We start from the raw sequence: 47,109 nt of genomic DNA, 5'->3' as shown, positions 1-47,109 counted from the left end.
CTTCCCAGGGCTTCGGCCGAGCCACCCCACACCCCCAGATCACCAGTCCCGCAGTGATCCAATCACCCCGAAGATCATTTCGTTAGGAGTTCTAACAGCAGGGCGGAACCGAGTTGGATGCGGTTTTGCCGCAGCAGGTCCGCACCAATGCGGATCTGCTGCGGGGCGGCGTGAGAGATGGTCACCGAGCTGCCTTCTTGGCGATCTCCACTGCGGCGGCCAGTGACAGTTCGGGCTTGGCGTCGCGCAGTGCCTTGGTGGCGCGCACTTCGTGCTTGGGGTCGACACCCGCGGCGGCCAGTACGCCCTTGGCCCACTCTGTCGTCACTTCCTCCTCGGAGGAAGGAAGGTTGCGGAGAAGGTCCAGGGCGTGCTGCAGCCCTGGCACCAGCGAGGGGTCGGCGTCGACCAGGGCCTGCTCAAGCTGGGTGCAGGCGACGTCGACGTCGCGGATGACGGTCAGGTTGCGGCGGCGGTCGAAGAAGGAAGACATGTCTACTCCTTAAGCGGTGGATGGCGTGCGGTGCTTACCAGGGGTGACGCGTGCTGGCCCCTTGATCGTCTATCAAGTCCGCGATGTAGCGGGTGTAGAGCAGGAGTTCAGGGTGCCAGCCGACGAAGGCGGCAAAGTCGTGGACGTGGGTGAGGGTCCGTAGCACGGCAGCGCGTGTCAGGGCGGTGCCGTCCGCGACCGGGCCGTAGGCAGCGAGAAAGTGGTCGCGGGCCTCGCCCAGGAGGGGTCGGGGCTTGTTCGCGACCGTCGTGATCATCTGGAGTTCAGCCAGTTCCCCGAGAAGCCATCCGGCATCGAGTTCACCGCGTCCTCCGCAGGTGTCCTCGCCGACCAGGATTGCAGCGCCCTCGTCGGGGGCGTCGGCCATGACGATCTGCCCGAGACCGAATGCGCCGTGCAAGGTGGCTGCGGCGGGACCGGGGTGTTGCACAGCGGCTTGGCACCACTTGCGTGCCTGTTGCCAGCGGGTGGTGCCTAGGTGCTGGGTCATCCGCTGGTGTAAGGCGGCGGCGGCCCGTGGGCCCGACCCGGTATCCAGCCAGGCCAGCAGCCGGGCCGGGCCCGGTGCCGGACCCGGCGCAGTGTTGGGGTGGGCATGGCGGTGGAGCGATCGGAGTGCGTGCCCGGCGTCACTCATGGTGCGCAGTAATTGCTCGTGTTGTCGCGGGGTGGGGGTGCGGGACAGCAGGCCGGCAGCGGTCATCGAGCCGGGTACCAGGTAGGTGAGGGAGCCGTCGGGGGCGGTGTCGGGCAGAGGAGTGACGAATTGCACGGTGCCGTGTGCAGCGGCCGCGGTTTGCCGCCGGAAGGCGGTGGTGGGTTGGCGCAGTGGGACCGTCCGGTCGGGCCCGGGACGACGCTGCCAGGCGTAGCGACCCGGCGAGAGTCTGTTAATCCGGGTTTTCAGGTATCCGGTGCCGAACTCCCGCTGGGCGCCGGCCGTGGCCGGGGCCTTCACACTGTTTCCTTCGGCTGCTCAGGGGCGGTCATCGACCGGCGCAAGTTCTCCAAGGCGTGGAGCGCATCGGGCAGGGTCGCCGCTGAGGGGCCGGGCTCGCCGGTGGTCAGGCTGAAGCCGGGCTTGGGTGGGACCACGACCACGTTCGATCGCTGTGAAAGTTGGTGCACGTGGCGACGGTAGGCGGGAGAGGTGTCGGCGCCTGGCGGTGGGGCCGGTGCTACGGCGATGGCCGCGGACGTGCACTCCAACGCCAGGAGCAGAGGGGTGTCGGCGAGGCCGAGGGCGAAGCGAGCGGTGAAGTGGAAGGTCGCGGGGTGGACGAGGACGGTGTCGGCCCAGCGGGACAGTTCCACGTGCGTGGCGCTTTCGGGGTTGTCGGGCCAGACATCCTGGATGGCGGGCCGGCCGCCGGTCACGGCTACCGCGGTGGAACCGACGAACTGGTGCGCCGACCGGGTGAGGGCACAGCGGACTTCCATCTGGGGGTATGCCCCGCGCAGCCAGTGCAGCCACATGGGCAGGAACATGGTGCCGATGCTGCCCGTGGCGATGTAAAGGAGGCGGTGGCCGCCGAAGACCGGTGGTGTGCCCTGCTCGGCTGCGGTTGTCTCAGACATGGGCCGCCTCGTCCACAGCAGTAAGGATGGCGGTGAGATCGCGCAGGGCGGCTCCGGGGCCCTCGGTGAGGCATACTCCGCACACGTTGAGGATGACCTCGTGCACGCCGTGGCTGTGCAGGTTGGCTAGCTGGGCCGCGATTTCCTTCGGTGATCCAGATATGAACACGCCTGCCTTCACCAGTTGCTCGGCGCCCTGGAGCGGCTCGGCCGGGTCGGCGGGGATCCCGCCTTGGCGCAGCATGTCGGTGTAGTGCTGGCTGGCCAGGTGCGGGCCGACTGCGGTGTACGCGGCTTGGACGAGGTCGCGGCCGGGCCGCGCCACCGCAACGTGCACGACTGAGGCGACGCGCGGTGGCTTCCGGTCGGCGGCCTGTGCGCTGGCGGACATCTCCGCGATGAGGGTGTCCCTGAGGTAGGCGGGCGGGGCGAGCCAGGTGATCGCTACATCCGCGGCCCGTCCTGCGGCACGGGCCATGGCGGGTCGCAGTACGCCGAGCCCGACCTCGACGCCAGGGTGGGAGAACTCGGTCAGTCCCGCGCCGTCAGTGGTGAACGTCCCGGCGATGGAATGCGGGTGCTTCCCGTCCAGCAGCGCTCTTACGGTGCTGACGTACTCCCGCACGGTGCTGACTGGCCGGCTGCTGGTGGCCGGGGAGACGGTGTTCTGGAATTCGCTGCTGCCGGGGCCTATGCCGGCCACGTAGGGGTGGCCGGAGAGGGCGGCCACGGACCGGGCGGCCACGGCTGCCTGATAGGGGTGCTGTAACGGCGAGAGGACGACGCTGGTACCAAAGGGAATGCGCAGGCCCATTCCGGCGAGGGCGGCGAACACGTGGTGGGTCTCCAGGCGCAGGGACTGGCCCATCCACATTCGGCCGCTTCCGCGCTGCTGCACCAGCCGGGCGAACGGGACGGCCGCGCCGATGTCCGAGGCTTGGACGGGGAACATCACGCTGGTCACGTGGGGAGAAGTCATGTGTGCCTCTACTTCACGGGGTCGGTGGAGAGTTCACGGCGGCGGGCCAGGGCACTTCCCGACTCGCGGCGCGTCGTGCGCTGCAGCAGCCACGCGGCCAGGGGGCTGCCCAAAACCGCCCAGACGAAGAAGACGCCTAGCGCAGGCAGTTGCCAGCCGCTGCCCCCGCCAGAGGTGAGGGCCGCTCGTACACCTTGCGCCATCCACTTCAGGGGGAAGGCTTTGGCCACGGCCTGGAGCCAGCCGGGTAGCTGTGACAGGGGGAAGAAGACGCCGGAGATGGCAAGCAGCCCGTAGACAGGGAACATGACCATGGCCAGGGCCTCGCGTGCATTGGGCAGCACGGCGCCGATGAGCAGGCCAAGCGGCGCCGTCGCGGCGAAGCCTGCCACGAGGATCCAGAGCAGCGTGAGCCAAGCTGTCACGGTGCCGGGCAGGCCGCTGTTGTTGATGCCCGCGCCTAGCAAGAGCAGGAGGAGGGAGCTGGCGAGGGCTACGCAGGTGACGAAGAGGATTTTTCCGGTGACATAGGCGAGCAGTCCGTTGGGCAGGCCGCGGACCCGCAGCAGGGTTCCGTCGGTCTTATCGCTGGCCAGTACCTGCGGGAGCGAGGTCAGCGCTGTCAGAACGGCGAGTGAGGCAATGCCACCGGCGACGATGAGCTGTGCCTGCTGGTGGCGCCAGTTGGCGACGAGCACGAACACAACGACGTTGAACAAGTAGCTGGAGAGGTCCTTGGAGGATCGCACCAGGTGCCGAAGCTCCATCGCGCCGCGGCGCATCCCGTTGGTGATTGCTTCCGTCACGTTTCTGCTCCTTCGGCGCGTACGAGACCGAGGTAGGTGTCCTCCAAGGACGGCCGGATCACCTCGAGGCCGGGGATGGGGCCACCGAACTTCTCATGGAGTTCCCACACGAGTTGGGAGGGGTCGTGTGTGGCCTGGTTGTGGGTGATGCCTTCGGCGGTCCATCGCACCTGTGCGGACGCTTGCACCTTCTGTGCCAGCTCCGTCGGGGTGCCGCAGGCGACGAGGCCGCCGCCGATCAGGATCGCGGTGCGGTCGGCGAGCCGTTCGGCTTCCTCCAGGTCGTGCGTGGTGAGCAGGATCGTCATTCCGGCGTCCTTCAAACTCAGGATGAGCTCGTGGAAGGTGCGGCGGGCCTGGGGATCGAATCCGGTCGTCGGCTCGTCGAGGAAGAGCAGCTCAGGGCGACCGATGATGCCCAGAGCGACGTCCACTCGGCGACGCTGGCCGCCGGAGAGCCTGCCCAGTTCCTGGTTTGCCTGCTCCTGCAGACCCACCAGTTCCAGCAGTTCGTCGGCCGCGTAGGCGCGCGGGTAGTAGCCAGCGAAGTGCACCATGAGTTCCCGAACCCGCCAGCGGGCGTGGTCGCGCCACGACTGCATCACCACGCCTACGCGGCGGCGCCATGCGTGGTCGACCGCCGAGGGATCGGTGCCCAGTACACGCACCTCGCCTGCGGAGCGCTTGCGGTAGCCCTCCAGGATTTCCACGGTGGTGGTTTTGCCAGCTCCGTTGGGGCCCAGCAGCGCGAAGAGCTCGCCTTGCCGGATTGTCAGGTCGATGCCCCGCAGAACATCGCGTGCACCATAGGACATGCGCAAGCCTCTGACGGATACGGCCGTGTCAGCCGGTGTCTTCTCAGCCAATTTCGTCATCTGTGTCGCTCATCTCTACGTTCTTCAGGTCGCCGACGACGACGCCGCCGAACCGGGCCGGGTCATAGAACATGCCGGCCGTCTCCCTGACCTCGGCTGCGCTGACGTCCGCCAGGCGCTGGGTGAAGGTGGCCAGCCAGTCCACGGGCTGGCCGAGCATGAGGTGGGACAGGAGGGTGGAGGCCAGACCGCTCTGGGAGGCCAGGGACAGGACGGTGACCCCTGTCATGTAGCGCAGAGCCGCGTCGATCTCCTGCGTGGTCGGTCCCTTGTGCGCGAAGCGGTCCAGCTCACGGATGAGCTGCCGCAGAGCGGGGCCGGTTGCGGCCGTGGCCGTGTCCGCCTCCACGCCGATGAGCAGGCGGTCGAGGTGGTCGGTGAATGCCGACTCCACGCGGTAGGCGAGCCCGAGTTGTTCCCGCAGCACGGATACCAGCCGTGAGGAGAAGTAGCCGCCGAAGACGACCGAAGCAACGGACAGGGCTGGGAATTGGGGATGCTCGCGGTCTACTCCGGGCGCTGCTAGCCGCAGATGGGACTGCACCCAACCGGCCTGCTGTTTCTGCTGCAGCGTCGGGGCGGCCGGGGCGGGGCAGCGTGTTGCCGCGGTGAACGTGCCGTGCGCGCAGGGCTTCCAGTTGCTCAGCCGCTTGTGGAGCACTTGAACGGCGGTTTCGGGGTCGAGGTCGCCGACGATGACGAGCATTGCTTCCTGTGGACGCACCATCTGACGCTGGGCGGCGGTGATCTTCCGGTGCTCGATCTCGCGCAGGTGGGCGGGCGAGGCCAGTGGGAGCAGCGGCAAGGGGACAGTGCCGTACAACTGCCGTAGTAGGGCCTGCTGGGAGACCAGGCCTGGCTGGGCGGCGGCGAGCTGCGCCTGCCGGAAGACCTTGTTGCGCGCTTCGTCGATGCTGGCCGGCGACTGCTCGGTACTGGCGAGCGTCTGTGCCAGCGTGTCTCCTAGCAGCGGCAGTTGGGAGGCCGGGCAGGAGGCGCTCAGGCCCAGCCATGCCCCGCGCCGGGAGGAGCTCAGGCTTCCCCCGACGTGTTCCAGGCGTTTGGCGGCCCGGGACTGGTGCGGCAGGGCGGCGGTGAGCACCTCCAGCGCAGCGAGTTCGCGCTCGTTTGCCAGGTGGACCGGCACTGCCAGGTGGGCTTGGATCAAGGGGATCGAGGGCAGTCGGCATGCCACGATGCGCAGCCCGTTGGTCAGCGTCGTGTCGGTGGTGGGCGGCAGGGTGACCTTGGGCGGGTCGCCCAGTGGAGGCAGAGTCCGGTTCACCGGTTGTCTCCTTCGGCCAGGAGAGACAGCACGGCGGGCTGCTGCTCGCTCAGCTGCTTTGCGGCAGCGATGACCTGTGGTGTGGTGATGTCGGCCACGAGGTTGTGGAGTGTCTCGCCCAGGCCGGGGCGGCCGAAGAGCAGTTCGTGCGTGCCCAGGGACCGGGTGCGGGCCAGTAGGGAGTCCTGCTTCTGGAGGAGGCGGCTGCGGGTGAGTGCCACGGCCTTGGCGATGTCCTGCTCGTCCACTTTGCTCGACGCGATGCCGGCGAAGACGGCATCGGTGCTCTGCGCGATCTGCTGTGAGGAGACCTGCGACGGATGGGTGGCGACGATGATGAAGGTGTCCGGGTCGCGTGCCTGTAGGGGGCCGAACAGACCGCAGCCGGAGCTGACGTCGACGGACATGGCGGCCAGCTTCTGCTTGAGCGCGGCGTGTTCGCTGCCGGTCAGCAGAGTGGAAAGCACCATGTGCGCAAGGTACGCATCGAGGTGCTTGCCGGGATCGGGCAGGCGAAAGCCAAGAGCGGTCGCCGGGCGGGGTGCGAAGATGTCCCGAACGGTGCCGCGTAGCGGTCCGGGACGCCGCGGTTCGCTCAGTGGCACAGGCGCGGGTACCGGCTGGCTCGGCACCGCTTCGAACTGCCTGGTGGCGGCCTCGATCGCGTGCTGCGGATCGATGTCTCCGCAGACTGTGAGGACGGCATTGCCCGGCATGTAGTGGGTGGTGAAGAACTCAGCGCACTCGGCAGCCGTCGCCTTGTCCAGGTCCCCGAAGTCGCCGTAGCCGTTGTGGGCGTTCGCCCACGTCTCGTACAGCACCGAAGGCAGCACCGTCCACGGGAACCCTCCGTAGGGGCGGTTGTTGACGTTGAGCCTGATCTCTTCCTTGACGACCTCCCGCTGCGTTTTGAGGTTGGACTCGGTAACGTTCAGAGAAGCCATGCGGTCGGCCTCAAGGAAGAGGACGCGTTCCAGAGCGGAGGCCGGCACCACTTGGTGGTAGTCCGTGTAGTCCGGATACGTGCTTCCGTTAACAACTCCGCCGGCTCCTTGCACCAGGGAAAAGTGCTCTCCTCTTTCGACGTTCCGACTTCCCTGGAACATCATGTGCTCAAAAAGGTGGGCGAAACCAGACCGCCCATAGGGCTCGGATCGAAATCCGACGTCATAATGCACGGCGACTCCGATTGCGGGAACACCTGGTACGGACTGAGCTACCACGCGGAGCCCGTTGGGTAGAGTCGCGCGCTGCGGAGACGTTTTCGGCATGCGGACCACTGTAGAGTTCTGCGACCCTCCGGGCAGCTGGTTCTTTTCCCTCGGGCGCGTTCGAACGCCATCTCAAGAGAGACAATCTGCAGGTCAGGAGGTCGAGGCGGCTGTTCATCGCCTTCGCTGGAGACCCAGGAAAAAATAAACCGTAACTTTCAGGATTGCCCGCATATCTACTCCTGTTTAAACTCCTCTTCATGACACCCCAATCCGTAAGCGATAAGGATAAGGCGGGCGGGAAGGCTGAATACATTCCGGTCTCGCTGGAGAGGTTTCCCGAAGTGGATTCTCTCCTGGGCAGGCTGGGGCTCGGGGCTTACGACCCCGATACCCTGACCTCCCTTGTCGGTCGCAACGACAACTGGTCGGGAACGACGACCACGGGCGCGCAAGTATTCGTCAAAAAACTCGAAGACACGACCGCTGCGCAGAATTTCAAGCGCATCACCGTTTTCGAAGAACTAGCCGCCAAGCGTCGATCACCTCGCCTGCGTACCCCGGCGCTGCTGGGCGCCGACCCCGAGCACCATCTAGTGGCCTTCGAACTGCTGCCCGATGTCGCCACCGGATCTGAACTCGCCGCGGACGACGCCTTCGACGAGGGGCTGTGCCGGCAGGCGGCTCAGGCACTCGCCGTCATCCACCAGTTCCCCGCCGACCAGGCGGCCATCGACACCTCCCCTCATCCGCTGCCGCCCCTGGGCGGACTGCAGGGGCTGTCCCTGGACTACTTCGTCGAACGCAGCTTCGCGGAAATCGAGACCTGGCAACTGCTCCAGAACGACGCGCAGGTCATCGAGGCCCTCCACAACCTGCGCGGCAGCGAGCAGACCGCCGTCCTGTGCCCCATCCACGCCGACGTACGGCTCGACCAATTCCTCGTGAACGGCTCGACGCTGTACATGACCGACTTCGAGGAATTCCGCCTCGGAGACCCTGCCCGCGACATCGGAGGCTTCATCGGGGAGTGGCTTTTCAAGGCCATCCACGGCATCCCGAAGTCCATCAGCGACGCCGCCGACTTCGGTCACACCGCCACCCACGACGAGATCCTCGCCCACGGTGTTGCTGAACTCGCGCGACTGCGCCCGCTGATGTCCGCTTTCTGGGACAGCTACCTGCACGCCGTCAAACCCTCTGTCCGGCATGTTCCGGAGCTCGCCACCCGGTCGGCCGCCTACGCCGGCTGGCACATGATCGACCGGATGATCGCACACGCTGTGCACTCCGTGCGGCTCTCCCCTGCTCACCGGGCTGCCGCTGGCATCGGCCGCACCATCCTGCTGTCCCCCAGCGATTTCACCGCCACTCTCGGACTTGAAGACAAAGGCGCAGCATGAGTACCTTCCACCTCGCCCCGCGGGTTGCCGCATCCCTCGCCGACATCCACGTCGAGCCCGGAGGGCTCAAGGCCGTAGCCGGCACGGAAACCTTCGAAGGCGACAGTGCGCCCGCCCTGGCCAAGAAGCTCGCTGCCGGCCTCTACCAGACCCTGCATATGGGACGCGACGAGGCGCTGACCTCCCGGCCTCGCAGTTTCCGTGACCGGGAGCTGGATCACCGATTGGCCAGTGTGATGCCGCACGAGCACACCCGGACGCAGGCCCTGCTGCACGCCTATCGCCCGGAGCACAACGAGGCGGTCGTGGAACTGGACGGTGTCCGGGTTCGGATGCCGCCCGAGGCCGTGATCACGCCGCTTCCCGAAGTACCACCGGGTCCTGTGACGGTGACTCTTGCCGCCGCCCGCCCCGGCCTCTCCCCCGGCTTCTTTCTGGCTGACGGCAGCCTGGGCAGGGAGCGCAGCGCTGACATGCTGCGCCTGTACGTCCATCTCACTCATCCGGAATCGGCTCCTGACGCGTGGCACGCCGTGCTGACGTATCTGGAAAAGGCTGGCCTGCCGTACCGGGCCAAGGTTTCTTCTTCTCCGCATCTGTACCCCCGGCGGGACGCACTCGTGGTCTACCTCGGTCCTCGTGCCCAGTACGCCGTCCCTGCCCTGGCCGAGCGGCTGACAGGCTTGGACGGTGTGGGAGAGTCGACTTCTCCCTTCGCCCGTGAGGTGGCTCCCGGTATCGGTGTGGCCTGGGAGCCGGCCGACCGCCGGGCCGGCCACAAGGGCCAGAGCTTCGGTGAGCACCGCACTGCGATCCTTGCCGAGGCTCTCGTCCAGCACGCCCTCCTGCCGGAAGAGGACCGGACGGAAGCAGCAGAGATGGTCGCCAGTGCCTTCCTCGACGCCTCTATCGATCCGGTGGATCCGGCGCGCAATCTAGGCTCGCCGCCGATACCGGTCCTGTCGCCGGCGTGACGAGCGCGATTACGTCGGACGTCAAGGCCGTTACGGTGCTTCAGGTGCTGCAGGGGAAGGTACGCGCACGTGCCGCCGCGCGTGCGTTGGGTGTTCCCGAGGCGTACGTGGAGTCCTGGATCCGGAGTTATGTCCAGGCCGGAAGCCGCCGGTTGTCCGGCAGCGGGGCGGTACCCCAGGGCTCGGAGCGGGCTCACGCCCAGGTGCAGCAACTGCGGTCGGCATTGGATGAAGCCCTCGAAGAGCTGGCCGTCCTCAACGAGGTTTTGCGTCTGGCTGCACGTGCACAGGCAAACGGAATGAACCCATCCGACCGCTCGAATTCTTTCTCTCTGCACTGAAAAACTCCAGGTGAAGGTGTCAACGGGGGCAAGTCACCGGTTCCTTTCCGCCTCGCCCGGTTCCGCACCGCGTGTTCAACTTCTTCCGCCAGGACGTCGGCCGGATTCCGGACGGCCCCTGCATTGCTTTCCGTCGCCCGGTCCCCGGGCGAACCGATTCGAAGGAGTTCACGTGAACACCGCCGACCAGCTCATCGCCGGCTACACCGCCTACACCTCCGCCGAGGAGTTCGGCGTCACCGCCGAGGGCGACGCCCCGGCCACCACGCCGGTCACCGTGACCACGGTCTCGTCGACCGAATGCGTCTCCCTCACCGCCTCGGTCGTCGGCACCACGCTGTCCGGCCACTGCTGATCTGTCTCACCGCCACCGTTTCCGCCTGGTTACCGGGCGGACCGATCTGAAGGAGTTCACGTGAACACCACCGACCAGCTCATCGCCGGCTACACCGCCTACACCTCCGCCGAGGAGTTCGGCGTCACCGCCGAGGGCGACGCCCCGGCCACCACGCCGTCGATCCTGGTGTCGATCGACACCTCGTCCGCGGCCTGCGGAGCGACCATCGGCTACAGCATCTCCCAGACCATCCACGGCGGCTGCTGAAAGCTGTCATGTCGCGTTTGGTCACTTCGCGGGAGATCTGCGCGAACTGACGGAATAAAACTTGTCACATATCCCCCTATGTGACGCTCCCGCCCGTTGGCGGGGAACCGGTAGGTGCCCGTGTACAGGACGGGCACCTACCGGCGCTTCTAGGTGTCGGGCGCAGCGGCCGTGTCGTGCCGTCGCCCCTGTTCGACACTTGTGTTCACCAGCGCGTTCAGGGCGGCGAGGTGCTCTTCTAGAGCCTTCCTGCCGTCGGGCGTCAGAGAGAGCCATGTACGCGGGCGCCTGCCGAAGTACCCCTTGCGTACCCGGACGTACCCCGCACTTTCCAGCGCCGTGACCAGCTTTGACAGCGTAGCGGCTGACGTACCGCAGGATTCCTGGACCGCCTTGAATTCGGCCTCTATGCAGCCGGAGAGGAAGGCGATGATGGCCAGGCGGGTGGGGTGGTGGATCTGCTCATGCAGCTTTCCTGACATCGGTCCTCACGCCTTGCGTGCACCGGCCAGGCGGATCCAGGCGGACGCGCCGAGACCACAGCCCAGCACGACGAAGAACCAGGGGCCGCCGACTGCCGCGTCGACGAGCAGCGCGACAACCACGACCAGGGACATCGAAGCACCGTTCTTCCAGCGGTCGGCATTGCCCGCACCTGCCGACCAGGCCATGACACCGCTGCGGCGGGCGGCCGCAAACGGCACGGCGACGGCCGCGACGACCACGAGGAGAGCGGCCGAGCGGATCACCCACTGCCAGGGGCGCAAGTCATCGGCGAGACCGAGCGCGGAGAGCCCGACGGCAAAGCCGAGTCCGACGAAGGGCGGGTGCCATGCCGCGACAGGACGCGATCGGGCGGCACTGCGTGCGGTAGCGGCCGCGTCCAGCGCCGCACGGGCGTCGTCGTACGTGTTCATCGCGTTCCTCCTCCAGCAGAAGCGTTGCTGCCAGGGTTGCACATAGTTTCCAGGTAGGCAACTACATGGTCGATGGCAAGATTTGCACGCTGCAGAACCCATGGGGTGTGCAACTAGCGTGCGAATGTGTTCTGATCGATGAAAGAGGCTGTTGATGCAGGCCAGGTCGGTTGGCTGCTGGCGAGCACACGGGGGCAAACGCATGGAGACCGCAGCGGCGGACTGTGCTCTCCTCCGGTCGTGCTCGACACACGGCTTTACCGACCGCATCAGCGCCCCAGTTGAGAAAGCTACTGAGGGGGAGTAGGCACATGCCTCGTCCACCGGCCGTGCCGCCGGACGAAAAGGTTCAACTGGTTCTCGCCGTACTGTCTGGACAGACCACAGTCTCCCAGGCAGCCAAAGAAGCCAATGTCACAGAACAGTCCATCGGAAACTGGCGGCGCCAGTTCATCGCCGCAGGACAGCGCGGCCTGGAGGCCGGAGCGGGCAAGTCGCGGCGCGAGCAGCAGCTCCTTGACGAGATCAACAGACTCAAGGCAGCGCTGGGCGAGGCATTCCTCCAACTCAAGGCAGGGCGTGCCGCATTGGACCCGCGGGCGGTCCCTTCCCAGACCTCGAGGCACTACGGACTGCGCGGGGGCTCAGCGTTTCGAGGTTCTGCCACATCATTGGAGTCCCCCGACAGACGTACACAAGTCAACGCAATGCGCTACGGGGCCGCATGACACCGAACCGGTAACCCCGCGTTTGCGTACCACTGCTCTGTACGCCCGAGAAGGCCGCACCGGCGCAGGCACGAACGATTGCGCCTGGCTGACGGATATCGGCCTCTGCGCCAGAGCATCCCCAGACCGGCAGCAGCTCCCCGGCCCCCGTACGGGGAGCTGCTGCCGGTGCGGTGTCCGGGACGACGCGTGTGACGCCGACCAGGCCGACGTCGTCGAGCCGGTGCAGCACGGCTTCGTGCGACCGCCCCCGGACGCCGGCTCTCGACCAGATCGGGATCCGGCGGTGGGCGGCCGACTTCGAGATACCGAAACACTGCGGCAACCGGCGCCTGGCACAGCCGCTGACCAGCGCGTAGATGGTGGCCGCGGACAGCGTCTCATCAGGGGCCCTGTGTTACGCCGCCCTGTGGCCGCACCTTCGGTGGCGGGGCCAGTGGCTCCGCGGTCTCTCGCAGCCCGTCCGGATCAGGCCTGCTCCGCTGCGGCGGGTCGCTGAGCCCATGCCGCAGCGGCGGAGTGCGGGATATGAAATCGGCCACCCGCCAGCACGAGGCGCACGGCACGCAGGGCGTCCAAGCCGGTCAGAGGGTTACCCTCAACGACCAGGATGTCAGCGCGATATCCCGCGGTGAGGCGTCCGGTCTGGTCGCCCAGCCTGAGTGCGGAGGCGGCGCTGGTGGTGGCCATGTCGATGATGCGATGCCTCGGAACACCCGAGTACTCGAAGAACTCGAGGCTGGAAACGAGTCCGCCGAAAGACGCTCGTGGGATGCCGGCGTCCGTCCCCGCCACGAGCTGCACCCCGCTCTCCGCCATCCGGCGCGTGGGCGCGAACAGCGCGGCGGTCTTTTCGGGACCGACGCGGTCGGCGAAGGCCTGCCAGTTCGGATGGTGGGCAGGACAGACGTGAATCTGCTTGGCAATCAGCTGCGCGATGAGGTCCTCGCGCAGGTGGGGGGTGCCGTCTTCGGTCATCCAGCTGCAGTGCTCGATCGTGTCGACCCCTGCGGTGATCGCCGCGGCGATGCCCTGAACGCCGTGCGCGTGGGCGGCTACCGGCAGACCGAGCCGGTGCGCTTCCTCCACCACAACGGCGAGTTCTTCGGTGGTGAACTGCAGCTGCCAGATCGAGGGACCTCCACGGGTGAGACCTCCGCCCGTCGCCATCACTTTGATGACGTCCGCACCTGCTTCGGCGTTGTGGCGCACCTTCTGCCGGATCTCGTTCTCACCCTCGACCTCACCGCCGAGAAACCAGCAGTGCCCCTTGGGGGGCGTCAGCGGCGCGGTGGCGGCGAAAATCCGAGGTCCGGCTATGGCACCATCGCTGATCGCATCCCGGAGGCGGACGGCCAGGCCGCCACGGTCGCCCAAGTCGCGGGCGGTGGTGATGCCGGCGTCGAGCAGTTGCCGGGCTCGGCCGGCCATGCCCAGGAGAAGGGTGGCATCGTCGCTGTCGGTCAGCGTAGTGACCGGATCCGGCCCTGCATCGAAGGCCAAATGGACGTGGCAGTCGATCAGACCGGGGAGGATGGTGGCACCGGGAAACTTCATCACTCGACAGTCCGGTTCCGAATGAGCCAGTACGTCGTTGCGTGCCCCTGCTGCCACGATGACGTCGCCGGAGACGAGGACGGCGCCGTCGTCGATGTGTGCGCTGCCGGGACCTAGCAGTATGCGTTCTGCGGTGATGAGTACCTGGTTCACGACGTCTCGCTTCCTCAGTCGGTGTGTTGGGCCCTGGCGACGACGCATCGTCGTCTCACCGCGTCCGACAGCTGAACCAGCTGCCGCACGTCGTCCTCCAGGCTCTGCGTCAGCGGCATCGCGACGGCAACGGCCGGAGCGGGCGCCTCTTGGGGCTGCTCGTTGTGCAGTGCAGCGCACAGCTGGTCGGCCAGCTCGTCGGCCCCTCCCGGATGGTTCTCCACCGGGCCCGCGGCCGGTGCCAGGTAGGGGCTGATCCGTACCAGGCCGTCACGGCACTCGATGACCCTGCGGTAGAAGCGCCGGTGAATGCCGAGCGGGAGCAGGTGGTCGCGCCATGGCCTGGCGGGCATCCGGCCGAGGGTGTGCTCGGGATACGCCTCGTTGAGCAACTGCCACAGCGGCCCCAGCCGGCGATACAGGCGGCGGTGCTGGCGGCGTATCCGCACCGCCGCAATCCGGGTAGCGGCTCCGGGGTAGCTGACTCCGATGAGGAACAGCGGCACCGCCAACGCGATCATGACGCTTGAGGCCCAGGTGACGGGCTGGGGGGCGGTGCCCCCTTGCCAACGGACCACGGTCAGTACGGTGCGGATCGTGCATGACGCAGCCATGGCACCGATACCAACTGCTGTGAGCCACAGGCCGGTTGACAACGGTCTCTGGGAGGCCCGGGCATAGGCGCAGGTCCAGCGCAGGGCCATGGCAAGGGCGTAGACGAGATATAGATCCGCGACGAGGTAGAAGCTCACAAGAGCCGGATCGCGCAGGTCGGAGCCCCGGAAGTTCGCGCCGTGGTCGTCAACGCCCGCGGTGGCGGTCGCCGTGAGAAGGCCGATCGCGGCGAGAGCTAGAAGGAGTGCCTCCCGGCGTGCGCGTGTGCTGCCCTCGGCGGCATCAGTGGCGGCCGAGTACAGGTAGAAGCACATCAGCCAGTACACCATGCTGAGGACGAACAGGTTCTGCACCAACCGAGGAGCGCCCGGCCCTCCCGCAGAAGCGATCCAGCCGGCGAAGGGCTGTCTGGCCAGCACGAAGGAGCAGGCAGCACTGATCAGGCACAGCGTGACCGCGCGCAAGGCCGCGTCGCGGGGGGCCTTGACCAGCTGGAATATTTTCCATCCCAGCGCTGCGGCGAACGTCAGGCTTAAAGCCAGCATGAGCAGCGAGACGATCACAGCCATCCCTGCCTGTCCCCCAGCGCCGTTTGGACTCGTCGGACCGACGCGTCCGTTGGCTGTGGTGGCGCGACCCGGTCCACGACTGAGGCCCACTCCAGGATGATGGTGGCGACGAGTTCCGCCTCTCGCTCGTGCTCCTGGTCGTACGACGTGCGACGCAGCGCTCGGCGGATCGCTTCGGGGGCGATGTCGGGCATCATCTGGCCCAACAGCTCATCGTCGCCCTCGTCGCTGTCGTGGTCGGCCAGGATGTGGCCCACCTCGTGCAAGATGATGTGGTCCTGGTGGGCTTTCGTCGTCTCACGCTGGTAGACGATGAAGTCGCTGGCGCCCGTGGCGATCCAGACCCCGAACGGTCCCGGTACCGGCAGGGAATAGGGCACCAGATGAATCGGCCGGCCGCGGCGCTCGCCTAATGCGTGACACAGGGCATCCACCTGGAGCGGCGGCTGCATGTCCAGTGCTCGAAGCTCCCGTTTGCAGCGGCGACGAAGCTGTCGCACCTTCAACCGTTCCCCCTACATCAAGGTCGAACTTTCTTCGTGCCGACGACGGCACGTGCCACAGGGGCTCATCCGCGCTGGATGGCGGCCATGGGCTGGATCCGCGCGAAGCCTGGTCGGGACAGGGCGCGACTCGTTCACAAACCGTCTGTGACGAAACCCTAGCGAAGGGTTGGCGGGGGTTTGCAAAGCCCCCCGGGAGAGGGGATATATGCAGCCAGAGTCCGGTCGCCCGCGGACGTGCCGATGGACCGGGACGGCCGGTCTGCGCCTCTGCGCGGTCGCGCTGCAGGTGGGCGGATACGACGGTCAGGCCTCGCCGTACTGTGAGTCGGAATCCTCTCCGAGGCCCTCCAGCTTCCGCAGGTGACTCACAACTCCGGCCAGGGCCTGACGGCTGGAATCAGAGAGGCCGTGTGCCCGAAGTGCGATGTTGCGCACATCGCTCTCCTTCAGCGCCTGTAGCAAGGCGAGCTGCTCGTCAATGCGCTGTGCCTGCTCGTTGTCGAGGAAGTAGGCAGGGCTGACACCGAAGTATCGGGCCAGAGCTTCGAGGTGCTTCATGGTCGGGTTGGTCTTCCGGCCGGTACGCAGCTGCCAGATGTATGTGGCGCTGATCGCCCGTTCCCCCGCAGCGATGTTGATGGCAGCGGCGACGTCCTCGTGGGAGGGCGCCTTCCGATCCTTCGGCGTCGCGGTTCGGAACAAGTGATCGAGCTTTTCCGCGAGGGTGCGGGTGACCTCACCACCAGCACCCTGCTCGGTCGCACTGCTCATCCCCCGACTCCTCGCTAGTTCATGGGTACCCAGGCCACGAGTGTACTGAATGGCTGCCCTCAACTACCGGCTCAGTCGCGGGAGTTTGCTGGAAACGCGGTGGATCTCGTGTCTATTATCCACCGGAGTCATGAACTGACGTTAATGGGGGAGCCATGGCGCGGCACCAGAGAGCCGTCCCGCGGGACACAACCGAAGCCGGCAGCGATCACACCGTGCTCACTCGGCATGACCAGCCGAAACCGGCAGTCCCCTCCCCTGCCGACGCGGGCCGGAGACGCCCTGGGCGCGCCCCCCACTCAGTAGGTGCAGCGCAGTGAGCACACACGTACCCGACGATCCGACAGCCCTCGACCACACACTGGAGGTCTCTCTCGGTCGGCGCGCACCCTTCACCCAGGTCGGCGACTGGGTCCTGCTCTCCGGAGCAGACTCCGACGCCCGAACCCTGTACTGGGCGCTGTCCGCCCATCTCAATGCCTCGCGGGACGACAACGAGGTCTGGCCGGGCCTGCTCACACTCGCCCGCATCCTGGGATTGAAGAAACCCGAGAACGTCTCCAAGTACATGCTGCAGCTGGAAGTGATCGGCGCCGTGGAAGTCATCCGCTCCACCACCGGCCTCGTGCGCCGCAACCGCTACATCGTCCACCAGACTCCACCCGTCGGCTACCGCGGACCGCGGTCCATGGCCGACTGGTACACCCTTAATCGAGCCAAGCCCGACGAATCCCCGGAAGAACGCGACGCGCGCGAAGCGGACTTCGACTCCTGGCTCACCGCCACCCGCCAGACGCTCAAGGAACACTGCGAACAAACCGCCCGCGCCCGAGCACTGGCAAGGAAGAACCGCACGCCTCTGCCGCCAGCCGTGTCCTTTTTCGGCCTGCACTCCCGTACCCCCATCGCGGGGGGTACGGAGCGAGCAGGAAAGCCCGCCAAAACAGCAGGCCAGGCCGTACCCCCCGTGGTGGGGGTACGTACCCCCACCACAAAGGCCTACGCACCCCCACGCCAGGGGGTTGAAGCAGACCAAGAAGAACAACACCAAGGGACCGCGCCTGCGGCGCGAAGCGTCGCCCCCGGCCGAAGGCCTCCGACAGCAAGTAGTAGGAACGCCCCCAACACCACCGCCGGGCGCCCACGCACCTCTGCCGCTCCGCGAATGACCCGGGCCCAAGCACAAGCCGTTCAAGCCGTCGAAGTCGGACTTCCCGAGGAATTGCGTGTTCTGCTCCCCCGGTGGCGCCCTGCAGCACTACGGGACACCATCCTGCGCGAGCACCAACACCGCACTGTCGAAGAACTGATCGCGCGAGCCCATCGCCGCTGGTACGCCTGGGGATTCGCCTCGATCTCCGACATATCCACTGGCGGAGCAGGCTTAGCTCATCCCGTCGGTGTCGCGGTACGGCTCATCGCATCCCACCAATGTCCCATCGGCAGGTGCGGCCGTGAATGCCCTGACCCGCGATGCGAAGACGGGGTCATCATCGACACCGGACAGTTGTGTCACCGGTGTTCCGAACACCGGCGCGATCACCACGCCGGAGACGCCGCACAACCGAGTGCTGCCACTCATGACAGGCCGGGGCAGCGGCGGCCTGAATGCCAGGATTGCGGGAGGCCTATGGTTGGTCCAGCGCGTCCGGAGGGCATCTGCCGCGAATGTAGACAGGCCACAGTAGATGTACAGAACAGCGTCCGGCGAGCCGTGTGAACACCACGCAACGGTGCCGACTCACGCGTCGGAAGACACCGACGCGTCCCCGAAGCGACCACTGGAAGACGGAGGAAGGCCCAGCTTGGGCAGCGCGGTGGTCCAGTCCCTCACGATGGGTCGCTGTCTCGCGTGCGAGACGCATCGGCGTGTGCCGCGACGGCGTCGTGGATCGCGGCGAGGGAGCGGGCGACGTCCAGGAGCCGGTACGCCTGGGCGCGGCTGATGCCGAACTCCGCGGCGCAGTACGACTTCCAGCTCGGGTGCCCGAGCGGCACCCAGACGCGAGCGGCGTGCGCGTCGCGGACCTGGGCGGCGAGCACCGCCACGGAGCGCCGGACGTCGTCCATCGCCTCGCGCAGCCCGGCCGTCATCTTCCGGGCGCGGGCCACGGTCAGCGGCGGCCGGGCCGGTTCGGCCGCCGTGCTCCTGGTCCTCGTGCTGCTCGCCCACGACTCCCGCTCTGGGGCCTCAAGAGGATCCTCAGCCCGCGCTTCCCCGCACCCCCCGGCACGGGCCTTCATGACGGAGGACAACTACCGCAGGATCAAGACCCACTAACAAACAGGGCCTGACCGCCACAGAGACATGGCGCTACTTCCTCGACAACCACGACTCCTGGATCCCCCTGACCACCATCACGGCGCTCTACATCACCCTCGCCCGAGAACCCCAGCCGGCCGATTCCAGCGAAACCCCAGATCCGGGGCAGAGACGGGCGGGGCGACGTGTGACCTGGGTGCTTAGGTCACGACTGGGGTGGTCGCAAGGCGCCGGCGATGACGGTGGTCACCATCTTGCGGACGGCGGCGGTCTGCGGCGGGGCACTTGTCCGGTCGGCGAACAGCAGGTGCCCGGCCCCGACGAGGGTGGGGGCGAGTGTGTCGATGTCGGCGTCACCGGCCAGGCGCCCCAACTCCCGCTCGGCGGTGAGATAGGCGGCGATCATGGCGGTGCCTTGCATGGCCAGCGGGATGCCGGTCAGACCGGCCTCGCGCAGCCGGGCGCGGAGGCCGTCGCGGAAGGTGATGAGCGCGACGATGGCCACCGTGACCGGCCCGAACAGGTCCTCCAGCGCGTCGGCGAGGTTGTCCACCACGCTCCCGGTGCCGGCGGCGGCACGCAGAGTCGTGGTTCGGTCCTCGATGCCGCGGACGCGGTCGAGGACCAGCTCCGCCAGGAAAGCGTCGAAGTCGGTGAAGTGCCGGTGCAGCACGCCCTTGGCACAGGTCGCCTCCTCCGTGACCGCCCGGCTGGTCAACGCGTCGGGCCCGTCCCGAAGCAGGACGCGCTCGGCGGCTTCGAACAACTGGCCGCGCACGTTGTGGATGTGCACCCCTGACGGCATTGTCTCCCTTTCCGGCCGCCCCCGCCCTAACAAGTGGGCAACCGCCCATTAGTGTGGGCGCATGCCCACTTTATCGCAGGGACAGCCGGACACATCCGGCCCCGAGCCCCACCGCCACCGGCAGACGGCCGAGTCGTTCGGCGTCGATGCCGAACGCTACGACCGCGCCCGACCGCCGTATCCCCAGGCCCTGGTGGACAGGATCGTCGCGGCAAGCCCCGGTCGGCACGTCCTCGACGTCGGAGCCGGGACCGGCATCGAAGCCCGGCAATTCCAGGCGGCCGGCTGCACGGTGCTCGGTGTCGAGCCCGACGAGCGGATGGCCGCCTTCGCACGCGTGGCTCGGACTGGTCGACCGAGGACGGAGGCATACCAGCGGTGGCCGGCTCGGGAGACGGTCACTGACTGCACCACGGCGTCGCCGCGTCCGATCAGGCGGCCCATGCGTTTGGCGGACTCGTGCAGCCGCACGGAACCGATCCGGGGCAGGAGCAGGCGCCGGTAGCTGTCCAGCCGGATGGTTGGCCGTTTGACGTCGTGGTGGAGGTGGAACGCTTCGCGCGCGCGGCCCTTCTTCTCGAACCGCGGGTAGCCCACCCGGCGGCCGGCCCGGGCCCCGCGCAGGGAGTCGAGCCAGTTCTTCCAGGCCCGGTCGGCGTCGATGAACGCGGACTGGAACGCGTGGGTGTTCACCTCGTGCCACCACGGACGAAGAAGGAGATCATCCGGCTCTTGAAACGGGCCATCGCCCGTGAGATGTTCCGCTGTCTGACCACCACGGTCACCGTCCCCGGCATCGCCGGCCTACGGCCCCTGCGGCAATCCAGGAACCTCACCCTCACCGCGGCGGCCCAGCACCTCGGAGTCTGGCCCGCCACCATCTCCACCCTCGAACGCGAGATCCGCCGAGACGACGACCTCGCTCACGCCTACCGCAACTGGCTCCAAGCCGCTTGAAGGCAATAGGAGCATCAAGGCGCCCGACCTGGGCATTCACCTGAGGTGGGCAGGGGATGAGGTCCAGGACGCGGACCGGCTCGCCTTTCCAGCGGTCGGGGCGGTCGTGGTGATCACCGCCCCGACCGGACGGTCGGGGGTGGGCTGCGCAACATACTGGCAGTGCGCCGCAGCCCAGGTGTCCTGCTGGGCCACCACCAGGACAGAGGGCAGGTCCAGGTCCAGGACGGTGGTGCCGGGCAGCGCGGCGAGGTGCTCGGCCGTACCCGGCCGGGCAAAGATCGGCTTCGACCAGCGCACACGCGGGGGCATAGAGGTACCACCCGGACTCCGCATGCGCGCGGTGGATCAACCGCGAGGCCAGGACGTTACCGCGGCAGGCCGCGGCCAGCGCGGTGTCGTCCAGGACGATGTGCAGCGCGTCGCTCACCGGGCTCCCGCATCGGCCAGCCTACGGTCAAGCCCGCTAGGACGGGGGCAGGCCCAGCTTGGACAACACAGTCGTCCAGTCGGTGACGATGGCCTGCTGCGCGGCCTGGAGGCTCACCTTCCCGGAGCAGACCGCGGTGTGCAACTGCGACTCCACCGGATCCTTTTTGTTGTGGACCCCGGACCCGGTTTTGTGGCCGGGGTCCGGCGGCCCGACCCAGAGGTTTCGGCGGTCGTTCGGGTCACCGCCGAGTTCGAGGGAGACCAGGTGGTCGTACTCCGCGTCGCCGAGGCGGCCGGTGTAGCCGTAGGAGCCAGCGTTCGCGCGCTTCTCCGGACCGGTCACACTCTCCGGGGGCCGGATCCCCTTGGTGTAGCCGCCCTCGCGGCAGATCGTCGACGCCAGCGTCGCCTGCGTCACCGACGGCGAGATAGCGCCGGGCGTGCACGAGGAGTCTTCGAGGGGCTCGCCCTTCTCGTACCGGTAGCGGCAGCTGCCCGCGGCCGGCTGCCGCTGCACCGTGTACGTCTTCTGCGGCCCCGCCCCCACCGGAATCCCCACCGCTCCAGGCGAGACCGTCGTGCCGGACGGCCCCGCCGCAGGAGTACCGTCCTTTCCCCGAAGTAGCCGACCCTGACTGCGAACCGGATGAACAGCCCGTCAGCAGCAGGCAGGACAGCAGCACCGGTGGCCCCGCGCGGCGGACGAATTCCATGACCACCCCTCACGGTCGAGCAGCAGATGGCCACAAGCTCCCCCGCCTGGGCGGCCACCTACCGCTCATCGCCGGGCGCACAGGTGTACGCAGGCTCACCAAACGGCACACGCGGGGTGAGCTCCTGGAGCTCCGGCGTCCCCCGCCGTCGCCGCGCACCAGGCCGTGGAGCAGGCTCTCCCGGAGTTACCTGCGTAACGCGCTGGCGGTGCTGGGCTGACTCGAGATGCAAATCCACGTCGGCGGGGAGGACGGGCGCTACCGCGTCGGGGCGGCATCGCGGACGGAGCGCCCCCGCGGGCGCGCGACGACGCCCGCCGTGCCGCCCTCCGTCCCCCGAGAGGGGAGTTATCCCGTGGGCGCGAGGACGACGATCTTGGAGCGCGCCCAGCGGCTGCGGCAGCGAGCTACCCCCGCGGGGGCGGGGACGACCTGTTCGCGAACGAGGTCGGCGATGCTCGGGAGGAGCTACCCCCGCGGGCGCGGACACGACCGACCAAGGAGCGCGCTCCACGGGTGCACTGCCGAGCTACCCCCGTGGGCGCAGGGACGACCGGTCCCGGATCACGCCGTCGTCCGGGTCCGGCGAGCTACCCCCGCGGGCGCGGGGACGACGCCCGCCGTCGCGCGCGAGGGCGGGCCGCGCGGTTCCACTCGGTGACGATGCCCAGCATCGTCATCACAGCCAGGCAGTGGAGTGTCGCACCCGGGACAGGGCGCGCGCATCGCGGCGCGCGGCCGCGTTGCCGATGGGGTTCTGCCAGGGCCGGGGCCGGCGCGACTGCCCGGCGACGAAGCGGCGGCGTCCGGCGTCTTGGAGCCGCCGTCGTTGGTTGCGCAGTTCCCTTTTCTTCCCCTCGTCGTGATCACGTGCGTTGCTGCAGCACCCGTGATCGACACCAAGGCCGTGAGGTTTGAGTGTGCTGTCCGCGCCGACGGACGACTCCGGCGAGCTCACTCCCCCGAGTGACTGACCGGCTCGGCGTCGCAGCTGTCCTGGGAACGGACCGGCCCGGTGAGCGGCCCGCACACGATGCTCGCTTCCATGACATGGCCGCCGGCCAGCACCACGAGAAATACTTTCAGGAGCCGTCGCGTAGGTGCGGCCGGCCGCTGACCGAGCCGGGGATGGACCTTTCCCAGAGGATCGGCGGTGACCTCCACGGTGCTGCCGACGCGCGGTTCGCCATCGACGGAGAACGACCTGCCGTCGTTCAGTCGGACGTAGACCCCGTCTTGCCTGGGGGCACCGCTGTCGCTGGTGTAGGTCCGGATGCCGGTGACTACGCCCGTGAACGTCACGCCGCGGTCGTGCAGGATTTGCTGTTCGACATCCCGGTCGCCGAAACCGCCCGCCATGACGGAACAAGCGATGACGACAACAGCGCCGACCCAGAAGAGCACCCATCGCACTGTGCTGGTCCGGTCGTCCACCCAGCGGTCTCTGACGAACGCGTACACCGCGACCACGCCGATGTAGAAGAACAGATCCGCGAGCATGAGCACGAGGACCAGACCGTGCTCGTTCTCACGCCACGCGTCCTGCTCGAGTCTCAGCGACAATAGCGAGATCCCCAACGGGACGGCCGCCGCCAGGACGCACCACACCGGCCACAGCAGCGCCCACGCCGCCTTTCGCCCCAACTGGCCCCCCATCCCACCAGCCTGCCCCGACAGCGGAACAGCCGCAATAGCCCGGCTTCCCTCGCACACGGCGACTCGCAGCCCGACCTGGCGGACGACCGCCTCGCCGACGGCAGGACAACCGCCACCGGTCCAACCGACCTGCTTCTTCCTGGCCCGCGGCGCCCAACGGCTCCGGCGCTAGCCACATGCCCGGTGGCTGCGGTTCTCTGCATGTCTCAGGGCTTGGCCGGAGCAATCCGTCTCACTCCCGTGGCATCTCCCCAGCAGAATCGGCCATCGCGCACGGGTTCCATGATCGTCAGTTCTGTGGATCCACCCGCCTAATCGGCGGCATGCCCCTGCCCTTGGACAACCAACAGCAACCCGCACGCTGACACGCCCACGCCGTCGGCGTCGCCCTCTACACCACGGCATCCGCAGACGCGATCGTCCCCGCCCACCCCAAGACCGACTGGGAGCAGCTGCGCGGGGTGCAGAAGGGCCGGCGCTCCCCGCTCGCCGCGCTGGCGAAGCAGGCCGCCCCGGTCTGACCCGGGCCGCTGCTCATCGACGCCGCCCCTCCCCTGTACCCGGCAGGGAGGGGCGGCGTCGACGTGTGGGGTCGGCCGCGGCGGCGGAACAGCCCGCAAAGCTGCAGGCACGGGCAGCGGGCAGCGGGGTAGATGCTGAAAGGTGCCCGGCGGCCGGCGCCGGAAGGCAGTGCCAGGGCGACGTGCACTGTCCGTGGCAACGACCGGAAGGCCAGGCGGATATGAGGCGTACGCGTGCGGATGCGAGTACCAGGCATCCTCGTCATGAGCGCAGGGGGGAAGCGCGGCTGCCGGCGGTGGTCGCGACGCTCGCCGCGATCTGCCTGTACCTGCTGCTGCCGCAGCGGCTGCTCATCGCCCCTCGGTACGTGCTGCCCGCCCTGGAATGCCTGCTGCTCATCCCGCTCATCGCGATCAACCCCAAACGGTTGACCCGGCAGACCAAGGCTTTCCGCGTGCTGTCACTGACACTCGTCGGGGTCATCGCGGTCAGCAACCTGGTCGCGCTGGCCATCCTGATCCATGAACTGCTCTACGCCGGGGTGAAGGACGGCCGGTCCCTGCTGGTGGCCGCGCTGCAGGTGTGGCTCACCAACATCATCGTCTTCGGGCTGGCCTACTGGGAGCTGGACCGGGGCGGCCCGGTCAGCCGCACCCAGGTGCCCCGCTCCGCCCTGCCGCTGGCGGACTTCCGTTTCTCCCAGGACGAGAACGACGACGCCGTCCAGGAAGTCGCCGACGGTGCCAGCGCCACCTCGGACTGGGTCCCCACGCTGATGGACTACCTGTACGTGTCCACCACCAACTCCACGGCCTTCAGCCCGACCGACACCATGCCGCTGTCGACCCGGGCCAAGGCCATGATGAGCATCCAGAGCGTCTCCGCCCTGCTGACCTCGCTCCTGGTGATCGCGCGGGCCGTCAGCATCCTGCACTGACAGCCCCCCGGCGCCGCTTCCGTGTTGCTCCCCGACGCCTGGTGAGGACACTGAAGACAAGGCGAGGCGAGGGCAGGAGGTCTTGTGTGGCCGCCACGCGGTACGGGGCGGCGGGTGCTCCTGGCCGCGTCCGCCCTGCTGGCGCTGCTCGCCTGCGGTGTCGGCGGGTACGCGCGGCTGGGGTTCTCCCTGCCGGACGCCGTCTATCTGACGGTGATGACGCTGACCACGGAGGGGTTCTCCGGTGCCGACCGGCTCAGCGAGGCCGGCAAGCTCTTCACCGCCGCGCTGGCGGTGGTGGGGGTCGCGGTCTTCGTCGCGGTCCTGGGGCTGATCGGGACGGCACTGGTGGAGGGACGGTTCGGGCCTGCGGGAAGGAAGCGGCGGATGCAGCACCGCATCGACGCGCTGCGCGACCATTTCATCGTCTGCGCCTACGGGCGGGTCGGCCAGGCCGTGACCCGCGAGTTCGCGGCCGAGGGCGTCCCCTTCGTCGTGATCGAGAGCGACGCCGCCCTGGAAGAGCGGCTGCAGCGTGAGCGCGCGCCCTACCTGATCGGCAACGCCGCCTCCGAGCAGGTGCTGCGCCGCGCGGGCATCGACCACGCCCGCGGTCTGGTCTGCGCGGTCGACTCGGACGCCGAGAGCGTCTACATCACCCTGATCGCCCACTCCCTCAATCCCTCGCTCGCCATCGTCTCGCGGGCCTCGGAGGCTGCGTCGGCCGAACGCCTCGCCCACGCCGGCGCGAGCAGCGTGGTCTCTCCCTACATCACCAGCGGCCGGCGTATGGCATTGCTGGCGGTCCGCCCGCACGTGGTGGACTTCCTGGAGTTCACCCGGGCCGGCAGCTCCGACTTTCGGATCGAGGAGATCCGCTTCGACGTCGGCTCCCGCCTCGTGGGACGGCCCCTGCGCCAGGCGTGCGGGGGAGCGCTGCCCCTGCTGATCCGCCGCGCCGACGGCGCCCTGGAGCCCAACCCCGATCCGGAGACCGCCGTAAGGGCCGGGGACACCATGATCGTTTTCGGGGACCCCGGCGCTCTGCGCCCCATCGAGGACGAATAGCCGAAGCCGGTCGCGCCGGTCGCGATCGAGCCCGTTCGGCCGGACGGCAGAAGCCACTGAGCCACCCGGACGTGGTCTACGCGGTCGCTTTCCGCTCCCCGCAGTCGATCGAGGTCCGCTTCGGCACCAGCCGGGCCGGAGCCGTCGACGTCGCGCTCTCCACCACGGCGTCCGCCGACGGGATCGTGACGCTCACGGTCGCCGTGGCGAAGGCGTTACATCTCCGTGACGCCCACAGCGAAGAAGATCAACAGGCTTCGTGGTGTCAGGAGTTCGGGGCGGGGGCCCCACGTACGACCGCTAGACACGGAGAGTCGACCATGACCAAGTCCACCAAGTTCGTGATGGCAGTTGCCGGCGTCACACTGGCGGGGATCGCCGGTACGGGTGTCGCGCAGGCATCCACCACCGCGCACCCGGCCGGCTCCGGCGCGCCGTCCTCGTGCCGCCCCGCCAACCTCAAGACGAAGATCACGCCGGACACCGCCAGCTCCGGGCACCGCCACTACCGGGTCACGCTGACCGCCGCTCCCAAGACCAGCGCCTGCCAGCTCGCCGGCTCCCCCCGCAACGTGAAGTTCTACGACAACGGCTCCCTCAAGGGCATCACCACCAAGCCCTACGGCTCGCAGAACACCAAGGTGACCTTCGGCCCCGGCCACCCCGTCCACTTCGACATCCAGGTCCCCGACACCGCCGAGGGCGCGCCCGCCAACCGGACCGTCTTCACCCTCCGCACCCCCGGCGGCGGCGTCATCCCCGGCAACCAGGAAGCCGACGGCAAGCTCTCCGTCGACTTCGGCACCCAGATCGGCCCCGTGAAGCCCGGCGCCTGACCCGCACCACAAGCGAACACCGACCGCATGCGGCCCGCCACCCCACGGTGGCGGGCCGCACCCGACTGTGCGGGGGCCTCTATGCCCTTCGTCACGCGAGGCGTGGGGTTCTGGGTTCGCCGTGCTTCGAGGCCCCGGAGGACTTGGTCGTGGGGGGCGAGCCGAGGCGACGTTCCCCGACGCGGGCCGGGTCCCCGACCCGCTGGGGTACGCCCCGGACAGCAGGAGGGTGAAGCCGGGCGCCACGTGAAGGCCGGGTCCCGCGGGCGGCGGCCGCGGAACCGCCCGTTTCCCGAATCCGTTGCTCCGCTCAGGCGGCGAACCTGCCGCATAGCCAGTTTCCCGGTTCCGTGGGGTCGTCGCTCGTCCAGAACTGGCGCCACAGCATCGCGAACTCCCCACGGTCGAGATGGCCGTCGCCGTTTGCGTCGAGCAGTTCGAAGACGCCGGTCAGGTCGACAGGCCGCCCGTTCCAGGTCTCCACGAGTTGCCGGTGCTCCTCCGGGCTGATGCGGCTGTCCCCGTCGGTGTCCACGGCGTCGAAGACCGTGTTCGCCGTGGCGGTGACCTCCGCCGCCATCGCGGGCAGCCTGTCGACCACCGTGAGCAGTTCGGGCAGGTCGACCGTCCCGCTTCCCCGGGCGCCCCCGGCCTCGCGCAGTGCCGACCACCACCCCATCAGCAGGGTCTCGACCCGCACGCGCAGTTCCGTCCCCGGACCCACCGCGGGCAGCCGGCTCCAGCGGGCGACCAGCGCCCTGAAGTCCTCCTCGCGCAGACAGCCGTCCCCGTCGGCGTCGAACGCGGCAAACATCCCCCTGAGCTTGCGCTCCTGGAACTCGCTGGCCATGAACGGCCTCCCTCGGCACCGAACCGAACCGCGGACCCCGGCGGACACCCCGCGCAGCAGCGGCGGACCACCGGTCACTGCAGGCCGCGGGCCGCACGGCCCCAAGTGGGCACTTGTGTGCGAGCGATCGGAATCCCGCGACCCGGTCCCGCACGCCCCAGCCACCGCCCTCGGGCGGCCCGTTCAAATGTTCGCAAAGGGTACATGCCGTACTCCGGTTCGCCATCCGGCGTCCCTGCGTCCTCTCCCCGTGCCGTCCGCCGGTCTCCGGCCCGCGCACAAAGGGTCCTTTTGGTACGGCCAACCATTCCTTATGGAATCGGGGCGACATGTGACCACCGTCTCCGCTCCGCCGGGAACCGGAGGAGGCGTGAATTCGTCGCCTCCGGGCCAAGCCCATTGCCTGAAAGGCCCGTTGATGCAAACCCGTTCCGAATGGTGAGATACGCTGAGTGGCAGCGGTTGATGAAACGGTCCTCCGGCCCGACCTCCGGGGTGGACCGAATCCTCCGTACCCCCGTCGTGCCCAGGGTCGCCGACGGGTACTCCTCTTCGAGCAGGAATTGATGCCCGTTCAATCATTGGCGGAGCTGGTACGCTTCGCGCGCCTCAACTCACCGTTCTACCAACAGCTTTACTCGCACCTTCCCGACCAGGTCACCCAGCTCACGGACCTACCGGTCGTGCCCCAGGCGGAATTCTGGCGGGCCAACTCACCCCGCGAGAACACACTGCTGACAGCTCCGCTGGAGGAAGCGGTCGTCTTTCGCAGCGGCGGAACCACAGGATCCCCGAAGTTCTCCTGCTACACACGCGCGGAATGGCGGGAATTCACCTCCGCTTTTGGTGCCGGACTTGTCAACGCCGGTCTTCGGCCGGGCCATCGAGTGGCCGATCTGTTCTACGCCGGAGACCTGTACGCGAGTTTCACCTTCATCCTGGATTCACTGCACCGCTCCCCGGTGGCCAACGTACGGCTTCCCCTGGGCGGCGCGACACCCTGGGAATCCACCGCGGCCACCTTGGAGGAGTTCCGCGTCGAGGTCGTCGCCGGCACCCCGACCACCCTCTGCGCGCTCGCCGAACGCCTCACCGCGGCCGGCCGGGCCCTGCCCGACGTCGAGCTCCTCTTCTTCGGCGGGGAGTGCCTCTTCGGCGACCAACTCCCGCTGCTCGGCAAGGCGTTCCCGAACGCCGAGGCCCGCTCACTGGGCTATGCGAGCGTCGACGCGGGCCTCCTCGGCGAGGCCGTGCCCGGCGGCGACCCGCGGGTGCACCGCGCGTTCGTCCCGCACACGGCCGTGGAGATCCTCGACGACGAGGACGTGCCCGTCGAGGACACCGGCGTCGCGGGACGCCTGGTCGTCACGGATCTGCGCCGCCGGCTGATGCCGGTACTGCGCTATCCGGCGGGCGACCGCGCGGAGTGGGTGGACCGGGACGCGGGCGTCTTCCGCATTCTCGGCCGCGCCGAGGAGGGCGTACGGGTCGGCCCCGTCTCCCTCTACACCGAGGACGTGCACGACGTCGTACGCGGCGTCGACACGGCGGGCGAGATCACCGGGCTCCAGCTCGTGATACGCCGCCAGGACGGCCGCGACGGCCTCGTACTGCGCCTCGCCACCGGCGAACCCGCCGACCGGCACGGCGCGTTGGGCGCCGCCGTGGCCGCGGCCGTCCTCGCCCAGCGGCCGGCCTACACCGGCGCGGCGGACGCCGGACACGTGAACCCGCTCACCGTCGAGTGGGCACGGCACCAGGATCTCGCCGTCAACTCCCGTTCCGGGAAACTGGTACGGGTCGTCGACGAACGGCCGCACTCATGAGCGCGGCCGCCCCGCGCGGCCGGCGCCTGCCGCTGGTGCTGCGCAATCCCTCCTTCGGCCGGGTGTGGACCGCTCAGCTCCTCACCCAGGCAGCGGGCCGGATGTTCCAGGTGGGCGCGGTCTGGTGGCTCGTCGGCTTCGCCGGGGGCGAGCGGCGCGGTCTGGAGTCGGGCCTCTTCCTGATGGTGAGCACCCTCCCCGCGGTCGCGCTCGCCCCCGTGGTCGCCCGTGTCGTCGCGCGCCACGCGCACCGCACGGTGCTGGCCGTCGCCGCGGCCGTGGCGGGCTCCGTCGCCGTACCGGTGGCACTCTGGGCGTACGCCAGTGAGCTGCCCATGGCCGCGGTGTACGCGGTGGGCCTGGCCCTGGCCGCCTGCCAGGCGGTGTTCGACCCGTGCCTGACGACATCGGTGCCCGAACTGGTCGAGGACACCGACATCGAGGCCGCCACCGGCTTCGAACTGTCCACCCAGTCGCTGGCCGGACTCGGTGGCGGACTGCTCGGGCCGCTCCTGGTCGACGCGGGCGGTCTCCCGGCGGTCGTGGCCGTCTGCGGCACCGCCTATCTGCTCGCCGCCCTGCTGGTCGCCTCGGCCCGTTTCCGCCAGGCGACCGGCACGTCCGACGCGCCGCAGGATCCACAGGACCAACAGGACGCGCCGGACGGCTCCATAGCGGGAGAGGGAGAACACGGCAGGCCACCCGCGCGCCGGACGCTACGCCGGATCCTGGCCGGGCTCCCGGTCATCCGCCGTGTGCTGCTCTGCTTCGCCGCCGCGAACCTGTTCACCACCGCCGTCTACGTCGTCATGCCGCTGTACACCCGCGGGGTGCTGCACTCCACCGGGTCGACCGTCGCCACCCTGGAGGCCGCGCTCGGCGCGGGCACCCTCGTCGGCTCCTTCACCGGGGCGCGCGTACCCGGCCGGCCGGTCGCCGTCGGCAGCGCCTGCCTGGCCGTGATGGCCGTGGCGCTCGGGCTGCCGGGCCTGTGGGCCGGGCACGCGACGGCGATCGGCGCGCTGGCCGTCGCCGGGTGGTGCGTCGGCGTGATCGGCGTCCGCTTCGTGGCCCTGTTCCAGCGCCTGGTGCCCGCGGCCGACAAACCCGGCTTCTTCGCGGTCATGCAGGCCCTCCTCGGAGCCACCTTCCCGCTGTCCTCCCTCGTCTTCGGCACGCTCGGCGACCACCTGGGCGCGCGAGCGCTCTGCCTCGTCCAGGGCGCCGGACTGGTCCCGGTCGCGCTCGCGCTGTGGTGGCTCGGCGGACGCGCGCGGCCCGACGCGCCGCGCACCTGCGCCGGCGTCGCGGCGACGGCCGCGCACCCCATCCCGGCGGGGGAGACGTCATGACCGTCCTCCTCGCCCCGGCGGCGGTCCAGGACATCGCCGAACTGCGGCAGTTGTACTTCGACGTGTACGGGCACGGCTACCCGGTGCCGCTCGGCAGCGACCCGGCCGTGATGCGCCGGATGATCACGGACGGCTCCGCCCACTGGCTCACCGCCCGTACGCCCCGTGGGGACCTCGTCGGCTCCGCCGTCGTGCAGACGGACGCGGGCAGCCGCGTCGGCAAGCTCCTCGGGCTCGCCGTGCACCCCGCGCACCGCGGCGGCGGACTGGCCTCCCGGCTGACCGGCGCGGTGTGCGAGGCTGCCCTGGCCACCGGTGTGCCCGACTCGCTCTACGCCACCGTCCGCGTCGTCACCGAGGGCCCGCAGCACGTCGTCGTACGCAACGGCTTCCGGCCCCTCGGCCTGCTGCCCAACGCCGTCGAGGTCGACGGCTGCGAAAGCCTCGCGCTCTTCGCCCGCTACGCCGACGGCGTGCTGGAACGGCGGGCCCCCGTGGACCGCGTGCCCGAGCGCCTCACGGGACTGCTGGCCGCCGCGTCCGCGGGCATCGGCATCGACTGCGCCGGCACGGCACGGCCCGTCGCCCTCGACAGCGTGCCCCGCCGGGCCTTCGGGGCCGAGCCGATCGAGCTGATCTCCGCCCCGGCCTTCGTCCGCCGCCGCTTCCTCGAACGGTTCCCCCGCGCCGCCGACCGCTTCTTCCCCCTGCACACCCCCAACGCGCTGCTGGTCGCGGCCGACGGCGGCTTCGAGGCGTACGCCGACCTCGACCCGGTGGCGGGCAGCTGCGCGCTCGTGGCGGTCCACCCGCGCCCCGCGGCGCTGACCGGCGCCCTGGAGGCGCTGATGACCACGGTCACCCGCGCCGGTGCCGACTACGCCGAGACCCTGCTGCCGCTGGCCGACACCGAGGCCCTGGAGATCTTCCTGGCCTCCGGGTTCGTACCGAGCGCGGTCTACCCGGCGATGCGGCGCGTCGGCGACCGGCTGCACGACTACGTGGTGCTCTCCCGCACCAGCCGGCAGATCGACTTCCGTACGACGGCCGTGAGCCCGCTGCTCCAGCCCTACCTCGGCGCCTATCTGAGCGCCTGGGCCTCCACCTATCTGCCCCTTCACGAGGTGTCCCGATGAACCCCCATCTCGCTCCCGTCGAGGTCCCCGACCCGGCGGCACTCGGCCAGGTGCAGCGCCTGTGCGACCTGGCGGACCCGTACGCGACCGGCGCCGAGGCCGACGGGCTGTTCGCCGCCGCCATGGCCGAGACCAACGCCTGGCACGCCGCACGGTCCCCGTTCTTCGCCGCCCTGCTCCAGGAGCAGCCCGAGATCCCGGCGCCGACCGTCGGCGACGGAGTGCGCACCCCGCTGGTGCCGGCCGCGTTCTTCAAGCGCCACGAGGTGCTCTCCGTCCCCCGCGACGAGGTGTTCCTGCACCTGACCTCCTCGGGCACCACCGGGCAGAAGTCCCAGATGTTCTTCGACCGGTGGACGATCCGCTCGGCCCAGCGCATGGTGGCCCGGATCTTCGACCACTACGGCTGGATCATCCCCGACCGGCCGGTCAACTACCTGCTGTACAGCTACGAGCCCGCGCCGTCGCTGAAACTGGGCACGTCGTTCACCGACAACTACCTGTGCGACTTCGCCCCGGCCCGGCACACCACCCACGCGCTGCGGCACACCGGCTCCGGCCACGAGTTCGACGTGCACGGCTGTATCGCCGCGCTTCAGCGCTACGCCGACGAGGACGCGCCGGTCCGCATCCTCGGCTTCCCGGCTTTCCTGTACTTCACCCTGGAGCGGATGAAGGCCATGGGCATGGCCCCGCTGCGGCTGCCCGAAGGGTCGCTGGTGGTGCTCGGCGGCGGCTGGAAGGGCCACACCGACCGGCAGATCGGCAAGGACGAGTTCCGCGCCGCGGTCACCGAACGCCTCGGCATCCCGGCCGAGTCCGTCCGCGACACCTTCGGCTCCGTCGAGCACTGCGTGCCGTACGTCGAGTGCGCGCACCACCGGCTGCACGTTCCCGTGTGGTCGCGCGCCGCGGTCCGCGACCCGGGGACGCTGCGCCCGCTGCCGTACGGCGAACCCGGCTTCCTGCACCTGGTCAGCCCGTACATCACCTCCGTACCGGCGCAGAGCGTCGTCATGGGCGACCTCGCCTCGCTGCACCCGGGCGAGGAGTGCCCCTGCCCGCTGTCCACCGACTGGTTCACCGTGCTCGGCCGCGCCGGGGTGAGCCGCAACCGCAGTTGCGCGGTCGCCGCCGCCGAAATGATGAAGGGAATGTCGTGACCGCTTCCGCACCCGTACTCCACCTCTGGCAGGGCGAGTTCGTCGACGACGCCGAGGCAGGACGGCGGATGGCCAATCTGCCGGAGACGGCCGCCCGCGTCCTGGAGCGCCCGCTGCCCACCGACGTCGTGCTCGGCGCCTGCGCGGCGGTCGGCGCGGACCTGGCCGGCCCCGGCTCCGCCCTCCACGCCCGGCTGGCGGCCCACCTGCCCGCCGCGGAAGCCGGATCCACCCTGGCCGAACTGGCGGGCGCGCTCACCCGGCAGGCACTGGAACGCAAGCTGCGCCGGGAACTGGGCGGTCTGCGTCCGGAGCGCCTGACCCGGCCGGACGGCCGCGAAACGGTGTTCGAGTCCTGGGCGCCGGTGGGGCTCCTGGTGCACATCGCACCCGGCAACGCGGCCGCGGTCGCCCCGCTGAGCGTCGTGGAGGGTCTGCTCGCCGGGAACGTCAACGTCCTGAAGACGAGCGGCTCGGACACGGCGCTCGCCCTCGACCTGCTGGCCGCGCTCGCGGCGGCCGACCCGAGCGGACTGATCGCCGAGCGAGTGATCGCCCTGCGCTTCCCCTCCTCGCGCCGCGACTGGCTGGAGACCCTGTGCGGGCAGGCCGACGCCATCGCGGTCTGGGGCGGTGAGGAGGCGGAGGGCGCGGTGCGTGAACTGGCGCCGCCCGGCTGCCGCGTCGTCGCCTGGGGGCACCGGATCTCCTTCGCCTACCTGACCCGGGCGGCGGCGGCCGAGGACGGCCTGCTGGACGCGCTGGCCGAGGACGTCTGCCGCATCGAGCAGCAGGCCTGCTCCAGCCCGCAGGTGGTCTATCTCGACACCGAGGACACCGAGGAGGTCTTCGCGTTCGCCGGCCGGTTCGCCGAGCGGCTCGCGAAGGTCTCCGGCGCGCGCCCCGCGCCCCGCCCCGGCCCGGCCGAGCTGGCGGAGATCACCACCGTGCAGCAACTCGCCCGGCTCGAAGAGCACTTGGGTCTCACTCGGGTGTTCACGGGTGAGGACGGCTCCTGGCGGGTGCTGGCGGACACCCGCTCCGCGCTCGCGGCCTCTCCGCTGCACCGCAGCGTCTGGGTCAAGCCGCTGCCCCGGCACCGGATCACCGGGACCCTGCGGCCCATGCGCCGCTACCTCCAGACCGCGGCCGTCGGCGGCGGCCGGACGGACGTGGCCGCGCTGTCCCGCGCCCTGTTCGCCGCCGGCGTCACCCGGATCACCCCGGTCGGCTCCATGCTGGACGGCTACGAAGGCGAGCCGCACGACGGCGTGTACGCGCTCCAGCGCTACAGCCGCCGGGTGAGCGTGCGGGCGGCGGACGCGGAGTTCGGGCCGGTGGCGTGCCTGGACGACCTGGTGTCCGCCCCGGTCCTGCCCCCGGTCCCGGACGCGCCGCTGCTCGGCAAGGAGGGCGTGCAGCGCGCGCTGGCCGAACTGGACGCGCGCCACGCCCACCTGTACTTCCGCAGTGGCGGTTCCACGGGCGCGCCCGCGCTGTCGGTGTTCACCGTCGACGACTACGACAACCAGATGCGGGCCGCGGCCGACGGGCTGCTCGCCGCCGGCTTCGACCCGGCGCGGGACCGCGCGGCCAACCTGTTCTACTGCGGCGGGATGTACGGGAGTTTCATCAGCTTTTTCTCCATCCTGGAGCGGCTGAACGCGACCCAGCTGCCGATGGCCGCCGGACCCGACCACGCCACGGTCGCCGAGGCACTGGTCGCCCACCGGGCGGACACCGTGTTCGGCATGCCGTCCTACCTGTGGCAGCTGTTCCACGCCGAGGCCGACCGGCTGCGCGCGTACGGCGGCATCCGCACGGTGTTCTACGGGGGTGAGCACTTCACCGGTGAGCAACGCCGCGTCCTCATGGAGGAGTTCGGCGTCGAGGTGATCCGGTCCGCCGCGTACGGCAGCACCGACCTCGGGCCGCTGGGCTACCAGTGCGCCTCCTCCGACGGCTCGGTCCACCACGTGCTGACCGACCTGCACACCCTTGAGATCCTCGACCCGGAGGGCGACCGGCCGGTGGTACCCGGCGAGCCCGGACGGCTGGTGTTCACGACCCGGGCACGCGCGGGCCAGCGGCTGGAACGCTACGAGATCGGCGACCTGGGGCGCGCCATCGAGGGCCCGTGCGCCTGCGGCAGCCATGTACCCCGGCTGGAACTGCTCGGCCGCTACGGCGACGTCGTGCGCGTCGGCACGTACTTCCTCAACTACCGGCGCGTCGTCGCCGCGGCGCAGGAGCGGCTCGCCTACCACGGCGAGGTGCAGCTCGTGGTCCGCTCCGGCGCCGACCGGGAGGAGCTGACGATCCGCCTGGACGAGCAGTACGCCGACGACCCCCGGGCCGCGCACCGCGCTCTGGCGGCGGAGGTGCCGGAGCTGGCCTCCGCCGAGACGGAGGGCCTGCTGGCCCTCACCGTGGAGACGGTGCCGAGGGAGGCGTTCGAGCGCACCGCGACCAGCGGGAAGCTGCGCACGGTCATCGACCTGCGCGCGGCATAGCCGAGGGCGAGGGCGGCGCGTCCGTACGACGCTGACGCGCCGCCCGCGCGGCGGCGCGTCCGTGTCAGCGGCGCGTCAGCGGTTCCTGCCAGTCTTCTTCCTGTGAACGGCACCGGGGACCACCGGGGCCGGGAGCAGGGAGAGGTGCCCGGAGTGGTTGATCGGGGACCGCCGAGTCCGTCTCGAGGTCGGGCCCTTCGGGGCCCACGCAGGTTCGAATCCTGCCCTCTCCGCCTCCAGGGCCCGCGTGCGGGCGGAAGCGCGGGCATGCGGGACCGGGACGCGAGGCGGCCGGCAGCCGCGAACCGGAGAACCCCTGTGCTCAGCCGCCTCGCCGATCATCTGATCACCGCCGTCGGACGGCTGACGATCACCGCCGCCGAAGACGCCGGCCTCCTCCCCCGGCCGGGATCATCGCGGCCGACCACATCTCACTCGCGGACCCCGCCCTCGCGCGGCTGTGCCCGCGTCATCTCGCGCGGGTCGAGGGGCGTCACCATTCCCGTGACGTCACGGGGGATTGCCCCGACAGCTGCCCCATCAGCCTATTTTCGCGGTTAATTCCGCGTCACAATAAGGTCGACATGCCCTTCGGGAAAGGTTGGTCGACAGAATGCCAAGGCGTTATGTACTGGGACACGGCGAGGCCGTCGGCAGTGATGTCGTGCTCCCTGCCGGGATGACGGTCAGGTTCTACTGTTCCCCTGGGAAGAGTCTGCACATGGCCAGGGGTGTCAGGATGGCTGTCAGGGCTGCCGAGGGTCAGGACATACAGACTGTCGCAACCGGCCCGACGGTGAGGAACATGGAGTTCAGCCGGTTCGACAGCAGTCAGTCCAAGCAGGTCAGGAAGCTGATCAGAGACCATGCAGATAGCTTCGACCTGTGTGGCGAAGTGGAATGGCTGCCCGACGGGATACAGCTGTGCAACTCCCCGGACAACGCCAACTGCATGCAGGGACGTCATGAATGCGAAGGTGTACTCGATGTATATGACAGCACGTCGGACATCGACATCGTCGCGTGCCGGACTTCGGATGAGAGGGCTCAGGTCGACTACGGCGGCGGGGCTACGGTTGACGACATACGCACCTCGCAGACCTTCCTGGACACCAACAGGCTGTGCGACCTGCTCGAGAAGGAGCGGAGGGCGGGGCGGCAGTACGACGGAGAATTCGGAAGGGAATTCGATGCACTGCCCGAGGATCAGCAGGCATTTTTCATGCTGGCCGCCGATGAAGTGAAGTACTGGTGGTATCTGCGGGATCTGTGGCAGCACACCGACCAGTTCGACAACGCCGAACTATTGCTGCACCGACTGACTCAGCTCAGGGAAAATTTCCGGTCGATCTACGAGGATCTGTTGTGCGATTGGCTGATGAGTTCCATCGTCACCAGTATCGTGCCGATATACAGGGCAGAGCGAGCGGCAGGTGAGAACTTCTACGAGGGGGTCTCATCGGATATCGCTCGCATACTGATGGGGAGGGGGGAGGATGACCCGTACCTAAAGTTCGCAAAAGATGCGGATCCGACCTACGCGGAATGGCTCCCATTTCTTCGTATCTACGTGGAGAGCGGCGGGAACTTCAGCGCCGGCACAAACCTCGAAGATTACTTGAACAAGCACTGGATTCCCCGTGCGGATCTCACCATGATGAATTGGCTCGGGCACGACGGCCTGGTGATCGACGCCGTTACGGAGCCCACGATACTGCGTCTGATGATGCGAAAGTCGATTCTGCAGGGCAACCCGGACGAAGCCCTCGCCAGCTACAACGAGACATCCCTCGACGCAAGGGGCCTCGTGTGGAGCGATGAACACCTGGCAGCGTTCCTGACCAGCCACGGGGTCCAGTCGTCTGGCTGATGTGCCGGCGTCCGTGCTCCACGCTGCAGGTGAGGCGAGGTGGGGCGAGGTGCCGGCTGCAGCCAGGCGCCTCGGTTTCCGACAACGTGCTCAGCATCCCCTTCGAAGGCAGCTGGCGAGAGCGGCGCACGGCGGCGTGGCTCGCCGCCATCTCCCGCCGTGACCACTTCCGCGAGCATCTGGGGGCGCTGCTGCTGGAGAGCGAGGTCTGCTGCGCGGGTGGGGCCTACTGCCTGGCGCTGGCGAGTTTCGGCACCGCACGGGACGCCGACGGCCATGGGCGCCCTGGTGTACGCCGACTCCTTCCTGCACGGCGACCGGACGAGCCGCCTCCTCCGGAGGGCGGCCTGTGGCGGCAGTGGTTGCAGGACGCGCCCCCCCCATGCACGGTGATGGCGGCATCGCCACCTGCCTGAGCGGCATCCGCCTCGTGTGCGCCGTCATCGACGCATGCGCCGGCACCTGACCATCCGTCTGCGGCAAGGGGTACGACGACGAGCACGTGCGCCGATGGTTACGCGGGCAAGGCGTCACGCCCTGGATCGCGCGCAAGTCGCAGGGCGGGGTTACTCGGAGGTGCCGGTGAACTGCGGGTCCTTTTTCTGGTTGTAGATCTCCTTGCCGGCCGCGTTGTAGGCATGGATGTACGGGGTCGACATCGCAGCGACGGTTTTGGGGGCGAGCGACCCGGTGGAGAAGGCCGCCGAGTAGAAGAACGCGCCGCCTGCCATGAGCGCCGGGTACTGCTTCGGGTTCTCTCCGTAGCTGACGGTGATCTTGGCGACGCCGGGTGTGTAATGTCCGGCACCGAGTGAGAGGTACCGCCCTTGGCCGGTCCGCTGGCCGATGGAGTCGAAGTACTCCACGACGTGGCCGGTGCCCCACAGGCGGTTGTTGATGAACGTCGGTGGGACGTCCTGGCTGCTGCCCCGCTCGCCCTTGGTCTGGCATTGCACGTACTGCCCGGCCGGGTCGACGGCGATGACCGCGCCGTCCCAGTCCTTGGCGGCGGCAGGGGTACGGACGGCGATCACCGGGTGGAATCTCGCGGCATCCGATCCCAGGCAGGTCGCCAGGATCCTGGCGACGGACCCCGCCTTGATCGGGGTCGTCGTCGCGCTGGTGAGGGTGAACGCGGGGGAAGCAGAGGTCGAAGGGGCCGAGGACGGCGACGAGCCCGAACCCCCGCTCGGGCTCGGTGACGCGGCGGCGCTCGTCGGGCCTACACCGCTGCCGGCCTGGACGGGCTCAGCGGCCCTCTCCCCGCCGAAGGCGGTGACAGCCGCGATGCTCACCGCCGCTACACCGGCGGCGATACTCAGCGGCAGCCCCCACCTGCGCGCCAGCGAATTCTGCTTGTCCTCGGGATAGATCTTCATCAGTAGGTCCTCTCGGGTCCGCCGGTGATCCGGCAGGTCACGATCGGGGGGAGGCGCCAAAATCCCTTGGGTGTCGTTCATCGTGCGACCTCCTCCGCGGAGACGGGATTCTTCGAACTGGACGACGCGCCTGGTCCGTCGGCGAGGTCGGCCCCCAACCTGCGCCGTGCGCGGTGCAGTCGGGACTTCACGGTTCCCACCGCCACCCCCAGCGCCGCCGCGGCCGCCTGCTGATCCAGGCCTGACCACATGCACAGCTCGACGACCTCGCGTTCGTGGCGCGGGAGCCGGGTCAGCGCCCGGTGGAGCTGCGACATCCGGCGCTCGTCGTCGACCTGGCCGGCGACGCGGTCCGCGTGGTCGCCCACCGGCTCGTCATGTGAGACGAGCCGCCGCAGCAACGCCTCGGCCCGTCGCAGCCGCCGCCTGGTGTTCGACAGCAGGCGTTCCGCGATGCCCAGCAGCCACGGCAGGGCGGAATCGCGGTCCAGCACGATCTCCGACCGCCGGCGCCAGGCATGAAGGAACACCGCCGAGGTGAGATCCTCGGCCTCCGACCAGTCGGCCGTCCGCCGGAACAGGTGGTTGTAGACGGTCTTGGCATGACGGTCGAAGATCCGGCCGAACGCTTCCCGGTCGCCGTCGACCGCCCGCGCCCACAGCTCCCGGTCGGATATCCCTCCGGCGGATACGGTGGGACCGGCGTCGTTCACTTCCATGACCTGTATGTGTCCGGCACCCGGCCGAAGGTTCCCGCTGACCTCGTACCTTTTTCGCTGTCGTACGCGGGTGGCGGCAGCCCGTGGTGGCAGCGCGTCGAGGGGTGGCGAGGTGATCGATGGGGCACGCCATCGTGCACCGACTCCGGAATTCCGCGCTGCCCGGAAATCCCCCTTCGGGCGGGTGCCGGTTGCGCACACTCGTCCACGGGCCGCCCATCGTGCTGCGGCACATCGGATCGGTGAGGGGCCATCAGCCCGCGCCGGACAGACAACTCGCCGGCGGATCACGTGAGTAGGCCGGCCAGAGCAGGACCGGAGACCACAGGCCATGACGCGCTTCACCGCCGCGGATTTCCCCTTCTTGAAGGACCCCGAGTTCGACTTCGTCGCGTTGCAGGGTGTGAAGAAGGTCCCCAGCAAGCTCAAGAACCTGCAAGCTCCGCAGAACCGGATCTTCTCGCGGCTTTTCTCGCAGTACCTCACGTACCTCGGTGGCGGTGAGGAGGTCGCCAAGTACGCCTTCATCGAGCGCTGCGCCAAGGACAGTCCGAGCATGGTGGCGAAGCTGGCGAAGGGCGGGGAGAAGGCGATAGCCGCGTTCCCCGCGGACAAACAGTCCGAGGCCCGCGCCTTCCTGGCGAACCAGGCGGCCCTGGAAGACCGGTTCAGGTCCTTCCTGCCCATCGTGCGGAACCTCGTCGGGTTCGCCGCCGAGGCTCCGGCGAGCGTCGGCCAGGAGATCATTTACCAGGCGGTCGGGCGCGAGGAATTCGTGAAGGCGCACCGCGAGGTCGCCGCGAAAATGCTCATGACGGTGCAGCGCGTCGTTCCCCGAGCCCTGGACCAGTGGTCCTCTCTGGCCAAGGCGACCGAGGGCGACCCGACCTTCTCCGGGCACCGGCTCGCGGTGAAGCAGGACGGCGAGATCCGCGAGCGGATCGCCGGTTTCGGCGTCTATGCGACGGATTACCTGCACAAGGTGGACAGGGTGTTCGCGGCCGCGACGGATGGCTCGTTCCACGAGCTCCAGGTGGCCGCGAAGGAGTGCACCGACAAGTTCGACGTCATCGTCGGCCTGACCGTCGAAGCCGGCGAAGCCGTGCGCAAGTGGGCGGTCAAGATCGCCGAGAAGAACATCGTCAAGGACTTCTCCCAGCACTTCTCCAGCGAGTCCGACATGCTGATCGTCCTCAGCACGACGGTGAGTCAGCTGACCAGCATGATGAAGTACGTCGGCCTCGTCGTCAGCGTGGCGGTACCGGGGTCGTTCATCGCGGGGCTTCCGATCACCGGCGCCGGGTTCGTCCTGAAACAGGCGACCAAGCACGGGGTGAAGAAGTACAAGTCCACGAAGGCGAAGGAGAAGCTGGCCGGGAATCTCGACGCGGTCGAGGAGGAGCTGAGGAAGGGCATCGCGCAGAACCACACGGTCCCCGACAAGGTCAGGAAGGCGAACACCCAGTTCAAGCGCGGCAAGTACGCGGCCGGGAAGCTGGAGGACGTGCGTGCGGGCATCGCGGACGACGCGGGATTCCTGCCCGCCGTGCAGGGCGCCGCGGCGGGCGCGGCCGGTGTGATGGGCGTGGCCGATGACGTTCTGGGCATCGCGTCGGACGTTCTCAAGGGGCCCATGTACCCGCTGAAGTACATCGACATCCTGGAGCACGACCCGAAGAACTACCGGCAGCTCGGCACTCCCGAGCAGATCGCGCGCATCGTCGCCGGGGTCAGGTCGGCGTGGGGCATGCAGCAGAACATGGGCCTGACACACGAGCGCTTCCAGTACGACGCCGAGAACTCGACGGCCGGAAGGCACCGCATCGCCTTCGACAACTGGTGGGGGTACATGGACGACCTGGGCGGGTTCGAGCCCGACGACCCCAACTACGCCATGAAGGACCTCGTGTGGGACGGCCTGACGCAGGGGAAGTTCCGGTGCCTGTGGTACGACGACGCGTATGTCGAGTGGGGACAGGCCCAGTACCAGCGGTCGGCCGGGACCCGGATCTTCTATGCCGCCGAGGCCCGCACGTACACCCCCGAGGGTTACCCCCTCTACCTGCCGGCGGCCGAGGTCTTCGTCGACTACCGGGACATGACGTGGAACTTCACCATGAGCCCGGAGCTGGCCGCCCAGGTGGACGAGCAGCGGAACCTCTCCGAGGAGGTGCTGCACCTCATCCGTACGATCGACCCGCAGCGCAACCATCTCGACCAGTCGTTCTCCAGCGACGACGGGACCCTGACGTTCTACGCCCCCGAGAACCCGTTCGACGACATCCCCGAGGGCGAACGGGGCCCGTACGTCCGGGCGTTGAGGAGGTACCGCGAGATCGAGCAGAGCCATCCGAATGTCACCCGTACGATGACGGAGCAGTTCTACACCGTCTACGTGTGAGCGCAGCGCCTGCCGGACGGGTGATGGATCACGGTCGGTCCGCCCGCGGCCGGTGGCACGCGTGCGGGCCCTGCTGCGCCGCTCCGGTGCCGCCGGGCCCGCGGCCGGGGCGGAGCTGTCCTTCGCCGATCTCGTCGTCGATCCGGTCACCCGCTCCGGGCGGCGTGGCGCACGGACCGTCGAGTTCAGCCGTACCGAGTTCTCCTTGCTGGAGCTGCTGCTACATCATCCCGGACAGGTGCTGCCGAGGAGCGTGATCCTGGAGCGCGTGTGGGGCCGCGACTTCGGGCCGGAGTCCAACTCGCTCGCCGTGTACGTCGGTTATCTGCGGCGCAAGCTGGAGGCCGGGGGCGAGCCGCGGCTGGTGCACACCGTGCACGGCGTCGGCTACCGGCTGGACCTGCCGTGAGGGGCCCGCGGTGGCGCCGGGGAGGTGGGGCAGGCGGGTGGCCGTGGCTCCGGGGCGGAGGGACGGGCCGGCGGCCGTGGCGCCGGGACGGTAGGACGGGCCGGCGGCCGTGGCGCCGGGACGGAGGGACGGGCCGGCGGCCGTGGCGCCGGGGTGGCGGGGCGGGCGGGTGGCCGCGGCGCCGGCTGCGCACGCGGCTGACCCTCGCGGCCTCGGCCGCCGTCGCGGCCGTCGTGGTGGGGGTCTGCGCCGCCGCGTTCCTGGTGATCCGGCATCAGCTGCTGCACCAGCTGGATCTGCACCTGACCCAGTCCGCGCGGCTGGCCGCCCAGCAGTACCGGCGGGAGCCGCCGGGCGTCGTCCAGGGGGAGTGCCGGTATCTCGCCGCCCCGGCCTGCGCCCAGCTGGTGCCGGCCCGTGCCGGGGACGATCCGGCGGAGCCCTATCTGCTGCCGGTGACCGGCGCCACCCGCCAGGTGGCGGCCGGTACGCGCGGCCCGTACTACAGCGAACTCCGCCTCGCCGGTCACCGCGCCCGGATGCTGACCACCCCGCAGGGGTCGGGCCGGGCCCTCCAGGTCGCGGTGCGCGCCGACACCGTCGGGCAGGGGGTGCGGCAGGCCGCCGGGCTGCTCGGCGCCGTCGGCGCGGCCGGTGTGGTGCTGGCCGGGGGACTCGGCTTCTGGGTCTCCCGGACGGGCCTCGCCCCCGTGGCCCGGCTGACCGCGACCGCGGAGCGCATCGCCGCCACCCGCGACGCCCGCCACCGCATCGAGCTGCCCCCGGCGCGGGCGGACGGCGACGAGCTGACCCGGCTCGCCGCCGCCTTCAACACCATGCTCGGGGAGCTGGAGAAGTCGGTGACCGCCCAGCGCCGGCTGGTCGCCGACGCCTCCCACGAACTGCGCACCCCGCTCACCGCGCTGCGCGCCAACGCCGATCTGCTGGTCCGCTCCGACCGGCTGACCGGGGCGCAGCGCGAGCGGGCGGCCGGCGCGGTCGGCCGTCAGCTGCGCGAGGTCACCGTCCTCGTCGACGACCTGATCGAACTGGCCCGCGAGGAGGAGCCGGACCCGCTGGTGGAGGACGTCCGGCTGGCGTCGGTCGTCGCCCACGCGGTCGACGCGGCCCGCGACCACTGGCCGGACGTACCCTTCCGGCTGCGGATCGCTCAGGACGCGCAGAGCGGGACGGTGGCGGGCGTACCGGCGCGGCTGTCCCGGTTGCTGTCGAGCCTGCTCGACAACGCGGCCAAGTTCAGTCCGCCCGGCCGTCCCGTCGAGGTCACCCTGGCCCGTGCGGAGCGGGGCGCGGTCCTGGAGATCCGCGATCACGGGCCCGGTATCGCCGCCGAGGACCTGCCGTACGTCTTCGACCGCTTCTACCGGGCCCGTACGGCCCGTGCCCTGCCCGGTTCCGGGCTGGGGCTGGCCATGGCGCGCCAGATCGCCCGCGCGCACCACGCCGACCTCAGCGCGGGGAACGCGCCCGGCGGCGGCGCGCTGTTCCGGCTGCGGATACCGGACTTCGCCGCGCCGGGCGGCCTCTCACAAGTCTCTTATCCCGGACCACCACCGTGACGGTCATGAAGGCGAGGAAGATCAGGAAGACCAGGAAGAAGGTCGTCGCGCTGAGCGGCGCCCTCGCGGTGCTCGGCGTGGTGGGCACGGCCACCGCGTTCGGTGACGGCGGCGGTGACCGGCAGCGCGTCGAGGTGCACGGGGGCCGGGTGACCGTGCCCGTCGCGGGTGGACACGCGACGGTGGACACGGCGTCCCTGGCCGTGCGCGCACAGGCCGACGACGGCCGCGGCTGGCAGCTCTCGGCGCCCGCCGCGGGCGGCCTGGGCCCCGCCGGGAAGGTGTCGGTGCGCGGCGGCGAGGCCACGTGGCGCTATCCGTCGGCGGGCTTCACCGTGACGGCGGCCGCCCGCGAGGGACGCCTGGCGGTGTCGGTGCGCTCCGACCGGGAGACCACGTTGAACTGGCCGGTGACCGGCGGCGACGCGGCCGTCCGGGAGATGCAGCTACCGCGCGGCGAGGGCCTGTCGGTGCCGGTCGCCGACCGGTGGTGGAACTCGCCGAAGGCCGGGCTGGCCGGCAGCGAGGTGGGCGTCTCCGACGGACTGACCATGCCGTTCTGGGGCACCAGCCTCGCGGGCGGGCACGGTTCGAGTTATATCGCCGAGTCCGACATCGACAGCACGCTGGAGTTCGTCTCCACCGGCGGCCGTCTGCGCGCCGAGGCGCGGCACGCGTTCCCGGCGCGGGAGGGCACCCGGAACTACAAGATCACTTTCGCGCTCACCGACGGCTCGCCGGTGGCCGCCGCCCGCGACTACCGTGCCTGGCTGCTCGGCCACGGCGGCATCACCACCCTGCGCGCGAAGATCGCCGCGAACCCCGCGGTGGGCAAGCTGGTGGGCGCCTTCCACGCCTACACCTGGGGGCAGGCCCGCACCGCCGAGGGCGTACGGCGGCTGCGAAAGCTCGGCATCGACCGGATGTGGCACGGCTACGACGCCGACGGCTCCCCCATGGACGCGGGGGCCGTCGCGCTCGCCGAACGCTCCGGGTACCTCGTGGGGCCGTACGACTCCTGGGCCAATGCCCAGGACCCGGAGTCGGCCGACACCCCGGTGTCGAAGTGGCCGTCCCCGGTGTGGCCGGACGCCTGTGTGCGGGGCGCGGACGGCAAGCCGGTCACCGGTTTCGGCGGGCGCGGCTGCTACGTCAGCTCCGAGGCGCTCAGGCGGGCCGAGCCGTCGGAGCACTATCTCGCCGACCGGGTGCGGGAGATGACTGCAGGCGGCGCCGACAGCTACTTCCTCGACGTCGACGCGGCCGGTGAGCTGTTCACCGACCGGTCCCCCGCGCACCCGATGACCCGAGCGCAGGACCGGCGGAACCGGCTGGAGCGCATGGCCTGGCTGTCCGGCGACCGGAAGCTGGTTCTCGGCTCGGAGAGCGCCGGTTCCTGGGCGAACAAGGTGGTGGCCTTCAGCCACGGTTCGGGCACGCCCGTCACCGACGGGCTGTGGGCGCTGGAGCGGGACCGGGCGAACTGGGGCGGCTACGCCCCGGCCGGCGCGCCCGCGGTCTACTTCAAGCCCGTCCACCTGCCGGACGACCTCGCCAAGGCGATGTACGACCCGAGGTACCGGGTGCCGCTGTACCAGACGGTGCTGCACGACTCGGTGATCAGCACCGAGCGCTGGGAGCTGTCCTGGTCGAAGCTGCCAAACCAGAGCCGCACCCGCGCGCTGCTGGCGATGCTGTACAACGTGCCGCTCAACCTGGTGCTCGACCAGTCCGAACTGGACGCGCACGGCAAGCAGATCGCGGCGTTGCAGAGGTACTTCGAGCCGTTGCACAAGGCCGCGGCCACCCTGCCGATGACCGGCTTCCGCCGGGTGACGCCGGACAGCCTGGTGCAGCGGACGACCTTCGGTGACGGCGCGCTGACCGTGACCGCGAACTTCTCCACCGCGACGTACGAGGGCCTGCCCGGCGGGTGTGTCGACGCGGTGGTCAAGGGGGGCAAGGCCCGGCGCGTGTGCCCGCCGGGGCTGTGACCGCCGGGGGCCGCCGGTGACCTCCGGGCTGTGACCGCCGGGGGGCGCCGGGCCGGTGACCGTGCGGGTCCGGTGGGCCGGTGTGGTCCGGTGGGCCGGCGGGCGCTCTGAGGGGAGGGCGGCGTGGGGGGCGGAAGGCGCAGTTCCCGGAGCACCGAGACGTCAAGGGCGCGCTGGAAGATACCAGTTTCCGTCCGAAGTCCGAGCAGACGCGACTGAAGCCGCTGTCCTCGTACTCGGTGTGCTCCGTGTAGTCCATGTACTCGATCATGAAGACATGGTTGGCGTACGGCTTGGCGTGGTCCGCGCACGGCGCACGGAGCCTCACGGCCTGGACGTGTCCGACGAGTTCAGGCGCTGTGGTGGCGAGCCTGCCGTCGAACTGAACATCGGACGTTGCTTCCGGCGGCCGGGGCGGCCATGCCGTGCCGGTCATCGTCATGCCGTTCGCCGTGCCGAGCCCGAGTGGTTCAGACGACGTACGACCGTGCTGGTGCGCCGCTTCGTCCGTGTCGGCGCCGGCCGCCCCCTCTCGCAAACGTCAGCGCCGCGGCCGCTTCCAGGCTGCCGAGTGGGCCGGTCCACCGGTTCTCCGGAAGGACGACGCAAGCCGCCGGAGCGCGGTGGACGGTGATGTACGGGCGTGGATCGGGCTCCGCGTTCCGCCGGGCGGACAGACCGCTGGGCGGCCACTTTGGTCTTGTTCAGGTCGTGCCGGGCCCTCAGAGCGGCACGAGTTCACTCGTGGCGTGTGGTTCGTGTGTGAGCTTCAGCACGCCGACGCGGGGACCTGGCACGCCGTATCAGACGCTCCGTCACAGACTTGGGCAGGTAAGGGGTTTGAGCATCACTTGAGCTTCGGATCCAGCGGTCGAGCGACCGCTCAGCATGGCACTGAGTGCCATAACTCCCCCTGCTGGTGCACGAGTTGCCGGGAAACGAGATCCGTCGCGCTCCGGTAAAGTCAGCTCACCTCTTACCCCAGGGCCTGCGCATACGCGTGGACTTCCCCGGGGGGTCCACGACGTCGTGGCCTCCAGGGAGCTGCGAAATCCGCAGCCTCCAGAGGAATGGGGTGATAGGCCCGATGACTGAGCTTGTCGAGTCGGAGGGGCACTGCCCGTGCTGCAGCAAGCGGGACCGGCCCGAACGGGTCGCCCGCTGGCTGGGGGTCCTGGCCCGCGTGATCTACGAGATCGCGCTGAACTGGCCCTGGTAGCGGAAGGCCCCGACCTGAGGGTCGGGGCCCGGGGGGGGGGGGGGGGGGGGGGGGGGGGGGGGGGGAGGGTGGGGGGGGGGGGGGGGGGGGGGGGGGGGGGGGGGGGGGGGGGGGGGGGGGGTA

At 69.5% G+C, this 47,109-nt stretch carries 43 protein-coding genes and 5 pseudogenes; 25 read left to right on the top strand and 23 right to left on the bottom strand.

From position 1 onward, the window contains the following. Positions 1–181: 181 nt before the first annotated feature. The 8 genes from AC069R_RS30720 to AC069R_RS30685 are packed head-to-tail and all read right to left on the bottom strand — an operon-like array spanning position 182 to position 7,215. Positions 182–493 (bottom strand): hypothetical protein, encoded by a 312-nt coding sequence (locus tag AC069R_RS30720; RefSeq protein ID WP_478769998.1) that lies wholly within the window; start codon positions 491–493, stop codon positions 182–184. A 34-nt stretch (positions 494–527) separates the two neighbouring features. Beyond that, positions 528–1,472, bottom strand: coding sequence for a hypothetical protein (locus tag AC069R_RS30715; protein WP_478769997.1), 945 nt, complete (start codon positions 1,470–1,472; stop codon positions 528–530). Then, positions 1,469–2,092, bottom strand: coding sequence for a flavoprotein (locus tag AC069R_RS30710; RefSeq protein WP_478769996.1), 624 nt, complete (start codon positions 2,090–2,092; stop codon positions 1,469–1,471). Before AC069R_RS30710 ends, AC069R_RS30715 begins: the two co-directional genes overlap by 4 nt. Next, the gene (locus tag AC069R_RS30705) at positions 2,085–3,071 is read right to left on the bottom strand and encodes an LLM class flavin-dependent oxidoreductase (RefSeq protein ID WP_478769995.1); all 987 of its coding nucleotides are present in this window, start codon (positions 3,069–3,071) and stop codon (positions 2,085–2,087) included. Before AC069R_RS30705 ends, AC069R_RS30710 begins: the two co-directional genes overlap by 8 nt. A gap of 8 nt (positions 3,072–3,079) precedes the next feature. After that, positions 3,080–3,877 (bottom strand): ABC transporter permease, encoded by a 798-nt coding sequence (locus AC069R_RS30700; RefSeq protein WP_478769994.1) that lies wholly within the window; start codon positions 3,875–3,877, stop codon positions 3,080–3,082. Beyond that, positions 3,874–4,752, bottom strand: coding sequence for an ABC transporter ATP-binding protein (locus AC069R_RS30695; RefSeq protein ID WP_478769993.1), 879 nt, complete (start codon positions 4,750–4,752; stop codon positions 3,874–3,876). The genes AC069R_RS30700 and AC069R_RS30695 overlap by 4 nt, the downstream gene beginning before the upstream one ends. After that, a complete protein-coding gene (locus AC069R_RS30690) occupies positions 4,736–6,037 on the bottom strand; it encodes a M16 family metallopeptidase (RefSeq protein ID WP_478769992.1) in 1,302 nt (433 codons plus the stop codon). The genes AC069R_RS30695 and AC069R_RS30690 overlap by 17 nt, the downstream gene beginning before the upstream one ends. Further along, positions 6,034–7,215, bottom strand: a complete 1,182-nt coding sequence (locus tag AC069R_RS30685) for a M16 family metallopeptidase (protein ID WP_478769991.1) — start codon at positions 7,213–7,215, stop codon at positions 6,034–6,036. The genes AC069R_RS30690 and AC069R_RS30685 overlap by 4 nt, the downstream gene beginning before the upstream one ends. A 293-nt stretch (positions 7,216–7,508) precedes the next feature. Here AC069R_RS30685 and lxmK point away from each other — a divergent pair, with 293 nt between their 5' ends. The 5 genes from lxmK to AC069R_RS30660 all read left to right on the top strand — a co-directional run bounded on the left by lxmK (position 7,509) and on the right by AC069R_RS30660 (position 10,570). Beyond that, a complete protein-coding gene (lxmK, locus tag AC069R_RS30680; RefSeq protein ID WP_478769990.1) occupies positions 7,509–8,651 on the top strand; it encodes a class V lanthionine synthetase subunit LxmK in 1,143 nt (380 codons plus the stop codon). Then, on the top strand, positions 8,648–9,625 hold the full coding sequence (locus AC069R_RS30675) for a T3SS effector HopA1 family protein (RefSeq protein ID WP_478769989.1): 978 nt from the start codon (positions 8,648–8,650) through the stop codon (positions 9,623–9,625). The genes lxmK and AC069R_RS30675 overlap by 4 nt, the downstream gene beginning before the upstream one ends. Beyond that, positions 9,622–9,966 (top strand): hypothetical protein, encoded by a 345-nt coding sequence (locus AC069R_RS30670; protein ID WP_478769988.1) that lies wholly within the window; start codon positions 9,622–9,624, stop codon positions 9,964–9,966. Before AC069R_RS30675 ends, AC069R_RS30670 begins: the two co-directional genes overlap by 4 nt. A gap of 172 nt (positions 9,967–10,138) precedes the next feature. Then, positions 10,139–10,321 carry an LxmA leader domain family RiPP gene (locus tag AC069R_RS30665; protein WP_388184700.1) on the top strand — a complete coding sequence of 61 codons (183 nt, stop codon included), beginning with the start codon at positions 10,139–10,141 and terminating at the stop codon, positions 10,319–10,321. 60 nt (positions 10,322–10,381) lie between these two features. Continuing rightward, positions 10,382–10,570 (top strand): LxmA leader domain family RiPP, encoded by a 189-nt coding sequence (locus AC069R_RS30660; protein WP_478769987.1) that lies wholly within the window; start codon positions 10,382–10,384, stop codon positions 10,568–10,570. Between the two features lie 149 nt (positions 10,571–10,719). Here the strand turns inward: AC069R_RS30660 and AC069R_RS30655 are convergent, their stop codons facing one another. Continuing rightward, on the bottom strand, positions 10,720–11,052 hold the full coding sequence (locus tag AC069R_RS30655) for a winged helix-turn-helix domain-containing protein (RefSeq protein WP_478769986.1): 333 nt from the start codon (positions 11,050–11,052) through the stop codon (positions 10,720–10,722). A 6-nt stretch (positions 11,053–11,058) separates the two neighbouring features. After that, positions 11,059–11,487, bottom strand: a complete 429-nt coding sequence (locus tag AC069R_RS30650; RefSeq protein ID WP_478769985.1) for a hypothetical protein — start codon at positions 11,485–11,487, stop codon at positions 11,059–11,061. Between the two features lie 311 nt (positions 11,488–11,798). Between AC069R_RS30650 and AC069R_RS30645 the strand changes: the two genes are divergently transcribed. Then, entirely contained in the window at positions 11,799–12,215 is a 417-nt protein-coding gene (locus tag AC069R_RS30645) for a transposase (protein WP_478769984.1), read from the top strand. A gap of 145 nt (positions 12,216–12,360) precedes the next feature. Here the strand turns inward: AC069R_RS30645 and AC069R_RS30640 are convergent. From AC069R_RS30640 to AC069R_RS30620, 5 genes and pseudogenes are all read right to left on the bottom strand, one after another. Continuing rightward, a pseudogene (locus tag AC069R_RS30640) lies at positions 12,361–12,727 on the bottom strand (transposase); the annotation flags it as partial. Beyond that, the gene (locus AC069R_RS30635) at positions 12,684–13,925 is read right to left on the bottom strand and encodes a metal-dependent hydrolase family protein (RefSeq protein WP_478769983.1); all 1,242 of its coding nucleotides are present in this window, start codon (positions 13,923–13,925) and stop codon (positions 12,684–12,686) included. The gene AC069R_RS30635 and the pseudogene AC069R_RS30640, both read right to left, overlap by 44 nt. Before the next feature lie 14 nt (positions 13,926–13,939). Further along, positions 13,940–15,109, bottom strand: a complete 1,170-nt coding sequence (locus AC069R_RS30630) for an MAB_1171c family putative transporter (RefSeq protein ID WP_478769982.1) — start codon at positions 15,107–15,109, stop codon at positions 13,940–13,942. Continuing rightward, entirely contained in the window at positions 15,100–15,609 is a 510-nt protein-coding gene (locus AC069R_RS30625; RefSeq protein WP_478769981.1) for a hypothetical protein, read from the bottom strand. Before AC069R_RS30625 ends, AC069R_RS30630 begins: the two co-directional genes overlap by 10 nt. Before the next feature lie 309 nt (positions 15,610–15,918). Continuing rightward, entirely contained in the window at positions 15,919–16,386 is a 468-nt protein-coding gene (locus tag AC069R_RS30620; RefSeq protein ID WP_478769980.1) for a helix-turn-helix domain-containing protein, read from the bottom strand. Positions 16,387–16,702: 316 nt separating this feature from the next. On the opposite strand from AC069R_RS30620, the gene AC069R_RS30615 reads away from it, so the two are divergent. Then, the gene (locus tag AC069R_RS30615; protein ID WP_478769979.1) at positions 16,703–18,106 is read left to right on the top strand and encodes a hypothetical protein; all 1,404 of its coding nucleotides are present in this window, start codon (positions 16,703–16,705) and stop codon (positions 18,104–18,106) included. A gap of 110 nt (positions 18,107–18,216) precedes the next feature. Here AC069R_RS30615 and AC069R_RS30610 read toward each other — a convergent pair whose 3' ends face one another. Together AC069R_RS30610 and AC069R_RS30605 are read right to left on the bottom strand one after the other, a co-directional pair. Next, a complete protein-coding gene (locus tag AC069R_RS30610) occupies positions 18,217–18,498 on the bottom strand; it encodes a hypothetical protein (protein ID WP_478769978.1) in 282 nt (93 codons plus the stop codon). 356 nt (positions 18,499–18,854) lie between these two features. Beyond that, a complete protein-coding gene (locus tag AC069R_RS30605; RefSeq protein ID WP_478769977.1) occupies positions 18,855–19,442 on the bottom strand; it encodes a TetR family transcriptional regulator in 588 nt (195 codons plus the stop codon). A 73-nt stretch (positions 19,443–19,515) separates the two neighbouring features. On the opposite strand from AC069R_RS30605, the pseudogene AC069R_RS30600 reads away from it, so the two are divergent. After that, positions 19,516–19,800 (top strand): annotated as a pseudogene (locus tag AC069R_RS30600) (class I SAM-dependent methyltransferase); the annotation flags it as partial. A gap of 386 nt (positions 19,801–20,186) precedes the next feature. After that, a complete protein-coding gene (locus tag AC069R_RS30595) occupies positions 20,187–20,411 on the top strand; it encodes an XRE family transcriptional regulator (protein WP_478770000.1) in 225 nt (74 codons plus the stop codon). A 52-nt stretch (positions 20,412–20,463) separates the two neighbouring features. On the opposite strand, the pseudogene AC069R_RS30590 reads toward AC069R_RS30595, so the two are convergent. From AC069R_RS30590 to AC069R_RS30580, 3 genes and pseudogenes are all read right to left on the bottom strand, one after another. Beyond that, a pseudogene (locus AC069R_RS30590) lies at positions 20,464–20,841 on the bottom strand (PIN domain-containing protein); the annotation flags it as partial. Between the two features lie 36 nt (positions 20,842–20,877). Then, positions 20,878–21,402 carry a hypothetical protein gene (locus tag AC069R_RS30585; protein WP_478769976.1) on the bottom strand — a complete coding sequence of 175 codons (525 nt, stop codon included), beginning with the start codon at positions 21,400–21,402 and terminating at the stop codon, positions 20,878–20,880. A 1,108-nt stretch (positions 21,403–22,510) separates the two neighbouring features. After that, entirely contained in the window at positions 22,511–23,212 is a 702-nt protein-coding gene (locus tag AC069R_RS30580; RefSeq protein ID WP_478769975.1) for a hypothetical protein, read from the bottom strand. An 817-nt stretch (positions 23,213–24,029) separates the two neighbouring features. Here AC069R_RS30580 and AC069R_RS30575 point away from each other — a divergent pair. The 3 genes from AC069R_RS30575 to AC069R_RS30565 all read left to right on the top strand — a co-directional run bounded on the left by AC069R_RS30575 (position 24,030) and on the right by AC069R_RS30565 (position 26,575). Then, positions 24,030–24,671, top strand: a complete 642-nt coding sequence (locus tag AC069R_RS30575) for a hypothetical protein (protein ID WP_478769974.1) — start codon at positions 24,030–24,032, stop codon at positions 24,669–24,671. Between the two features lie 114 nt (positions 24,672–24,785). After that, on the top strand, positions 24,786–25,739 hold the full coding sequence (locus tag AC069R_RS30570) for a potassium channel family protein (RefSeq protein ID WP_478769973.1): 954 nt from the start codon (positions 24,786–24,788) through the stop codon (positions 25,737–25,739). Between the two features lie 320 nt (positions 25,740–26,059). Further along, a complete protein-coding gene (locus AC069R_RS30565) occupies positions 26,060–26,575 on the top strand; it encodes a DUF4232 domain-containing protein (RefSeq protein ID WP_478769972.1) in 516 nt (171 codons plus the stop codon). Between the two features lie 310 nt (positions 26,576–26,885). Here AC069R_RS30565 and AC069R_RS30560 read toward each other — a convergent pair whose 3' ends face one another. Continuing rightward, positions 26,886–27,425 carry an EF-hand domain-containing protein gene (locus tag AC069R_RS30560; RefSeq protein ID WP_478769971.1) on the bottom strand — a complete coding sequence of 180 codons (540 nt, stop codon included), beginning with the start codon at positions 27,423–27,425 and terminating at the stop codon, positions 26,886–26,888. A gap of 887 nt (positions 27,426–28,312) precedes the next feature. Between AC069R_RS30560 and AC069R_RS30555 the strand changes: the two genes are divergently transcribed. The 8 genes and pseudogenes from AC069R_RS30555 (at position 28,313) to AC069R_RS30520 (ending at position 37,701) form a co-directional block, all read left to right on the top strand. Further along, positions 28,313–29,251: a phenylacetate--CoA ligase family protein gene (locus tag AC069R_RS30555; protein ID WP_478769970.1), complete on the top strand. Its 939-nt coding sequence runs from the start codon at positions 28,313–28,315 to the stop codon at positions 29,249–29,251. Next, positions 29,248–30,603 (top strand): MFS transporter, encoded by a 1,356-nt coding sequence (locus AC069R_RS30550; RefSeq protein WP_478769969.1) that lies wholly within the window; start codon positions 29,248–29,250, stop codon positions 30,601–30,603. Before AC069R_RS30555 ends, AC069R_RS30550 begins: the two co-directional genes overlap by 4 nt. Next, the gene (locus AC069R_RS30545; RefSeq protein ID WP_478769968.1) at positions 30,600–31,739 is read left to right on the top strand and encodes a GNAT family N-acetyltransferase; all 1,140 of its coding nucleotides are present in this window, start codon (positions 30,600–30,602) and stop codon (positions 31,737–31,739) included. The genes AC069R_RS30550 and AC069R_RS30545 overlap by 4 nt, the downstream gene beginning before the upstream one ends. Then, entirely contained in the window at positions 31,736–32,902 is a 1,167-nt protein-coding gene (locus AC069R_RS30540) for a LuxE/PaaK family acyltransferase (RefSeq protein ID WP_478769967.1), read from the top strand. Before AC069R_RS30545 ends, AC069R_RS30540 begins: the two co-directional genes overlap by 4 nt. Further along, complete coding sequence (locus tag AC069R_RS30535; protein ID WP_478769966.1) at positions 32,899–35,415, top strand: acyl-CoA reductase; 2,517 nt, start codon at positions 32,899–32,901, stop codon at positions 35,413–35,415. The genes AC069R_RS30540 and AC069R_RS30535 overlap by 4 nt, the downstream gene beginning before the upstream one ends. 138 nt (positions 35,416–35,553) lie before the next feature. After that, a pseudogene (locus AC069R_RS30530) lies at positions 35,554–35,648 on the top strand. A gap of 380 nt (positions 35,649–36,028) precedes the next feature. Continuing rightward, entirely contained in the window at positions 36,029–37,285 is a 1,257-nt protein-coding gene (locus AC069R_RS30525; protein ID WP_478769965.1) for a putative adhesin, read from the top strand. Next, positions 37,285–37,701, top strand: a complete 417-nt coding sequence (locus AC069R_RS30520; protein WP_478769964.1) for a DUF6000 family protein — start codon at positions 37,285–37,287, stop codon at positions 37,699–37,701. The genes AC069R_RS30525 and AC069R_RS30520 overlap by 1 nt, the downstream gene beginning before the upstream one ends. Positions 37,702–37,851: 150 nt before the next feature. Here AC069R_RS30520 and AC069R_RS30515 read toward each other — a convergent pair whose 3' ends face one another. After that, entirely contained in the window at positions 37,852–38,664 is an 813-nt protein-coding gene (locus AC069R_RS30515) for a hypothetical protein (RefSeq protein ID WP_478769963.1), read from the bottom strand. 77 nt (positions 38,665–38,741) lie between these two features. Beyond that, positions 38,742–39,383, bottom strand: coding sequence for an RNA polymerase sigma factor (locus AC069R_RS30510; protein WP_478769962.1), 642 nt, complete (start codon positions 39,381–39,383; stop codon positions 38,742–38,744). A gap of 331 nt (positions 39,384–39,714) precedes the next feature. On the opposite strand from AC069R_RS30510, the gene AC069R_RS30505 reads away from it, so the two are divergent. The 5 genes and pseudogenes from AC069R_RS30505 to AC069R_RS30485 all read left to right on the top strand — a co-directional run bounded on the left by AC069R_RS30505 (position 39,715) and on the right by AC069R_RS30485 (position 46,986). Continuing rightward, on the top strand, positions 39,715–41,784 hold the full coding sequence (locus AC069R_RS30505; protein WP_478769961.1) for a hypothetical protein: 2,070 nt from the start codon (positions 39,715–39,717) through the stop codon (positions 41,782–41,784). Positions 41,785–41,836: 52 nt separating this feature from the next. Then, positions 41,837–42,193, top strand: a pseudogene (locus tag AC069R_RS30500) (winged helix-turn-helix domain-containing protein); the annotation flags it as partial. 185 nt (positions 42,194–42,378) lie between these two features. After that, the gene (locus tag AC069R_RS30495; protein WP_478769999.1) at positions 42,379–43,773 is read left to right on the top strand and encodes a HAMP domain-containing sensor histidine kinase; all 1,395 of its coding nucleotides are present in this window, start codon (positions 42,379–42,381) and stop codon (positions 43,771–43,773) included. 5 nt (positions 43,774–43,778) lie between these two features. Beyond that, the gene (locus AC069R_RS30490) at positions 43,779–45,767 is read left to right on the top strand and encodes a glycoside hydrolase (protein WP_478769960.1); all 1,989 of its coding nucleotides are present in this window, start codon (positions 43,779–43,781) and stop codon (positions 45,765–45,767) included. Positions 45,768–46,854: 1,087 nt separating this feature from the next. Next, complete coding sequence (locus AC069R_RS30485) at positions 46,855–46,986, top strand: hypothetical protein (protein WP_478769959.1); 132 nt, start codon at positions 46,855–46,857, stop codon at positions 46,984–46,986. Positions 46,987–47,109 lie beyond the last annotated feature (123 nt).

This window comes from Streptomyces sp. NPDC043952 (assembly GCF_056435325.1).
The sequence above is the reverse complement of the archived record's forward strand: the minus strand, read 5'-3'. Positions and strand labels throughout refer to the sequence as shown.

Excerpts from the sequence above, each read along its gene's own strand:
- AC069R_RS30720 (WP_478769998.1), bottom strand. The coding sequence starts at position 493 with ATGTCTTCCTTCTTCGACCGCCGCCGCAACCTGACCGTCATCCGCGAC.
- AC069R_RS30710 (WP_478769996.1), bottom strand. The coding sequence starts at position 2,092 with ATGTCTGAGACAACCGCAGCCGAGCAGGGCACACCACCGGTCTTCGGC.
- AC069R_RS30705 (WP_478769995.1), bottom strand. The coding sequence starts at position 3,071 with ATGACTTCTCCCCACGTGACCAGCGTGATGTTCCCCGTCCAAGCCTCG.
- AC069R_RS30695 (WP_478769993.1), bottom strand. The coding sequence starts at position 4,752 with ATGACGAAATTGGCTGAGAAGACACCGGCTGACACGGCCGTATCCGTC.
- lxmK (WP_478769990.1), top strand. The coding sequence starts at position 7,509 with ATGACACCCCAATCCGTAAGCGATAAGGATAAGGCGGGCGGGAAGGCT.
- AC069R_RS30675 (WP_478769989.1), top strand. The coding sequence starts at position 8,648 with ATGAGTACCTTCCACCTCGCCCCGCGGGTTGCCGCATCCCTCGCCGAC.
- AC069R_RS30655 (WP_478769986.1), bottom strand. The coding sequence starts at position 11,052 with ATGTCAGGAAAGCTGCATGAGCAGATCCACCACCCCACCCGCCTGGCC.
- AC069R_RS30650 (WP_478769985.1), bottom strand. The coding sequence starts at position 11,487 with ATGAACACGTACGACGACGCCCGTGCGGCGCTGGACGCGGCCGCTACC.
- AC069R_RS30645 (WP_478769984.1), top strand. The coding sequence starts at position 11,799 with ATGCCTCGTCCACCGGCCGTGCCGCCGGACGAAAAGGTTCAACTGGTT.
- AC069R_RS30630 (WP_478769982.1), bottom strand. The coding sequence starts at position 15,109 with ATGGCTGTGATCGTCTCGCTGCTCATGCTGGCTTTAAGCCTGACGTTC.
- AC069R_RS30620 (WP_478769980.1), bottom strand. The coding sequence starts at position 16,386 with ATGAGCAGTGCGACCGAGCAGGGTGCTGGTGGTGAGGTCACCCGCACC.
- AC069R_RS30580 (WP_478769975.1), bottom strand. The coding sequence starts at position 23,212 with ATGGGGGGCCAGTTGGGGCGAAAGGCGGCGTGGGCGCTGCTGTGGCCG.
- AC069R_RS30565 (WP_478769972.1), top strand. The coding sequence starts at position 26,060 with ATGACCAAGTCCACCAAGTTCGTGATGGCAGTTGCCGGCGTCACACTG.
- AC069R_RS30560 (WP_478769971.1), bottom strand. The coding sequence starts at position 27,425 with ATGGCCAGCGAGTTCCAGGAGCGCAAGCTCAGGGGGATGTTTGCCGCG.
- AC069R_RS30550 (WP_478769969.1), top strand. The coding sequence starts at position 29,248 with ATGAGCGCGGCCGCCCCGCGCGGCCGGCGCCTGCCGCTGGTGCTGCGC.
- AC069R_RS30545 (WP_478769968.1), top strand. The coding sequence starts at position 30,600 with ATGACCGTCCTCCTCGCCCCGGCGGCGGTCCAGGACATCGCCGAACTG.
- AC069R_RS30540 (WP_478769967.1), top strand. The coding sequence starts at position 31,736 with ATGAACCCCCATCTCGCTCCCGTCGAGGTCCCCGACCCGGCGGCACTC.
- AC069R_RS30525 (WP_478769965.1), top strand. The coding sequence starts at position 36,029 with ATGCCAAGGCGTTATGTACTGGGACACGGCGAGGCCGTCGGCAGTGAT.
- AC069R_RS30520 (WP_478769964.1), top strand. The coding sequence starts at position 37,285 with ATGTGCCGGCGTCCGTGCTCCACGCTGCAGGTGAGGCGAGGTGGGGCG.
- AC069R_RS30515 (WP_478769963.1), bottom strand. The coding sequence starts at position 38,664 with ATGAAGATCTATCCCGAGGACAAGCAGAATTCGCTGGCGCGCAGGTGG.
- AC069R_RS30510 (WP_478769962.1), bottom strand. The coding sequence starts at position 39,383 with ATGGAAGTGAACGACGCCGGTCCCACCGTATCCGCCGGAGGGATATCC.
- AC069R_RS30505 (WP_478769961.1), top strand. The coding sequence starts at position 39,715 with ATGACGCGCTTCACCGCCGCGGATTTCCCCTTCTTGAAGGACCCCGAG.
- AC069R_RS30490 (WP_478769960.1), top strand. The coding sequence starts at position 43,779 with ATGAAGGCGAGGAAGATCAGGAAGACCAGGAAGAAGGTCGTCGCGCTG.
- AC069R_RS30485 (WP_478769959.1), top strand. The coding sequence starts at position 46,855 with ATGACTGAGCTTGTCGAGTCGGAGGGGCACTGCCCGTGCTGCAGCAAG.